We start from the raw sequence: 53,690 nt of genomic DNA, 5'->3' as shown, positions 1-53,690 counted from the left end.
TGGACAAATCCGGAGCCAGCTCTTCCTGGTGCGTTTCATCGCCGACGAGGTGGGGGTGCCGCTCTCCTATGTGAAGCTGCACGGGGCGCTGGCCAACCAGACCGCCGAGGAACTGGCCTTTGCCGTCGGCATCTTCGCCACCATCCAGGCCATGGACCCCAAGATGGCGGTGCTGGCGCTCGACAACAGCCAGCAGGTGCGGGCCGCCAAGGCCGTGGGCATGCCGCTGATCCGCGAGGCCTATGCCGACCGGGCCTATACGGCCGACGGCCTGCTACTGCCGCGCACGCAGGAGGGGGCCGTCATCAAGGATGCCGAGGCGGTGATCGAGCGGTGCCTGCGGCTGGCCAAGGCCGGCGAGATCGTCGCCATCGATGGTACGGTGATCAAGTCCTCGGCGCGCTCGATCTGCCTGCATGGCGACACGCCGGGGGCGGTCGACCTGGCGCGCGACGTGCGCGATGCGCTGGAGGGCGAGGGGATCACCATTGCAGCGGATGTGCCGGAGCTGGCGGACGCGGAGTAGGGCTTCTTTGGCGGGCTAGTCAGCCAGAGGAGGAAGGCGCCTAATGGCGCTTTCAATAACAATGCTAGTGCATATGGCTTCGGAGCGTGGGCCATGCATGCGTTGCGACACGAGGGAGCCTAAGGCAATTGCCGCCGATAGTTGCACTTCAGGATTTGGCGAACCAACGACCGCTTCGCGTAAGTAGTCATCGACGTCTTCGTAGTGACTTTTGGGCGCCGGAAAGCCGTCATTCTGAAGTGAAGCCATCGTGTCGAGTATTCGACCCTCTTTTTCGAACAAGTTGAAAACTGCCATTCGCTTCAAAAAGCGATAAAGGGCGATTAGGAGCTCGGCGGCGTAAAGGGCTATCGGCGCTAGTAGTGCGAACCAGAGAGCGTTCGAGCCGGCTCCGAGGAGCGAGGAAACAATCAGGACGACCGTAGCGTCGATTGCCCATCCAATCATTGCCCAAGTCCAGTAAGCCCGTTTCGCACTAGACCTAAAGCTAACAGCCATCATTGCCTCGCATCGCGCTAACCGCGCTCGACGCGCTAGTTTTGCGGACATAGTCCAGCGGGAGAGGGTACATCGCAACCCCTCACCTGATATTCTGCCGGCAAGTCGTCCTCCGCCACATGGGGCGAGGGTGGCTCTATTCTTGGTCGGGCCAGAGTCTTATCCTGGGCCCCTCGATTGGGAGAGGTGAGATCGGCGGAATGCCTTTTTCGGGAGGCCCAGGATAGGCTAGATCGCCAGGTATTCGTGGCGAAGTTCGGTATTGTCGAGGACCTCCTTGGCGGTCCCGGAAAAGGCGACTTCGCCTGTGTCCAGGATCACTGCGCGGTCGGCCAGCTTGAGGGCCGCGACCGCATTCTGCTCGACGATGATGGTGGTGATGCCCAGCGGCTTGATCGAATGGAGGATCCGCTCGATCTCGTGCACGATGACGGGGGCGAGGCCTTCATAGGGCTCGTCCAGCAACAACAGCTTGAGGTCGCGGGCGAGGGCGCGGGCGATGGCCAGCATCTGCTGCTCGCCACCCGAGAGGGTGACGCCCTCCTGCTTGCGGCGTTCGGCCAGGCGCGGAAAGCTCTGGTAGATCTGTTCGAGGCTCCATCCGTTGCCGGGGGCAACCTTGGCCAGGGTGAGGTTTTCCTCGACGGTGAGGCCGGCGATGATCCGGCGATCCTCCGGCACGAGTTGGATGCCCGCGCGCGCCGCCTCGAAGCTCTTCATCTGGTGGATCGGCTTGCCGTCCAGCCAGATTTCGCCCTGTCGCATCTGCGGATTGTCGGTGCGGGCGATGGTACGCAGCGTAGACGTCTTGCCGGCGCCGTTGCGGCCCAGCAGAGCGAGGATTTCGCCGCGACGGATATCGAGCGACACGCCCTGCACGATATAGCTCTCGCCATAATAGGCGTGCATGTCGCGGATGGAGAAGAAGGGCCGCGTGGTTTCGACGCCGACGGCCTGACTGCTGGAGATAACCTGGCTTTCCATGGCGATCGCACTCATCAATGGGTCCCTCCGAGATAGGCTTCCTGCACCTTGGGATTGCCGCGCACCTGATCGGGCGTGCCGTCGGCAATGATGCGGCCCTGTGCCAGGACCGAAATCTTGTCGGCCAGCGAGAACACGACATGCATGTCATGCTCGATGATGACCTTGGTCATGCCGCGGCTCTTGATCTTCTTGAGCAGCTCGATGGTGGTGTTGGTGTCGTGGCGGCTCATGCCGGCCGTGGGCTCGTCCAGCAGCAGCAGGCGGGGATGCTGGATCAGGCACATGGCCAGCTCCATGCGGCGCTTGTCGCCGCGGCTGAGGCTGCCCGCATGCATGTCCCGGCTGGAATGCATGCCGACATCCTCCAGCATGTGCTCGGCCTCCTGCCGGATGCCGACCTCGCTGTCGAGCGACCGCAGCATGTTGAGCTTGAAGGCGCCGTCGCGCTTGGCGAGGGCCGGGATCATCACATTATGCAGCACGCTGAGATCGGCGAAGATCTCCGGCGTCTGGAACACCCGGGCAATGCCCAGTTGATTGATCTGGTAGGGCTTGCGGCCGGTGAGGATGGCGCCATCGAAGATCACCTGGCCGCTCGAGGGCGCCAGCTTGCCGATGATGACATTGAGCAGGGTCGACTTGCCGGCGCCGTTGGGGCCGATGATGGCGTGGGTCTGGCCTTCCTCGACCTGCAGGTCGATATCGGCCAGGGCATGCAGGCCCCCGAAGCGCTTGTGGACGTCGGCAACATGCAGGACGACATTGGGTGTGGGCATGGCGAGCGTCCTATTCTGCGGGTTGCGGATGGGGCGCGGTCTTGCCCGGATTGGTGGGCGAACTCCGCTTGCGGTCGAAGAGATGGGCGATGCGGCGCACGCCCTCCATGATCCCGCCCGGCAGGAAGACCACGATCAGCACGAAGACCAGGCCCAGGGTGAGGAACCAGCCCTCGCCGACGAATTTCGAGCTGACGACGACGGCGAAGTGATCCGCGCCGTCGGGCAGGAAGTCCCAGAAGCGGGCGAGGATGGTCTCGTTGATGGCCGAGAAGATGTTCTCGAAATACTTGATCAGCCAGGCGCCGATCACCGGCCCGACCAGCGTGCCGGCACCACCCAGGATGGTCATCAGCACCACTTCGCCCGAGGCGGTCCACTGCATGCGCTCGGCGCCGGCCAGAGGGTCGGTGACCGCCAGCAATGCGCCGGCCAGGCCAGCATACATGCCCGATATGACGAAGGCCGCCAGGGTATAGGGCTTGGTGTTGAAGCCGGTATAGTTCATGCGCGTCTGGTTGGACTTGATGCCCTTGAGCATCATGCCGAATGGCGAACCGGTGATGCGCTGGGCGATGAAGAAGGCCAGGATCAGGAAGCCGGCGCAGAAGTAGAAGCCGGTAAAGCCGCCCAGCGACTGACCCAGCAAGGTCGGCACCGGCTGGCCGGGCATGGCTTCCCCAAACAGGCGATCGAAATGGCGTGGATCGCCGAGCGTCAGTTGCAGGCCGGTTTCACCATTGGTGATCGGCGTCAGCACCGAATAGGCGAGATTGTAGCTCATCTGGGCGAAGGCCAGGGTCAGGATGGAAAAGTAGATTCCCGAGCGGCGCAGGCTGACAAAGCCGATGGCTAGGGCAAACAGGCCCGAGACGACCACGGCGAAGATCATTGCCGGAATGGCATCAAGACTGAGCAGCTTGAAGGACCAGACCGCGGCATAGGATCCGACACCAAAGAAGGCGGCATGCCCGAAGCTCAGATAGCCGGTGAGCCCGAACAGGATGTTGAAGCCGACCGCGAAGATGCCGAAGATCATGAAGCGCTGCAGCAGATCGGGATAGGCAGCGCCGAATGGCTGCAGCCAGATCGGCATGGCCAAGACGGCAATGGTGAAGCCGAGGAACAGCAGCAGGTCGTTGCGGGACATGGCAAGCATATCAGGCCTCCATCACGCCACGCCGGCCGAATAGGCCACGCGGCAGAACCAACAGGATAACGACGGCGACCAGATAGATGATGATCTGGTCGATGCCGGGGATCAGGGCCTTGACCTGGGTCATCGAGGCGAAGCTCTGCAGGATGCCCAGCAGGAAGCCGGCGGCCACCGCGCCCGGCAGCGAGCCCATGCCGCCAACCACCACCACCACGAAGCTGAGGACCAGGAAGTCCATGCCGATATGGTAGTTGGGCGGCAGCAGCGGCGTGTACATGACGCCGGCAAGGCCCGCGACCACGGCGGCCAGCCCGAACATGATGGTGAAGCGGCGGTCGATATTGATGCCGAGCAGCCCAACGGTCTCGCGATCGGCCATGCCGGCGCGGACGACCATGCCGAAGGTGGTAAACTGCAGGAAGGCGAAGACGCCGCCGATGATGGCCGCCGAGAACAGGAAGTAGATCAGCCGCCAGATCGGGTAGGTGATGACATTGGCCTGCATGCCCAGGAACGCGCCGATATCGGCAGCGCCGCGCAGGTCGGTGGGCATGGGCTGGGGGATGGGATTGGGCCCGAAGAACGACTTGATGACCTCCTGCGCCACGATGGCGAGGCCAAAAGTCACAAGAATCTGTTCGGCATGCGGGCGTTTGTAGAAGTGCTTGATGATGCCGCGCTCAAGCAGGATGCCCAGCAGCAGCATGATCGGAATGGTAATGATGATCGACGCTGGCACCGAGTAATTGACCAGCACTGCTCCGAAATCGCCGAACCACGCCTGCACCAGCGGCGCGCGCACTTCGAGCGGCTGGCCCCAGGGCGACAGTTTGGTGGGGTCGATGGTGACCGTTTCCAGCGTCAGCAGCTGACGGAACAGCACGGCACAGAAGGCGCCCAGCATAAACAGCGCGCCATGGGCGAAATTGACCACTCCCAGAGTGCCGAACACCAGCGTCAGCCCCAGTGCGATCAGCGCATAGGCGGCACCTTTGTCGAGGCCGTTGAGGAATTGCAGAAAGATGACTTCGAACATGTTCGTGCTCCGATCAAAGCGGGACCGGCGACAGTTCGCCGATCCCCCGTTCGACCGTCACCACCGGGCTTGTCCCGGTGGTCCAGCGGCGCGCGGGCATCGCATGGATTGCCCGGACGAGCCGGGCAATGACGCTGGTGGATGGGCGTGGCCGGGCCACGCCCGCTTGGACTAAGCGCAGAGCGGGGCTGGCTCGGCCGGTCCGAGATCGCCGCCGAAGATCGCCGGATCGTAGGTCACGACGTCGCGCTGGACTTCCTGCACCACGTTGAGCACGTCATATTCGCTCGTCGGGTTGTCGTTGCCCTGCACCACCAGGATATTCTTCATGCACTGGTGATCCTCGGCCCGATACAGCGTCGGACCATTGCCCATGCCGTCGAACTCGTGGCCTTCAAGCGCCTTGATGACTTCTGGCGGATAGAAGGTGCCGGCGCGTTCAACGGCGTCGGCATAGAGCAGCGCCTGAACATAGGCGGTGTGCGCCGCCTGCGACGGAGGAGCGCCATAGGCTGCACCGAAGGACTTGGTGAAAGCGACCGTGCCCGGATCCTGCAGGTTCCAGTGCCAGTTCGAGGTGCCGAAAATGCCCTTGATATTGGCGCCGGCGCCCTTCGCCATCAGTTCCGAGAACAGCGGCACGACGATCTGGAAGTCCTTGCCGTTGGCCTGGCGGTCGCGCATGCCGAACTGCACGGCCTGGGTCAGCGAATTGACCATGTCGTTGCCGTAGTGGTTGAGGATCAGCACGTCGGCGCCGGAATTCAGCACCGGGGTGAGGAACTGCGAGAAGTCGCCGGCTCCGAGCGGGGTGCGCACGGCCTCCACAGTCTGCCAGCCAAGGGCTTCGGTGGCGGCCTTCATCGATTCTTCCTGGGTCCAGCCCCAGGTGTAGTCGGCGGTCAGGTGGTAGGCGCGGCGATCTTTGCCATATTCCTGGCCGAGCACCGGGCCCAGGCCGATGCCGGACTGATAGGCGTTGAAGAAGTGGCGGAAGCCGTAGCGCCGCTTATCCTTGCCGGTCGTGTCGTTGGAGTGCGTCAGGCCCGCCATGAAGATCACGCCCAGTTCCTGGCAGAGGCCCTGAACGGCGATGGCTTCGCCCGAGGACGAGCCGCCCGTCACCATGATGGCGCCATCGCGCTCGATCATGCGCGTGGCGCCAGCGCGCGCCACGTCAGACTTGGTCTGGCTGTCGGAGGTCACGAACGCGACCTTCTTGCCCAGGATGCCGTTACCCTTGAGCGCGGTCGGCGTAAGCACGCCGATGAGGCCACCGTCGCCTTCGCCGTTCAGGTGCTTGACGGCCAGTTCATAGGCCTTCTGCTCGTCCGCGCCTTCCTCGGCATAGGCGCCGGTCAGTGGCAGGTTGAGGCCGAAGGTCACGGTGTCGCCAGTTGGGTTGTTGCAAAACTCCTGCGCCCAGGCACCCTTGGTAAACATCAGGGGCGCAACGCCGGAACCAATAATGCCGGCCATGCCGGTCTGCAGGACCCTGCGACGAGACAAGCCACGCTTCAAAAGTGTCATTGATTTCCTCCTTTTGCGCGGGGCGACTGATACATGGCCAGCAGCTCACCGCAGGGGGATTATGGCCACCTCAAGAAAATGACAGCAATAGGTCATTGTAAATACTGAGATATTCTGTAAATTATTGATCTAGATACAGCGTGAACTAGTCAATACGTTGACTGGACGCTGTCATGTGGAGGGTCTTGCATGCGTGCTCCAATTGGCTTCCGCATCAGCAACCGCCGGAAATCGCTGAAGATTTCGCAGGCCGCGCTGGCGCGGCTGGTGGGCATTTCGCCGAGCTATCTCAACCTGATCGAGAACAACAAACGCGACATCGGCGGCGCATTGCTCAACCGGGTGGCGACGCAACTGGACATCGACATCGACGAATTGGCCGGTCGAGCCGAGCAGAAGCTGCTGCAGGACCTCGAAGAGGCCTTCGCCGACCCCATGGTCGAGTCGCTGGCGTTCCGTCCGGACGAGCGGCGCGAACTGGTGGCGCAATACCCCGCCAGCGCAGCTGCACTGGCGCGCCTGCATCGGGCCTATTCGGGGGCCGTCGCCAATGCCGATGCCTATGCCGATCGCCTGCGGTCCGACCCGCTGCTGAGCCAGCTTCTGCACCAGATCCTGTCGGGTATCACGGCGGTCCGTTCGAGTGCGGAAATCCTCGAGGATGTCGGCGACCTCGACGAGTCCGAACGTCGCCAGTTCCTCACCGCGATCGGACGCGAAGCGCGCACCCTCTCGGACGTGGCGCGCAACCTCATCGGGCAGTTCGAGACGACGAGCCAGATTCGGCGCAGCGTGTCCCCCGCTCGCGAGATCGACGACCTGCTGATCGAGCGCGAGAACCACTTTCCCGATCTCGAAGACGTGGCCGTTGCCCTGCGGCAAGAGATCGAGACCGTTGGCGCGTTTGGCAGCGTGGCACTGTCCGAGCTGCTCGCCAGCAGGTTCGGCGTCGAGGTCCATATCGGCGGACCGCCCGACGAAGCCGACTATCCCGGCCAGTACCGCTTCGACACCGCCGCGCGCCGGATGTGGTTTCATGGCGCGACGACGCTGGCCACGCAGCAGTTCCAGCTCGCCCGGCTCTATGGGGAACTCGCGGCCCCGCAGGCGATAGCCGACACGCTGGAGACGGCGGCATTGTCGACGCCGACGGCACGGCGCCTGGCGTCCCGCGCGGTTGGCTCCTACCTGGCCGGCGCCATAGTGTTCCCCTATGAGCGGATACTGGCCGATGCAGAGGCAGCCGCCTATGACATCGACCATCTGCGGCAGGTCTATCACGCCAGTTTTGAACAGGTAGCGCATCGGCTGGTGACCCTGCGCCGGCCCGGACAGCAAGGCATTGCCTTCGGGTTCCTCCGTTCGGACCCTGCCGGGCGCCTGACCAAGCACTTTCCCCTGCCGGGCCTGCTCCTGCCCAACAGTGGCCATGCCTGTCCGCTGTGGGCCATCTATGGCGCCTTTCGCTCGCCAGACGTGCCGTTGCGGCAGGTGGTTCGCTTCTCCGACGGCTCGCGTTACCTGTTCCTGGCGCGCACGGTACAAAGACGCACGGCGTCTTTCCGCGAGCAGGTGGTGGCCTCTTCGGTGATGCTGGCATGCGATGTGCTGCATGCGGACCGGACCGTCTATGGGGCGGGTCTGGATCTGTCGGACCTGGATGCCGATGTCCCGGTTGGTCCCAGTTGTCGCCTCTGTCCGCGGCGGGACTGCGCCAGCCGGCAGGAGGAGGCGCTTTCGACCACGGCCGGGCATTCGCGAACCCGCGGACCTTTGCTGCCGCCCGCTTTAGCGCTTGGCGATCCGGCATGATTGCGCTTTAGTGGCAATCACTCGTGGAGGGGAGACCGCGAGTGCGTCGAGGGGGGATTTTGGCAGTCGACATACTCATTGCCGAGGATGAGCCGAGCATTCTGGAATCGCTCGACTTCATCCTGCGGCGCGCAGGCTGGACCATCAGCGCCGTCACCGACGGTGACGCGGCGCTGGAGGCTGTTCGACGCCTCAAGCCCCGCATGCTGGTGCTCGACGTCATGCTGCCCAAGCGCAGCGGTTTCGAAGTGCTCAAGCAGATCCGGGCCGGTGCCGACACCCATTCCTTGCCGGTGCTGATCCTCACCGCCAAGGGACAACAACAGGACCGCCGCATCGCCGAGGAATTCGGTGCCGATGTCTTCGTCACCAAACCCTATGCCAATGCGGATGTCGTTGGCGCGGTACGCCGGCTGTTGGGCGAAGATGGCGGACCGGCGTAAGCTCACTGGCGGCATGCTGCTGCTCACCGTGCTTGGTGGCATGCTGATGCTGCCGCCGCTGGTCTATGTGTTCAACCAGCCCATCACCCATTTCGGCATTCCCCAGATCGTCTTCTATCTGTTCGCGGTCTGGCTGTTGCTGATCGCCGGCACGGCGCTGCTGGCCCGCGCGCTGCCGACCGACGAGACCGATGCCGGACCCGGCGACGGTGAGCGCTGATGCTGTCGGCGGACTTCGTCATCGCCACCGCCGTCGGCTATGTCGGCCTGTTGTTCGTGCTCGCCTATTTCGGCGATCGCCGGGCACGGACGCACAAGAAATCATTTCTGCATTCGCCAGCCGTCTATACGCTGTCGATCTCGGTTTATTGCACCAGCTGGACCTTCTATGGTGCCGTGGGCAATGCGGCGCGCAGCGGGCTGGAATTCCTCACCATCTATCTCGGGCCGACGCTGGTTTTCGTCGGGTGGTGGTTCTTGTTGCGGCGGCTGGTCCGCATCAGCCACGACCAGCGCATCACCTCGGTCGCCGACCTGCTGTCCTCGCGCTTCGGCAAGTCCAACCGGCTGGCAGTCCTGATCACCTGCATCGCGGTGATTGGCATAGCGCCCTATATCGCGCTGCAGCTCAAGGCCGTCACCTCATCCATCCAGGCAGTGGCCGGCGCTTCCGAATTTGGCCGGGGCAGCCTGACGGGCATCGACGATGTGGGACTGGCCTTTGGCGTGGCGGCGGGCATGGCCCTGTTCACGATCCTGTTCGGTACGCGACACGTCGATGCCAAGGAACAGCATCACGGTGTGGTGGCCGCCATCGCCTTCGAGGCGGTGGTCAAGCTGACGGCGCTGGTGGCGGTCGGTGTCTTCGTGGTGTTCGTCGGTGGCGGCTTTGAGAACATCTTCGCCGGCGCCGCCGAGATGGGCGTCATGGTCGACGCCCAGGACACGTTTGATGGGCGCTGGCTGACGACGCTGGGCCTGTCGGTGGCGGCGATCGTCTGCCTGCCGCGCCAGTTCCAGGTGACGGTCGTCGAAAATTCCGACGAGAACCACCTGCGCGTGGCCAGCTGGGCGTTCCCCGCCTACATGCTGCTGATGAGCCTGTTCATCCTGCCTATCGCGGTGTTCGGGCTGACGAAGATGCCCGCGGGCTCAAATCCGGACATGTTCGCGCTGACCCTGCCCATGGCCTTCGGCCAGGACGCCCTGGCGCTGTTCGCCTTTATCGGCGGCTTTTCGTCGGCGACGTCGATGATCATCCTTGAATCCATCGCCCTGTCGATCATGGTGTCCAACCATATCGTCATGCCGCTGATCCTGCGGCTCAGCCCGGCGGGGCGCGGCGACGGGCATGGGGTTACCAGGCTGCTGCTGATGGCCCGCCGCTTTTCCATCGTACTCATCCTGTCGCTGGGCTTCTTCTACTTCTTCTTCACCCGCGACTCCAACGCCCTGGCGCCGATCGGTCTGATCTCCTTCACCGCCATCGCCCAGTTCTTCCCATCGGTCATTGCCGCCCTGTTCTGGCGGGAAGCGTCGCTCAAGGCGGCGACGGCGGCCATTGCTGCGGGGTTCGTGTTCTGGGTCTGGTGCAGCTTCCTGCCCTCGTTCGAGTCGGTGTCTCCGCAGGTGGCGATGCTGCTGCATCAGGGGCCGTGGGGTATTTCCTGGCTGCGGCCGGAAGCCATGTTCGGGCTCGACAATCTCGACCCCCTGGCCCATGCGGCGTTCTGGAGCATCCTGGTCAACGTCATGACGCTGACACTGGGTTCGCTGCTGACCAGCCAATCGGCGCTGGAACGCATCCAGGCCAGCGTCTTTGTCGATGTGGTCAAGCGGGGCCAGGTCTCGCGCGGCAATTTTGTGCGCGGCTCGGCCACCGCCAATGACCTGTTCTTCGTGGCCGAGCGCGTGCTCGGCGACCGTCGCGCCGCCGCCCTGTTCGAGACCGAGGCACGCGATAGCGGCGTCGAACCGGATATGCTGGAGCCGTCGCCCGAATTCATCGGGCGGCTCGAACGCGAACTGGCCGGATCGATCGGTGCGGCCTCCGCGCATGTCATGCTGTCCAAGGTGCTGTCGGGCAGCGATGTGTCGCTCGAAGAGATGATGCAGATGGCCGACGAGACCCAGCAGGTCATCGAATATTCCCAGCAGCTCGAGAAAACGTCGGCCGAGCTGCGTTCGACCGCGCAGCAGCTGGAGGACGCCAATGCGCAGTTGCGCGAACTGGATAGCCAGAAGGACGAGTTCCTCAGCCAGGTGAGCCACGAAGTGCGCACACCCATGACCTCGATCCGCTCATTCTCAGAAATCCTGCTCGATGCCAACGACATCGACGAGAGCCAGCGGCAGCACTTTGTCGGCACCATCCACCAGGAGAGCCTGCGCCTGACCAAGCTGCTCGACGAAATCCTCGATCTCAGCGCGCTCGAGCGCGGTGAACGCACCTGGGAAAACGTGCCTGTCGACGCCGAGGCGGCGCTGGACCGGGCGCTGACGGTATGCGAGGCCCTGCTGCGGCAGCGGGGGGTCGAGGTCGAGCGGGGCGAGCGGGCACCGCCGACCATGGTGGAAGGGGATGCCGACCGGCTGTGTCAGGTGTTCATCAACCTGATTTCAAACGCGGTGAAATACAACGAATCCGACGCTCCAGTAATCCGGGTGACGTCGTCGGTGAAAGCGGGCAGCTATGTCGCCGACATTGCCGATAACGGTCCCGGCATAGCCAAGAGCGAGCGCAAGCTGATCTTCGAGAAGTTTGCCCGCGGCCAGCGCGGCGCCGCCGACCAGAGCGGAGCAGGGCTGGGCCTGGCCATTTCACGGCAGATCGTCACTCGGATGAATGGGGCGCTCGATCTCGTGCAGGGCTCGCTGCCGGGCGCCTGCTTCCGGGTGCGACTGGCCGTGCTGAAGTAGCTAGTGACCGCCGCTGTCAGGGATGTTGAGGATATGCCCGCAGGCCTTGCAGTGGACGGCGTCCGGATCATGCTTCTGCAGGCCGCATTGCGGGCAGGGGAAGTGCACCTTGGCCGGCCGGAAAATCGCCTGCGCCAGCCGCACGAACAGCGAAATACCGATGATCATGATGACGATCGAGGCCAGCTTGCCCGATGTGCCGGGCAGGGTGATATCGCCGAAACCGGTCGTGGTGACTGTGGCGACGGTAAAGTAGAGAGCGTCGACGTAGCCGGCTATGCTGGGTTCGTCGCCCCGGTTGGCAAAGGACGTGTAGACAAAGCCCGTGACCACGAAGAGAAAGACCAGCAGGTTGATGACGGCCTGGATGGGCTCCTGGTAGAGGCCCAGGCGACGCTTCTTCAGCGGCCGCCAGAATGTGGAGGTTCGCGTCAGCGTCCACAGCCGGAGAATACGCAGGAAGCCGAGATTGACCAGCCAGGTCGGCGCCAGCAGCGTCGCCAGGATGAAGATATCGATGATGATGGGCATCTGCCGCAGCCAGCGCAGGATATCGGTCGAGGCCAGCGCCCGGGCCACCAGGTCCGCCAGCAGCAGCGCCGCGATGGAATAATCGATCCACAGGAAGGCTTCATTCTCGCGCAACAGCGGCGTAGCGATGAAGAAGGCAATGATCGCCAGGTCGACGATCAGCACCGCGGCCTGGAAGCGCTGCGCCACGGGAGACTGGCTGTGATAGAGCAGCCGCAGTCTCGAGCGCAGCCCGGCAAATCCCGCCTTCCTGTCGGCCCGGTCGCCGTTTACCGACTTGTCTTCTTGCTTGTTCATACAACCGCCTTGCCAGCCACAAACGGCGAGCGCAAAACACTGTTCCCGTTCGGGACCGCACAATCAAGGTAGCTTTGCGAATGACCATTTCCGTCTATGGCATGACCGTGCCGATTTTCACCCGTATGCTGACCAACCTGCTGGCCATCATGGACAAGGCCGAGGCCTACGCCGCCGAGCGCAAATTCGACACTCTGGTGCTGTCCAACATGCGGCTGGCACCCGATATGATCCCGTTCCGCGGGCAGGTGATGATCGCCACCGACCATGTGAAGGGCTGTGTATCGCGTCTTGCCGGCCGCGAAATTCCGTCCTGGCCCGATACCGAGGAAACCTTTCCAGAATTGCGGGCCCGCATCCAGAAGGCCCTGGACCTGCTGGCGACGATCAAGCCCGAGGATCTCGAAGGCGGCGACGAGCGTGAAGTCACGCTGAAGCTGGGCGGGAAGGATATTGCCATGTCCGGCCAAGCCTATCTGACCGAGCGGGCACTGCCCAACTTCTTCTTCCACGTGACCACGGCCTACGCCATCCTGCGGCATGCCGCTGTGCCGGTGGGCAAGCGCGACTATATCGGCTGACGACCGACTAGTTCTTCGGCGGGGGACGCGTCGGTGTTGGCGGCGGTGGGGGCGGTGGCGTTGGCGGCGTTGGTGGCGTTGGCGTCTGCGTTGGCGCTGCCTGGCCACCCTCACCGCCAGAATGGCTGGCTGGCGCGCTGTCCGAAGCGTCCTCCGCGCAGAGCGCCGCGCCGCCAACCCGGAATGGCGGCAGCAGGGGACCCTGGAACCGCGCATAGCGGAATTCCAGGCTCAGCGGCGTGCGCTGCGGGTCGTTTCGGACAAACAGTTCGGCCTGATCGCTGCTCGACGAGGCGACTTCGCACCGGCGGGTCACCTCCTTGCAGGAGGCGCCGGGATTGCAGATTTGCAATGCGCCTTCGTAGAGCATGACCTTGGAGGCATTGGGCTCGACCACGATGTCGAACACAGTGCCACGCACCGCTATGGCGGCCGTTGGCGTGAGGATGGAATAGGCCGGCTTGGGGCTGTTGCCAGTGATGAAACGGAACGAGCCGCCCAGCGCGTTGATGGTCAGTTGCTGCGCCGTATTGGTGCTGGCCATGAGATAGGTTTCGATCAGCAGGGAACTGCGCGGGCCAACGACGAGCCTGGTGTCGTCGTCGAACACGATCTGAACGAGGCCGGATGGCCCGGTGACAATCAGCTCGCCAACCGAGACGTCGGCGCCGGCCGCCAGAATACGATCCGTCGAATTGATCTGAGCCCTGGCATCGGGGTCGACGCCAACGGCCGTGCCTTCATTGGCGGCAAAGGCGGCGGGCGCAGTTGCCGACAGCAGGATAACGAGCAAATGTTTCAACAGTAGCTGCTTCATCATGCCCCGCTTGTCTCAAGACCCAACTGAACACCCGATGAACAGTGTAGCAGATGCCTCTGCTCTTGCGGAAGCAGTCTCCCGACTGCCGTTTTTGCTGGTGGGACAGGCGACCGCATGCTGGAAAAGCCACGGCCATCTGTTGCCGTAGCCTCAAGCACGGGCTATTTGCAGGCGATCGCGGCGATCGGACCGCCAAGCCCAGCAAGAGGCAGCATGAGAAAACTGGCATTCGTCATACCGGCCTATAATGAAGAGGCGCTGATCGGCAAATGCCTGGAGTCGGTGGTGGCCGAGATTGCCCGTTCCGGCGCCGACGCCGAAATCATCGTGGTCAACAATGCCTCGAGCGACCGCACCGGCGAGATCGCCCGCAGCTTCCCCACGGTGAGCGTGGTCGACGAGCCGGCCAAGGGCCTGGTCAATGCCCGCGACGCCGGCTTTGCCGCCAGCCAGGGTTTCGAGCTGATCGCCAATATCGACAGCGACACGATCGTTCCGCCGGGCTGGCTCGACACGGTGCTCAGCGAATTCGGGCGTGATCCGAAACTGGTCTGCCTCAGCGGTCCCTATGTCTATTATGACATGAGCGCCTGGAGCCGGTTCCTCGTCGGCATGTTTTATGGCCTGACGTGGCTGATCTATGTCATCAACCGCTACGTGCTCCGCGTCGGCTCCGTCGTGCAGGGCGGCAATTTCGTGTTCAAGCGCGCCGCCTGGGAACAGGTCGGCGGCTATGACCGCTCCATCCAGTTCTTCGGCGAGGATACCGACGTCGCGGTGCGGCTGTCCAAGGTGGGCGGGGTCAAATGGACCTTTGCCCTCAAGATGATGACCTCCGGCCGGCGCCTCGAGAAGGAGGGCGTCTTCCGCACCGCCGGAACCTATACACTCAATTTCTTCTGGGTAACCTTCCGCGGCAAGCCGGCAACCAAGGACTATACCGACATCCGCCCCGATTGAGTGCCCGGCAAAGGATTGATGCATGGCCGAAGACGATCCGACCATCAACGTCGACCAGGTTCCGCCCGATGAGGGCGCCGATCGGCTTTCGGCTATACTGACGGCCATTGCCAAGGGCCAGCATCGCGAGCGCATCTCGATCGCCGACCTGCTGCATGCGCTTGAGCATCGGGCTATCGGTGCCCTGATGTTCATCTTCGCGGTACCCAATGCCATTCCGGTGCCGCCGGGCGTGTCGGCAGTGCTGGGCGCCCCCCTGATCTTTCTGTCCTTCCAACTGATGATCGGCCGGCGACCCTGGCTGCCACGGATCATCACGGATCGTTCCCTGTCGCGCGTCGACTTCGAAAAGGTGGTGGATCTGGCGGCGCCATGGCTCGCCAAGGCCGAACGGCTGATGCGCCCGCGCTTTGCCTTTCTGGCTGCGCCACCGGCCGAGTATCTGGTCGGGGCCGTCTGCCTGCTGCTCTCGATCATCCTTTTCCTGCCCATCCCCCTCGGCAACATGCTGCCGGCTTTCACCATCTGCGTGCTGGCACTGGGCGTGTTGGAGCGCGACGGCGTTTGGATCAGCATCGGCATCGCCTGTGCTATCGCTGCGGTGGTGATCGTGTGGGGCGTGGTGCTTGCGCTGCTGTGGAGCGCTCTGTTCCTGCTCAGCAAAATATTCGGGATCACGCTGGCGGCCGGTTAGACGATGTTAAGTTTCCCAAGAAGCGGGAATCACTGGATGCTGATAGCGCGCTAGTATGGGTCGCCGCGTGGTGCGGCAGAGGGCCGGAACGCCATGTTGATTCCGTCGCAGCTGCCCCAGTTCGTCACGCCGGCCCGCGCTGGTGCGCTACAGGCATTGGCCCTGCAATCGGGCCAGGTGCTCGACGCCAAGATCATCGGTGCCGCACCCAATGGCGGCACGCAGGTGGAAATCCGCGGCCAGCTGCTGAACCTGATCCTGCCGACCATGGTCAAGGCCGGCGAGACCATCAAGCTCGAGGTGCAAGGCACCGGGCAGCAGATGCGGCTAGCGCTGCAACCAGCCACGGTTCCCACCACGTCGACCCCGGCCAGCCCGGTGCCCGCAGCGCCGACGCCACAAGTCAGCATGCCGCTGCCGAACCCGACGCGCCTGCCACCAACGGTGCCGCCCGGCGCCGCCGCTCCACTACCTGCCCAGGCAGCAAGCAACCTGCCGGCACAGGTCCCGCAGCCGGCAGTGCCGACGACAACCCAGCCGCAGCCCATTCCCGCTGCCGGCGGCAGCGCCACCGTGATCCCGGCCCAGCCACAGGCGACGGGGGGCGGGACAGCAACCGTGACGGCTCCGCCGCTGCCCCAAGCGGCAGTGCAGGCGGGAAGCCCGCCGGCCGCTGCTGCACCCGCGGCGGCGCCAGTTGGCGCACCGGCCACGCCAGTTCCCCTGACGCCCTATCCGGTTGCGTCCGCCACGACGACCAGCCCTGCGGCGGCCGCGGTTGCCGCGGCCGCAGGTGCCCCGGCAAACCCCGCGCCGCAGACGGCAGCCAGTGCGGCGCGTCCGGTAGTGCCAGCGGTCGCCGTGGGTACGGCTACAGCGCATTCATCGCCTGGCAATCCTTCCCCGCAGCCGCCCCCGCCGCAAGCCGCCACGCCGCAGGCCGCATTGGCGCAGATGGTTCACGCCTCCGTGCCGCGCCAGGGCACGGTCACGGCGCTGACGACGGCGCTGACTAGCATTGCCGGCAAGGTCGTGCTGCCCGAGCCGGTGGCACGCGCTGCCCAGCAGGTACTTGCCGGACGTGTGGCGATCGACGCACCGCGCTTTGATGGTGCAGCGCTGCAGGCCGCCATTCGCGGCTCGGGTGTGTTCCAGGAAGCCAGCCTGGCGCATGGCCAGCCGCTGCTGCCGCAGACGGATATGAAATCGGCACTGCTGACCCTGCGGCAGACGCTGACCTCGTGGCTGGGCCAGCAGGCGCCGGTCAATGCCGTATCCCAGATCCCACCGCCGCTGCGCGGCAGCACGCCGCGCGCCCGGGCCGGCGAGGCGCTGCCGATCGATCCGGGCGCCGCGCCCGAAGAGGTGGGCAAGCAATTGCTCGAGCGCACCGAGTCAGCGCTGGCGCGCGTGCGGCTGCACCAGCATGCGTCCTTGCCCGATCCGGTGTCGAGGAGCGCGGACTGGAGCATGGACCTGCCGGTCATGGTGGGGACACAGCAGGCGCTGATGCATATTCACATCCATGGCGACCAGCAGGGCGACGCCGAAGCGGCGGGCGAGCGCGGTTGGCAGATGCGCTTCGCCCTCAGCCTGCCCGAAATGGGCGAAGTGGGGGCACAGGTCACGCTGCGTGCCGGGGCGACCGGAGTGATGCTGTGGGCCACCGAGCCGACCGCCTCGTCCGCCCTGGAGGCCGAGATCGCGACCTTGCGGGAGACGCTTGGCAGCGCAGGCCTGCGGCCCGGCGCGGTCATCGTCCGACATGGTGAGCCACCGGCGCCGGCCGCGGCGGCCCCCTCGGGTCACTTCGTGGATGCCCGCTCATGAGCGACGAGATCAAGCCGCGCGCCCTGGCCGTGGCGCTGCAATATGAAAAGGGCACGCGGGAAGCGCCTCGCGTCGTTGCCAAGGGCAGGGGGCTGGTCGCCGATCGCATTGTCGAACTGGCGCGTGAACAGGGGATTGTCATCGAGGCCAACCCGGTACTGGCCGAAGCGCTGAGCGGCGTCGAACTCGACGATACCATTCCGCTCGAGCTCTACGAGGCCGTCGCCATCGTCATCGGCTACGTGCTGCGGGTGAGTACGCAGAAGCGATAGAGGGCCCCGCAACCCGGTCGCGGAGCCGGAATTCGTAACGCCCGTGTTACTGGACGCCGAGCATCTGCTTGGTTGCCTGCTCGGCCATGTCGCCGGCTTGCTTGACCTGCTCGTCGGTAAGGCCCTGGGCCTTGGCGGCGTCTTCGGCGGTCTTGCGCGCAGCGGCGATGGTCTCGGCCTTCTGCGCATCGGTCATCGTGGCGGCCTGGGCCTGCACGGCCTGCATAGCCTGCTCTGGGGTGATGGCTGTTGTGTTGGCTGCTGGAGCCATCGCCGGCTCGGCAGGCACGGCTGCCGGCGCCACGACTTCGGCCGCCGGAGCGGTCTCGGGCGCTGCTTCGGCCGGGGTCTCGGGATTGCTGCATGCAGCCAGGGCGAGCATGGCGGCGGCGGCGAAGGGGAGCAGGATCTTGGCGGTCATTGGTTTTCCCTCTGGATTCGGCCACCAGCGGGCCGATCACAGGTTCGTTACACCGCCAGTCCCGGCGAAGTTTTGGCCGCCTCATGGCTTTTGTGGGGCAGAAGCCGCCAATCGATGTTCGTGGCATTGCAACGCCCCAACCCGGTTCCCACTTGTTCTGCATTATTGGTTGCTCATGGAGTGAGCCGCATGCCGAACCAGCAAGACCAGCAGGCCATTGATGGTCTGTTTGACCGCATCGAGGACGTGGCGCGCAACAGCCAGCCGCGTGATCGCGACGCCGAGGCGCTGATCCAGGAGCGGCTTCGCGAGTTCCCCCCTGCGCCCTATTACATGGCCCAGACCATCCTGATCCAGGAGCAGGCGCTGCAGCAGGCGCAGGCCCGCATTGAGCAGCTCGAAGCCAGCCAACGACCGGCCGGAGGGTTCCTGGGCGGCCTGTTCGGTGGCGATGAACCGCAGCCGCAGCGCCGCCCGGCGCGCCGGGGTCCGTGGGATCGCGGGCAGCAGGATTACGATGACCGGCGCGGACAGGGCGGCGGCTTTTTGGCCGGTGCCGCACAGACCGCCATGGGCGTTGCCGGTGGCGTACTGCTCGGCAGCGCCATCGCCAGCATGCTGACCGGCGGCGCACACGCGCAGGAGCACAGTGCCGACAGCTCGGCAGATCAGGAAGCCGACCAGGACTTTGACGCCGGCGGCGATGATTTCGGCGGCGGCGACTTCGACATCGGCGGCGATTTCTAAACGGCGCATGAACGGGCGCTCCAGCGCTCGTTCAGTCCACCTCAGGCATATCACCCTCATCGCAACGCCAATGAGGGTCATGGCCATGCTCACCACCACCAGACAACGCCGTGCCTTGGTCCGCAATTCGCTGGTCTTTGCCGGCTTCGCTGCGCTGGTCGTTCTGCTCGGCCTTCCGGCCAAGGCTTATGAACTGCAGCACTTCTACGCCAATGACGAAGGGCAGGTGGAGTTCGTGATGCCCTCGGGCAATATCGGCTGCATCTACACCCCCGAAGGCGGCACCTCGGTTTACCAGACCTGGGACGGCTTGGCCGAAATCCAGTGCGACCGCGTCGAGCCCGACTATGTTCGCGCCATTCTGGGCGGTCAGGACGAGGGCCTGTTGCTCGACGACGTCGGCGACGCGGGCTGCTGCTCGCACACGCAGAAATTCGAGTATGACCACGTGGTGACATTCGGGCCGTTCCAGTGCCTGTCGGAGCGCCGCGGGCTGACCTGTGCGCGTGAGGATGGCCACGGCTTCTTCCTGAGCCGCGCCCTGGTGCAGGCGAAGTAGGCCGCCTCAGAACGTGCCCGGCGTCCGCTTCTCGTAGAACTCGTTGCCGCCCGCTTCGAGCACGTAATACATGTTGTTATAGGGGAAGCGCAGGCCGGCAGTGTGGAAATGCTGGGCATTCTGCACGCCGGGATGGCGCGCGCCGCGCAGCACCTGGTCGGCCACCTGCGAGGCCAGCACGGCGCCGCTATCGGTCATCTTGCGGGTGAGCACACCCTGGGCGAACTGGTTCTTCTGGCCGACCACGCCACAGACAGACTTGGGGTAGCGGGAGTCGTTGAGGCGGTTCATCACCACCGTCCCGACGGCCAGCATGCCTTCGGAACTCGAGCGGTTCGACTCGAAATACATGGCGCGCATCAGGCATTCCTTCTCGGACAGCTGCGCCATGCCGAAATTGATGCCGAGGAAACTGCAGCCCCCCAGGCTCGTGGCGGTGAGGGCGAGGGCGGCGAAGCGCAGGATGGCTCTGGAAAGCGCCATGGGGCATCTCCGGTCTGTTGCAATTGTGCAAGTCAGACCGAAAATGCCCCAACAGACTTAAGGAAAGTCTGAGCGGAACGGTTAACGAAACCGCAATCCTAGTCGCGCGTGAAGATCAGCGCGGAAAGCAGCGCAATCGTGCCCAGCACGACGATGACAGGTATCGGATTTTCCTGGATCGCCTTGCCGGCGGCGCCGGCCTGCCGGTTCACCTGCCGCGCCACGACCGCGCCCTGGTGGCGGACTTCCTTGGCGAGAGCCACGGCATTGTGCTGGACGTCGCTCAGCGAATGACCGCCATAATCACTGACGGCCTCGGAAATCGCGGCAATTTCGTTGCGCAGGGCCGCGATCTGATCGAGCAGCGCGTCCGAGACGCTCTCGCCTGCATTCTCGACGGACTTGAGGGCACGTTTTGCTGCGGTGGCCATGAGGACGCTCCATGTTGGGAAGATGCAGGCTCAACTCGCCCTGAGGCGGGAAGTTCCGGGCCAATGGCAGGGGCAAGCCGGTTTTCAAGATCGCGTCGTCGCAAATGTGACCGGTCGGCCTATTGGAGGATGGCCGTCCCGACCCCAGATGCACAACAGCATAGCCAGAAGAGGGGACTTGTCATGGCCACCAAGGGCCGCGCCCGCCTTGACCGACAGTTCAACCGCCTGCAGCGCCGCATCCCCGATTTCGCGGCGCGGCTGCTCGAACGCATCCGCCGCCCCGAGGCACGCTGGATCCGCATTCCGCTCGGCCTGCTGCTCGTCCTGGGCGGCATTTTCAGCTTCCTGCCGGTGCTGGGCATCTGGATGCTGCCGCTCGGTCTGCTGCTGCTGGCGCTGGACCTGGTCTTCCTGCAGGGGCCGGTCAATTCGACCGTGGTGCGGGGTTCCCGCAAGTGGAGCACCTGGAGCCGCGCCCGCCGTGACAAGAAGGCCCGCGACAACTAGCGGGCGAACGCGGCCTCGATCACGCCGATCGCCGCGGCCAGTTTCTCGTCGATGATACCAAGATACTGGGTCCAGTCACTGACATGGGCCAGCTCGACCGCGCCGTCCGAAATGCCGCGGAGCGCCAGCAAAGGAATGCCAAAAGCCTGGCAGGTCCGGAGGATGGCATAGGTTTCCATATCCACCATTTCGGCATCGATCCCGTCATAGGCCGGGCCCGATACGATATTGGCGCCGGTCGACAGCGTCGCGGTCGGTAGGCCCGGCACAGTGGTCAGCGGCAAGACCGGCGGCAGGTCGAGAAAGGGCGTCTGCCCCCTGGCAAAACCCAAAGGCGAGGCGTCCATGTCGCGATAGCCGACGCTGCTGGCCTGGTAGAGGCCGCACTGCTCCAGCCGACGCGATCCAGCCGAGCCCAGTGACACCACAAGCCGGGGCAGGGCGTCGTTCTGCTCGGCCCTGGCCAGCGCCCGGGTGACCGAAACTGCGGCCTCAACCGGGCCGACGCCCGTGATCAGGGGATTGATCCGGGCCCGCAAGTGCGGCCCGTATTCGGCCTCTGCGGCCATGACATAGAGGATGGTCATGCCTGCAAGGCTAGCATGGCCAGACGGCTTGCCAAGCCGCTTCGTTACCGCTTCGGTAAGAGGCCTGTGACAATCTGATGACGTGAGGCAGCGCCAGAAGGCATGCTGCAGGGCTTCAGGGGACCAAAGTGCGTTTCGCGGTGATTGAGGGTAGCAGGGAATGGACCGAGCCGGCGCGGCACCGGTCTGGACCTGCATCGGGTGCCGTTCTTGTCGAGGATGTCGAAGCCGAAGCCCGCCGCCGCCTGCGATCCTGCCGCATCGATGAATGGCGGACCCGCGAATTCATCACCGGCCGGCCGATGCCTGACGATGTCAGGCACTTCGCCATGCAGGTCGAATTCGCCGCCACGGCGATATCGCGCCTGTCGCCGATCCCAGATGATTTCGACAACGATGTCTACTGGCCCCGGCTGATGGGCTGCTAGACCCGGCACCGGCGGCGCCGGATCGGGTTCACGCGGCCTTGCTGGCGCGTGGCGCGCGCTTGCGCGGCGACTTGATGGTCTTGGCGGCCGCCGAGGCCAGCTCGGCCAGGGCCTTGAACCAGTACTGTTGATCTTGCCCATGCGGACGGCCATCGGCCTCCCACAGCTCATAAGCACGGCGTCTGACCTGGTCGTCCATCGGTAACCTCACGCTGACTGATCCTGCCAGCTTGCACAAACATGGTTTCCGGACGGTGAATGGCGCGACCGTGTCGGATCGAGCGTGGCCTGATCGTCCTTGCGCGAGCGCAGGAGAATGCCATGCACGACGACGAAGCCGCCATCCGCACTGTCCTCGAAGCCTGGGCACAGGCCGTGCGCAACATCGACATGCCCGGGATACTGGCCAATCACACCGATGACATAGTCATGTTCGACGTTCCCCTGCCGCTGCAAAGCCGGGGAATGAAGGCCTACCGTCAGACCTGGGATCTGTTCTTCCGGTATAGCCGGGGCGGCCCCGACGCCTTCAACATCGTCGAGCTGGAGGTGACGTCTGCCGAGAGCGTAGCCTTTGCCCACGGCATTCTGGGTATCGGCGACTCGCGCCTGCGCCTGACGGTGGGTCTGAGGAAGGAAAACGGGCAGTGGAAGATTGCCCACGAACACCATTCATACGCCCAGGCCATCGACTGACCTGCCGGCGGGTTGACGCATTTCGGTTGAAATATCTCCGGTCTTCAATAGTTTAGCGCATTCTACGGGCGCCCAGGGTGACGCGATGATCAAGCCGTTCCACCAAATTCTGGCCAATAATCTGGTGGCCAACATCACCAATTTCACCGTCTGGTTCGCCCTGACATTCTGGGTCTATCTCGAAACCCGGTCGGTCTTCGCCACGGGGATGATCGCGGGTATCTATCTGGTGTTTACCGCCGCATTTGGGATCTGGCTGGGCAGCCTTGTCGACCACAATGCCAAGAAGCTCGTCATGATGGGCTCCAGCGTGGTGTCTGCCGCCTTCTACACGCTCTCGCTTGCGATGGTTTTCCTCGAACCGGAGGGGGCCTTCGCCAATCCCTATGGCTGGTATCTGTGGGCCTTCGTCTTCCTGATCATGCTCGGTGTCATCGCCGGCAATATCCGGGCCATTGCGCTGCCAACGCTGGTTACCATCCTCATTCCCGAGAATGAGCGCGACAAGGCCAACGGTCTTGTCGGCATGGTCAGCGGTATCGGTTTTCTCACCACGTCCGTAATCAGCGGATTCCTGGTCGCCTGGGGCGGCATGCTGGCGACGCTTGCGCTGGCGCTGGTGCTGACGCTGGTGGCGTTCGCGCACCTGCACTTCGTCCATATCGACGAGGGTCGCCCTGTGCCGGTCGAGGGTGAGAAGTCCGAGCCTAAGCGGGTCGATCTCAAGGGCACAATTGCCGTGATCGCGGCGGTGCCCGGCCTGTTCGCGCTGATTTTCTTTGCCACCTTCAACAACTTCCTGGGCGGCATCTTCATGGCGTTGCTCGATGCCTATGGCCTGTCGCTGGTTTCGGTTCAGATGTGGGGACTGCTGTTTGGTGCCTTGTCCGGCGCCTTCATCGTCAGCGGCATCCTGATCAGCAAGGTTGGCCTGGGCAAGAACCCGCTGCGCACCTTGCTTCTGGTCAACCTCGCCACCTGGACGGCCTGTTGCTTTTTCACCGTCCAACCATCGATCTGGCTGCTGGCCGGCGGTTGCCTGATCTGGATGTTCCTTGGTCCCTTTGCCGAGGCTGCCGAGCACACCACCCTGCAGAAGGTGGTGCCCCTGGAGCGTCAGGGTCGGGTTTTCGGCTTCGCACAGTCTGTCGAGCAATCGGCTTCGCCGCTGACGGCGTTTCTCATCGGGCCGCTGACGCAGTTTGTTGTCATCCCCTTCATGACCGACGGGGCCGGGGCCGATGCCATCGGCTCCTGGTTCGGTACGGGCCCGGATCGCGGCATCGCGCTGGTTTTCACGATTGCGGGGGTCATTGGTGTCATCGTGACGCTCATCGCGATGAACTCGCCGCAATATCGCCAGCTCTCCAACGCCTATGCCGATACGCCTGACGACGACGACACCGATGGTGGTGTCGCCGCCCCCAGTCCCGCTTAGGCGGGCTGCATCTGAGCTTCCCGTGGCACCGATGGACGCGGGAAGGTCAGGGCGACCAATGCCGCGGCCATGCCAATGGCCGCCGAGCTGACATAGAGCCAGTGATAGTCGCCGAAGGTATCGAACAGCCAGCCGCCACCGACCGGGCCGAAGGCCATGCCCAGGCTCGCCGTCATGGTGATGCCGCCGAGCACGGTGCCCATGACCTGGGGCGGGAAATAGTCGCGGGCGAGCACCGCATAGAGCGGCATGACACCGCCATAGGCCAGACCCAGGACCACGGCCAGCATGTAAAACTGGGTGAGCTCGGCGACATAAATGTAGGTGTAGATGCCCACCGCCTGCAGCACGAGCCCGCCGATGATGACGCGCTTGACGCCCAGCCGGTCCGCCAGCACGCCAAAGATCAGCCGGCCGAACAGGCCTGCCACGCCCTCGACACTGTAGATGCTGGCAGCCGCCAGCGCCGAAGCGCCGCACAGCATGGCATAGCTCACTGTGTGGAAGATCGGACCGGAATGGGCGGCGCAGCACAGGAAGAACACGCCGGCCAGGACGATGAACTGCGGCTTGCGCATAATCGCCAGGATGGACGAACCCTGCGATGACTCCTGCGCAGCACCGCTTTCCGCCGGTGTTTCAGCGGGCGCGGCCGGCGGCCGGCGAATGAGCATGCCGGTCGGGATGATCAGCGCGGTGGCGACCAGTGCCGTCGTCATCATGGCATTGCGCCAGCCCATCTGTTCGATGAGTACGGTCGCCAGGGGCGTGATCACCATCGGGGCCACGCCGCCGCCGAGGGAGACGAGCGACACGGCAAGGCTGCGATGCTTGTCGAACCAGCCGATCACCGTGGCCATCAGCGGCGCAAAGAAAGCGCCGCCGGATGCGCCGACGAGACCACCATAGGCAAACTGGAAGATCAGCAGGTTATTGGCGCGGCTGGCGATGAACAGGCCCAGGCCCAGCATCACCGCCGCAATCAACACCACCGGTCGCGCCCCGATACGGTCGGTCAGCGTGCCCCAGACGAAGCCGGCCACGCCCATGACGATGAAGCCGATGGTCATGGCAGCGGAGATGCCTGCACGCGTCCAGCCGGTCTCGTCGGCCATGGGTTGGAGATAAACGGGCAGGGCGAACATCGCGCCCATTGCCAAACAGGTTATCAGTGCGCCTGCGCCGACGATGACCCAGCCGTAATTCCGTTCCATTTGCGTCTCCCTCCTGCGTCACTCTACCTGATAGACGGTTGGACCAAAGCCAGCTCGACATCGCCGGGCAGATTTTTTGTCGGGCGGCACCGGCAGGGCTGGCGGTTGAACCCGTTCACCCGGCGTGATTTGCTGCCGCCATGTGCAACGACTACGAACAGCATGTGACCCATGCTGAGTATCGCAAGGCGATCGAAGCGCTGGAGCTGACTAGCGCGTCCGCCGATGAAGCGGCATTGCTGCCGGCGGACGATATCCGCATTGGCGACAGTGGGCCGGTGCTGCGCGCCAAGGGCAATGGGGTCGAACTGGTCGCCATGCGGTTCGGCTTTCCGCCGCCGCGACCCAAGGCCGGGCCGATCTTCAACTTCAAGTCGGATGGCCGCAACTTCGCCGAGAGCCGTCGCTGCGTCATCGTATTGTCGGGCTTCTTCGAGTTCACTGGCAGCAAGTATCCCAAGACCAAGCATCGCTTCGCGCTCAAGGACTCGCCGGTCATGGGCATTGCCGGGTTGTGGAGCGAGGATCAGGACGGTTCGCTGAGTTTCACCATGCTCACGACGGCACCCGGCCCCGACATCGCGCCGATCCATGACCGGCAGGTCTGCGTGCTGCAGCCAGATGACTGGACGGCGTGGCTGTTCCTGACCCGGCCGCAGGAGGACCTGCTGCAGCCCTTGCCGGAGGGTACGCTGGTGGTCGAGGTCGTCCGCGAAGGCAAGGACTGATCGTCGGATCACGCTTCCCACGGCGGCAACAAGGGGCGCATTCGCGGATATGTGACAGACCGGCGACCGATCTGCGGGCATATTGATCTAAGACAAGTCATTAGGCGTCGGCATGGGCCAAGGTGGGCTACCTTCTCCACTGCGAAGCACCATGGCCCACGTCCTCATTGTCGCCCCTAGCGGTGAACTTCGTCGCTCCCTTCAGTTCGTATTGGAGGCCGAAGGTCACCTTGCAACGACCCGCGATGGGTTCGAGGACCCCTTGGGCCTTCCCGATGCCGATTGTACGGTGCTCGATCATCACGCCGCCAACGGTCACCTGCAGGCCGCGACGGATTTCGTCCAGCACCATGGGCCGGTGATCCTGCTGTCCAATGCGCCGGCTCATCCGCTGGCGGCCCACTGCTTCCGCACCGTGACCAAGCCATTCCTCGGGCCATTCCTGTCGCAGGCGCTCTCGCAGGCGATCCGTGCCCGGAAACTGGAAGCCAAGTAAGCATCACGGATGCAAGTGTGACGCCTCCAGCACCGCGGCCATCTGCCGGGCGATCACGATCTCCTCGTTCGTTGGAATAACGAGGACCTCCACCCGGCTGGAGGGCGCCGAGATGCGGCGCCTGTTGCCGGCATTGGCCGCCATGTCGAGCGACACACCGAGCCAGGCGAGGCGCTCGGCCACGCGCGCCCGGATGGGGCCGGAATGCTCGCCTATGCCTCCGCTGAAGACCAGGGTGTCGAGCCCCTCAAGCGTATTGGCCATCGCGGCAGTCTCGCGGGCGATGCGGAAGACGAAGAGATCGATTGCCTCTGCCGCTGCCGGAGCTTCGCTGGCGAGCAATTCGCGCACATCGCCCGAAATGCCCGAAACACCCCTGAGCCCGCTCTCATGGTAGAGCAGGTGCTCCAGTTCATCGGGCGACAGTTTTTCCTGGCGGAGCAGATAGAGCAGGACGCCGGCATCGATCTGACCCGGCCTTGTGCTCATCACCAGCCCGTCCAGGGCGCTGAAACCCATGGTCGTATCCTGGCTCCTGCCGTTGCGCATGGCGCACAGACTGGCCCCGCTGCCCAGATGCGCGACGACGACGCGCTTCTCGCCGGACTCGGAGAGCTCGCCGGCAATGTACTCGTATGACAGTCCATGGAAACCGTAGCGGCGTATTCCCTTGTCCTCATAGGCCCGGGGGAGCGCGTAGCGACTGACGGGGGGAGCCAGGCCATGATGGAAAGCAGTATCGAAGCACCCCACCTGCGGCAGCTGCGGCCGAATCCGGGCAATCGCACGGATCAGCGACAGGGCGGCCGGCTGATGCAGGGGAGCCAACGGGGTCAGCGCATCGGCCGCCTCGATCGCGTCCGGCGTCAGCAGCACCGGCCCGGCAAACTGCGTCCCGCCATGCACGATGCGATGCCCGATGGCGGTCGGCTCGCCCCGGCCGAAGGTTTCGGCCAGCCAGACCAGCAGGCGCTCAAGCAGCGCGTCGTCCTCGAGCGCACGGGGGGCAAGCAGATGGTCAAACGTCTCACCGTCAGCGCCGCTAGCCTCGAGTGCGGCACCGCCCGCGGTGCGCTTGATCCCGCCGCGGGCGACGGCGGAAACCTCCCTGCCGATCTCATAGAGGCCGAATTTGAGGCTGGACGATCCCGCATTGAGCGCCAGGACAAGCCGCGCTCGCTCAGCGCCCATGGGTCCATTTCCATTCGAGTATCTCGGGCATGTCCTCGCCATGTTCGCGGACATAGGCGTCGTGGCGGGCGAGCCCGGCTTCCAGCTCGGCCTTGAGCGCCGCACCCGCCTCACCCAGGTCAGGCAGCCATTTGAGCGCGGCGAGAGCGAGGTGGAATCGATCGATGCCGTTGAGCACCGTCATGTCGAATGGCGTGGTGGTGGTGCCTTCCTCCTGGAAACCGTGCACATGGAAATTGTCGTGGTTTTCCCGCTTGTAGACCAGCCGGTGAATGAGGTGCGGATAGCCGTGATAGGCAAAGACGACGGGCTTGTCGGTGGTGAACAGCGCGTCGAATTGCTCATCGGCCAGCCCATGCGGATGCTGGTATTCCGATTGCAGCGTCATCAGGTCGACCACGTTGACGACGCGAATCTTGAGCCCCGGCAGCGCCCGCCGCAGCAGGTCGGTGGCGGCCAGCGTCTCGAGCGTGGGCACGTCGCCGGCGCAGGCCATCACCAGGTCCGGCTCCTCGTCGCCGCTGACGGTTCCGGCCCAGTCCCAGGCGCCGATACCGACATCGCAATGATGGGCGGCGGCCGTGATGTCCAGCCATTGCGGCCACGGCTGCTTGCCCGCGACGATCACGTTGATGCGGTCATAGGTCCGCAGGCAATGGTCCGTGACCCAGAGCAGGCAATTGGCATCGGGCGGCAGGTAGATGCGCACGATATCGGCCTTCTTGTTGGCAACCAGGTCGATGAAGCCGGGATCCTGGTGCGAAAAGCCGTTGTGATCCTGCCGCCAGACATGGGAGGTCAGCAGGTAGTTCAGGGACGCGATGGGCTTCCGCCACGCCAGCTCGCGCGACACCTTGAGCCACTTGGCGTGCTGGTTGAACATCGAGTCCACGATGTGGATGAAGGCTTCATAGCAGGAGAAGAGACCATGCCGGCCGGTCAGCAGATAGCCCTCGAGCCACCCCTGGCAGAGGTGCTCGCTGAGGATTTCCATCACGCGCCCATCGGGGGCCAGGTTGGTATCGTAGGGCTCGATTCTCTCCATCCAGACGCGATCGGTCACGCCGAACACCGCGTCGAGCCGGTTTGAGGCCGTCTCATCCGGGCCCACGAGGCGGAAATTGCGCGCCGCGGCGTTGAGATGCATGACATCGGCCAGATATTCGCCCATGACGCGCGTTGCCTCGGCAATGGGCTGTCCCGGCCGCGGCACGGCCAGTGCGAATGCCCGGTAGTCCGGCAGAATCAGGTCCTGCTTGAGCAGGCCACCATTGGCGTGCGGGTTCATGCCCATGCGCCGCTCGCCGGTCGGAGCCAGCGTCCGCAGGTCCGCCTGCGGGCGCCCCTGTGCATCGAACAGCTCGTCCGGACGGTAGCTGCGCATCCATTGTTCGAGCAGGTCGCGGTGGCCGGCATCGCCACGGGCATTGCTGACCGGCACCTGATGGGAGCGCCAGAAGCCCTCGACCTTCTTGCCGTCGACCTCCTTGGGGCCGGTCCATCCCTTGGGCGAACGCAGCACGATCATCGGCCAGCGCGGCATGGTGGACGGCTCGCGGCTGTCGCGTGCCGCATTCTGGATCTGCTGGATCTGAGCGACCGCCCGATCGAGCGCCGCGGCCATGTCCTGGTGCATCGTGGCAGGGTCGTCACCCGAAACGAACAGAGGCTCCCAGCCCAGGCCCAGGAAGATGTGCTCGAGGTCGGCGTCGCTCATCCGGCCCATGATCGTCGGATTGGCGATCTTGTAGCCGTTCAGGTGCAGGATCGGCAGCACCGCCCCGTCGCTGACCGGATTGAGGAACTTGTTGGAATGCCATGAAGCCGCAAGCGCGCCGGTCTCGGCCTCGCCGTCGCCGACCACACAGGCAACAATCAGCTCCGGATTGTCGAATGCCGCGCCGAAGGCGTGGACGAGGGCATAGCCCAGTTCGCCCCCTTCATGGATCGATCCGGGCGTTTCGGGCGAAGCATGGCTCGGCACGCCGCCCGGGAAGGAGAACTGGCGGAACAGTCGTCCGAGGCCGGCCTCGTCGAGCGAAACCTCCGGATATATTTCGCTGTAGCTGCCTTCGAGCCAGGTATTGGCGACCATGCCGGGGCCGCCATGTCCGGGGCCGCAGACATAGATCATGTCGAGATCACGCCGACGGATGACCCGGTTGAGATGGGCATACACGAAATTGAGGCCAGGCGTGGTGCCCCAATGTCCCAGAAGCCGCGGTTTGACATGTTCGGCCTTCAGCGGCTCGCGCAGCAGCGGATTGTCGAGGAGATAGATCTGCCCGACCGAGATGTAATTGGCGGCGCGCCAGTAGCGGTCGATGAGCGCCAGTTCATCGGGCCGAAGGGGGTGTTCACCAGCTGGTTTCATGGTTCTCTTCGTCCCTTTGCTGTCCAATAGGGAAGGGATCGCGCCCGGGGTTCCGGGCAGGTCCCATTCCGATGGTGCTCCTCATGTAGCGCAGTCCCCGGCCAACAATTTGATCCTGCGCAAATGCTTAGCCTGCCGGCTCGAATATGTTGCCAGGCACAAACGACCTGCCGGCGATTGAAGGAGTCCGCACGCCATGACCGATTGGAGCACCCATTTGACCACCCATAGTGGCTTCAAGTTCCGCGTGCGGCCGGTTCGCCCCGATGACGAGGTTACCCTGCACGAGTTCTTCGAGCACGTCACGCCCGAGGATCTGCGCTTCCGGTTTCTGGGAACCGTCAAGGAAGTCGGGCACGAGCGGCTCGCGGCCATGATCAGGGTCGATCATGTGCACACGGAGAGTTTCGTCGCCTTCGAGCGTGAGGGCGGGCCGATCATCGCCGCTGCCATGCTGGCTTGCGATGACAAGCTCGAAACCGGCGAAGTCGCCGTGTCCCTCCGCCGGGACTACAAGAATCGCGGCATAGGCTGGGAGCTGCTGGGACACCTCACGCGCATTGCCGAGACCAAGGGCGTCAAGCGCCTGCGCGCGCTTGAGGATCGATCCAATGTGGCGGCGATCCGCCTCGAAAAGGAAATGGGCTTCAGCGCCAATGCCTATCTGGGCGACACCACAATGGTCGTTCTGGAAAAGGCGCTGGCCCCAGCGGTGGCATGACCGCCGCGGCGGCCCATTCCGATGGTGCAGGCACCTCGGGAACTGACTAAGCTCACTGGACAGGCCGGGCCGCGATGCGGTGGCCGCTGGCATCGTGAAGGCCATGCATGACCCCTAGAGTACTGGACATAGCCGACATTCCCCATGCCAGGGGCGAACCGTTTACCAGCATCATGGCCGCGATCGACGCGCTGGCGCCGCGCCAGTCGCTGTTGCTGATAGCGCCCTTCAAGCCTGAGCCCTTGCTCCGGCTCCTCGACGGCCGTGGCTTCGACAACGCGGCCACCTCTCTGCCCGACGGGACCTGGCAGGTCCTGTTCACGCCGCGGCAACAGTCCGAACCGGAGGTGTACCCGGCCGATCCGTTGACCTGGCCCAGGCCTGCAGCGCTGCTCGACCTGAGCGGCACCGCGCCTGACGAGGCCGCGGGCGCGATTGTGACGGCGCTGGAGGGATTGGCGCCGGGCCAGGTGCTGTTCGCGCTGCTGTCGAGCGAACCGGCAGACCTGACTGCCCGGCTCATCGACCTGGGGCATGCCTGCTTCGGGCGTTGGCAGGAAGAGAGCTATCGCATCATGGTGCTGAGCGGCGGCGCGCACGCGCCCTGACGCCAATGCCAAGCGCCGCGAAACCGGCAAGCGCCACGACTGTCAGCAATCCGGAAGGCCAGCGCCAGTCGGGGACGAACCAGTCGGCGATAATGCGCCAGCCCATCGCCAGTTGCAGCAAAGCGAGCGGCGCGAACATCCAAGGCGTATAGCCGATCCTGACATTGGCCACAGCTGGCAGGATGATCAGGGCATGTCCCAGGATCATCGACATGGCAAAGCCTATGGTGATTGCATGGATCAATGCATCCACCCCGGCGGCCGTTGGGATCACGCCGAAGGCGAGCAAACCGGCCACTGCTAGCCAACCATGCCCGCAGAGAATCGCCGCAGCCATGAACCTGGTCTGGCCCCGCATCCTGATGGTGTGACGCGCGATGTCGTGGCGCCAGAGCCAGGCGGCCATGGCCAGCAGTCCGGCCGCGAAGCTCATCATGGCCCAGCTATTGTCCAATCCGCCGACGCAGCCCAGCAGCAGCGTTGCCGATGCGGCGAAAAAGACAGCCACCGCCAAGGGGCTCTGTCCCATCAATCGGCTGAGCTCCAGCCGCTCACCGGATATCGTCAGCACCAGATAGGCGAGCCACCAGGGCAGGGCGCTGGCGATCGCGCCGTCCTCTACCAGGACCTGGACCGCGGCCAGCAATAGCGCACCGGCGCCAAGCAGCAGCGCGATGTTGAACGCAGTAGGCTGCAACCGCAGGACGTAGCTGGACATGCCGACGAATATCAGCGCCGCGATGACATAGGCGAAAAAGCCCATGCCTGGCGGCAGGCCGGCCAGCAGCCCCGCCGTGGCCAGCATCGAGATTATGGGTCCGCTGAACCAGAGGGGACTGCGCAGGGCCACGGCTCGCTCGAGTGGCACCAGGGTGCCGAAGACGCCCTGCATCATGACCAGGCCGTGGAGTTCGGTGGGTCCCGTCCAATAGGGCAGCGGCACGCCGATCCGCACCAGTCCGCCATAGAGTCCTGCCACTGCCAGCGTGGCAGTGGCAGCTAGTAGCGACCTGGGAACCAGGCTGCCCATGGACCGGTCAAGCCGCCGTACGCGTGACGCGAACCTGCCAGACTTCCGGGCCCTGCTGTTCGTACACCCAGTCGAACGTGCCCGGATATTCGGCGGCGAACTGATAGTGCAGGGGCTTGGGGTCGTGGTCGTTGACGATGATGAAGGCTTCGCCGGCATTGAGATTATGGAAGGCGGTGAAGATCATCGGGTGGCGCATGCGTGGTGCGATCACGCGCACATCGATGATGGTTTCGCCGGCCTGGCAGTCGCTGCACATCAGGAGTTTCCTTTGGGCTGTCGGCCGAGCGCGCGGCGCCCGGCATCGTTGATGAAGTCCGGGTTCCAGGGCGGATCCCAGACCAGTTCGATGTTCACCGTGACGGCCGCCGGAAAATCCGAAGCCACCTGATCGCGGACCTCCTCGATGACCAGCCTGCCCATCGGGCAGGCGCGACTCGTCAACGTCATCTGGACGTCGATGTGCCGGTCCCGCTCCTGGGCGAGATAAACCAGTCCCAGATCCACGATATTGATGCCGATCTCAGGGTCGAGCACCCGCGCAAGGCTGGGCTGCAACGACGGGGCGATGCTCGGTTCAAAGGTCATGCGACCCCTCCGGGTGAACGGTGTCTGGATAGCCCATGCGCGGGCCTGCGTTCTTTGCGGCAGCGCAACGATGCGCCCGCTGACGAGCCGGTCAGATGGCCGGCACGCCGATGATCAGCCCGTGCAGCAGGGCCATGGTATTGGCGACAAGCAGCCCCAACAGCGCGAGCAGGGCTTCGCGCCGTGTTGGCCAGTGCACGGCGCCGGGCCGCGAAAACGGGACGAGCGGTCTGGCTGAGTCAGTTCCATCCATCGGGCCTCGCCCAGCTGTCGTGCCGACCGCCGATCCATCAGCACCATGCCGCCCAGGCAGAGCACCAGCAGGATGCCAAACAGCAGCACATGCGCCAGGTCACCATTGGGCGCCAGGTGGGCGGCCGCCCACAGCGCCAAAGCCCACAGGACTGGATGGCGCGTTATGCCCAGAATGCTCGATGAAGCCGAACGGGAGTCCTGCCGGTCGAGCGAAAGCGATAGTGGATTGGCGGTGAACAGGCCAATCGTTCCCATCGCAAAAGCCAGGGGAACGAGTATCTGGGGGACGACACGCTGCCAATCCTGCACCGGCCAGAGTTCGATATAGGGAGCCTCTCCCGCTGACCGGAACAGCCAGCCCAGCAGCAGCAGGGACATGACCGAATAGAGGATGAGATAGGCCCGCTCGCCCACGATCCCGACCAGCCGCCGTCTTATGGGCGGCCGCGCCGGGATCGCATGCGAAGCGAGAAAGGCGGCCAGCGAACCGGTGAACGGGGCCCACGACTGGAGATTTTCAATCATCGCCGTCATCATAAGCCGAGTCGTGCATCAATTCGCTCGTCAGAGGCTAGAGACCTGCTTCGACCAGAGCGGCTTCGAAACGTTCCTTGGCCTTGCCGGGCAACTTGGCTTCCCGGACGGCGTCGATATTGGTAGGCGCGCCGACGACGACGGCGGCAACCATGCCCATGCCGAAATGGGGTGCGCACTTGATGCCATAAACGCCTTCAGTGGTGAAGGTGACGACGACTTCCTTGCCCATGGCGCCCTTGAAGGCCTCGGCGCCTTCCGGCATCGCATCCTTGATCGATTCGGCGTTGTGGCCCTTGTCGGTCGGCAGGAAGGTTACTGTGTCGCCAGGGGCAACCTGGACCAGCGCAGGTTCGAACACCATAGCGCCGGCTTCACCCTTGTTGAGCATGTGAACTTCGAAATTGGCCGCATAAGCGGGGACGGGTGCCGCCATGAGCAGCGCAACGAAGGTTGCTTTGACGAACGTGTTCATTTTCTTCTCCTGGATCGAGATGCGATCCGTTCGCGTCTCTTGCCGGCCTTTTCTATCAGGTCCAGCCATCTTTCTTTGACGCGGGTCAAATTCGGCCGAAATGTCGCAGCTGCCGACGAAATAAAACTCCGCCGAAATTTGAGCCGCGTCAAAGATAGAGGTCGCACAGTCAACTATTCCAGCATCGACCGGTCCAAACAGCGGCCGGATTTCTGGAGAGCACAAATGGAAGACCATGACGACATCAACCTCGGACGCCGCAACCTGATGGCCGGCGTCGCGCTAGCAGGTGTTTTCGGCACCGTGCTTGCGTCGGTGCCTGCCAGCGCGGAGGACGCCGGTGTCGTCACCGGCCCGGCGCCCGATCTGAGCACCCTGCCGCGCGTCAAGGTGGATTTGGTGGCGCCTCCCGGCGTCCACGCGCATGATCAGATTGCCGTCGGCGGCCCCAAGGTCGTCGAGTTCACGCTCACCATCGAAGAAAAGCCCCTGGTGATCGACGATCTGGGCACCACTGTCCATGCGATGACTTTCAATGGCTCGGTTCCGGGCCCGCTGATGGTGGTTCACGAGGGCGATTACGTCGAACTGACGCTGATCAACCCCGACACCAACATGCTGCAGCACAATATCGACTTCCACTCGGCCACCGGTGCCCTTGGCGGTGGCGGCCTGACGCTGGTCAATCCCGGCGAGCAGGTGAAGCTGCGGTTCAAGGCGACGCGCCCCGGCACGTTCGTTTATCACTGCGCGCCCGGGGGTCCGATGATCCCGTGGCACGTCGTGTCGGGCATGAATGGCGCCATCATGGTGCTGCCGCGCGATGGCCTGAACGATGGCCACGGCAAGCCGCTGCACTATGACCGCATCTTCTACATCGGCGAGCAGGATTTCTACATTCCCAAGGATGCCGACGGCAACTTCAAGACCTACGAGTCGGCCGGTGACGCCTATTCGGACATGCTTGAAGTGATGAAGACCCTGACGCCGACGCACGAAGTGTTCAACGGTGCGGCAGGTGCCCTCACCGGCGAAAATGCCATGACGGCCAATGTCGGCGAGACCATACTGGTCGTTCACAGCCAGGCCAACCGCGACACCCGCCCGCACCTGATCGGCGGCCATGGCGACTATGTCTGGAACACCGGCAAGTTCCGCAATGCGCCCGAAGTCGATCTCGAAACCTGGCACATCCCCGGCGGCGCGGCAGGCGCCATGCTCTACACCTTCCTCCAGCCGGGGATCTACGCCTACGTCAACCACAACCTCATCGAGGCCGTCGAACTGGGCGCCACTGCCCACTTCAAGGTCGAGGGCGAGTGGAACGACGACCTGATGACGCAGGTTCAGGCTCCTAGCCCGATCGCTTGAACCACGTCTGCGGCCCGCCCCCAGGTGGGCCGCTTTCCTCATTGGGGTATAGCGACATGACTGCCCGGCCCGTCGAAAATCTGACCCTTGCCGACCTGTTGCTCCCGGCGAGCCTGCTCGTCGGGCTGAGCATCTTCTCGCTGATGCAGATGGACATCCTGTCCCTCAAGCCGGCCGAGGCCTATCGGGGACCCCAGACCATAGTGGTCGCACCCCACGCCTATGAGTATCGGCTGCCGGGCGACTTCCAGATGGATGGAGTTCCGGTCAATGGGACGCTGCAGCAGGCCGAGGCCGGTCCGATCGAGGTCATGCTGCACCAGGTCACGCTGGCGGACTACCACGAATGCGTCTCGCGCGGCGCCTGCGACGCGGCGGAACCCGTTATCCGCTCGGCGCGCGCCGACGTCCCCGTCACTGGCGTCAGCTTCGATGACGCAATGGACTACGCGCAGTGGCTGTCGGAGCGGACAGGCGACACCTGGCGGCTCCCCACCGTGGCGGAGTGGATATTCATTGCCGGCGACCGGGCGGTCGACCATGCCGTGGACGCGGTGACCGATGCCGACAACCCAGCCGAACGCTGGATCGCAACCTACGAGCAGGAGGCGAGCCGCGCCGTGCCGGCCGATGCGAGGCCGCAGCCGAGCGGCTTCTTCGGCGCCAACGACATGGGCGTGATGGACATTGCCGGCAATGTCTGGGAATGGACCGCCACCTGCGCCAATCGCACCACGCTCGCTCCCGACGGGTCGACCGCCAGCGTGGTCGAAAGCTGCGGCATCCGCTATCTCGAGGGCAGGCACCTCACGCCCATGAGCGTCTTCGTTCGGGACTCGCGCAGTGGCGGTTGCTCGATCGGAGCCGCACCCGATAATCTGGGCTTCAGGCTGGTCCGGGAACCGCGTTCGTGGCTACGCCTGCCGTTCTAGGGCTGCCTCACGGGAGATGCGCCCCATGTTGCTGAAAGCCGCAACTGTCGTTGCCGTCATCGCGCTGGTCGCGGTTGGCTACTTCCTCTGGTCCCACCGACGCGCAATCGACGAGGCCGAAAGCGCCTGGGCGACCATCGCCGCCGCCGCCCAGCAGCAGGCCGGCGCCGCCGTGTTCGACCCGGCGATGGTGGCTGACCTGCCCGAAGTGGCCCAGCGATATTTCCTCCATGCCATAGCGCCCGGTACGCCGCTCAGGACCACCGTCACGCTGCGCATGGAAGGCCAGTTTCTCCTCGGCGACCGGGACAGCAATCAGCCCTACGCAATGGTGGCCCGCCAGATCCTGGCGCCGCCCGACGCATTCGTCTGGTTACCGGTGATGCGCTCAGGCGTGCTGACGATCACCGGTTCGGATGGCTCGCTCGACGGCAAGGCGTGGATGCAGTTCTGGATCAATTCGCTGGTTCCCGTCGTCAACGCGCAATCGACCCCCGATCTGGTCCGTTCGGCCCAGTTCCGCTCGGCCATGGAGAGTATCTGGGTGCCCGCCGCCTTGCTGCCGCGCGACGGCATTGCCTGGCAGGCCGGCGGCGCCGACAAGGCCATCGTCACCATCAGCACATTCGAGAACCCCATCGTCCTCGAACTGACCCTGGACGAGACGGGCGCCCTAACCGAAGTGGTGGGGCTGCGCTGGAGCGATGCCAACCCGGAAAAGACCTTCAGGCTCCAGCCCTTCGGCGGCACCATCGAAGCGGAGGGGTCGTTCGAGGGCTATACCATCCCCACAATGGTCAAGGTGGGCAACCTGTTCGGGACCGACGGCTTCCTGCCTTTCTTCCAGGCCGAGATCGTCGAGGCGAAGTATCTGTGAGCCCATGCAGGGCGGGGGCAGGGCTGCGGAATCAATCACCTAGGCCGGCGTGGCGCGGTCGACCCGCCCGCTCCCGCCGGGTGCGGGCGGCTGACGATGAAGACCGCGCAGGCCACAAGCACCGCCGCCAGGGCCAGCCGTCCCGCCATGGGCATCTCGCCCTGCAGCCAGACGACGCCAAAGCCGAGCGCCATCATCGTCACGGCCAGAACCTTCGCAGCCGGGCTGATGGCGCCTTGCTGGCGCCAGGCCCGCAAGGGCGGGCCGAGGCGAGGATGGCCTTCCAGCCAGCGTGCCAGGCGCGGCGACGAATGCGAATAGCAGCCTGCGGCCAGCAGCAGGAACGGTGTCGTGGGCATCACGGGGAGCATAATCCCCACAACGCCCATGCCCAGAAACAGCGATCCGGCGCCCAGGAGCAACCAGTTGCGCAGGCGCCCTCTCATATCATCTGCGTCCTGATGCTGCGCAGCGCCTCGGCGCCCCGTTGCGCCTGTTGCGCAATATCGTCGAACAGGTTGGCCAGTTCGGGGAAGACGGACCGATCGCCTTCGCTCCAGCTGATCTCCTCGAGATCGGCGAGCAGGTCTAGCAGGGCCGCAATGGCGGTCCGCTGCTGTCGGGCCTCCAGCAGATGGTGCCGGTCGAGCCGCTGCTGCTCCTGGTCCATGAACCGCTGCAGCGCATCCCCAACCTTCGAGCGGCAGTGGCAGTCGAGCGCCGCCGTGTCTATCAGGGTCCGGATGCGCCTCACCATCCGGGCGGAATCTGCGCCGCTCACCGCCGGCCTCATGCTGCCACCCAGTCCATTCCCGGCGCGCCGTGGATGAACCCGTTGGACAGGGCCGCAGCCGGGTAGATCGCCCGGAGCATGTCGGTGCCCTCAGCGCCGCCGAGGCGGCCGTCGCGCACCCCGGCGAACACACCGGCTACTGCAAGCATGTCGCAATCCTGCGGCGACAGCCGGATATGGGTGATGCCGATGCGGGCAAGCGTATCGAGATCGCCGATCAGCGCCTGGCAATGGCGCGACATGGTCTGTACGCCATTGATGGTCAGGAACGCTTGCTCGTCGAGGGTATCGACGTCGAGGCCATCGGGGTCCTCGCCGCAGACAAACTGGCAATTGTCCTTGGTGTGGCCCTTGGCGCGTGCATGGGCGCAGCGTGCCGAGATCGCCAGGGGCAACCGGCCGAATGCGACGAGCTCATAGTCGATTGCGGGTGCCGCTGCGGTGATACGGGCGATCGACTGTGCCGGAAGCTCCGCCCCCAGGCAGATGCGCCGGGCGCCTTGCCGCGCCAGCAACTCGGCGGTCGGACCGTTATAGACATTGACGAAGGGCCCGATGTGATGCGGCCGGCCGGCCAGCATGGCGAGCGCCGCGAGGTCATTGGCCTCGACCAGTCGCTCGGACTGGGTGACCTGCCGTGTCAGCTGCCGCTCGCGCTCGAGGGTGACGAGAGCCAGCGTGGCGAGCGCCACTTCCTTGCCGGCGGCTTCGAGCCGCTCGATTACTTCGTCCAAGAAGGGGCGGATGAAGTGTTCGCGCTTCGAGCACACCACCTCTCCCAGCGTCACGGCATCGACGACCGGCGAATCGGCCACGCCGAAATAGAAGTCCCGCCACTTGGTCCCCTCCCAGAGATAGGGGACGGGACCCATGGTTATGCGCAAGGCTTGCTCGTTCATCGCCACTTCTTCTCATAGGCGCCGGTGGTCGTGCGCTGCCCTTCACTGAGCAGGCGCAGGCCCTCGACATGTTGCGCACGGTCTGCAGGCGCAGAGTTCAGCGCGTCCTTGAGGCGCCGAACGACTTCGGCAACATAGGCCTTGCCGCGCTGCCGTCCCTCGATCTTGAGCGCCGTCACGCCCGCATCCGCCAGCGCTTCGATATGGTTCATTACATCCAGGCTCACCGGGTCCTCGAAGGCGTAGCCGTCATCCTCCGCGATGTGGAAGCGGCCCTTGCACAGGGTCGGGTAACCCGCGGGTTCGCCGGGCCCGAACCGGTTGATGGTGAAGCCGGCCAGTTCGGACACCATGTCCTCGCCATCCTCGCGGTAGCGGACGTGACTGGCCGGGGAGCAGACGCCATGCATGTTGGGCGATTGCCCCGTGACATAGGACGACAGGCTGCACCGGCCCTCGGCCATGACGCAAAGGCCGCCAAAAGCAAACACTTCCAGCTCGCAGTTCACATTGCGGGCGATCGCGGCGATCTCGGGGATCGTCAGCACCCGCGGCAGCACCAGCCGCCTGGCGCCGAAGGACGATACGAGGAAGTTGATGGCGTCCACATTGGAGGCCGACGCCTGCACCGATACATGCAGCCTTTGCTCGGGATAGCGCTCCGCCACATGCGCCATCAGCGCCATGTCGGCAACGATCAATGCCTCGGCGCCAGCCGCCACGGCGTCCCCCGCGGCGCGGTACCACAGGTCTTCGTCGCCGGCGCGCATGAAAGTGTTGAGGGCGACATAGGTCCCGACGCCTCTTGCTCGGCCATAGGCGACCGCTTCAACGAGTTCCGGCGTCGAGAAGTTGAGGCCGGGAAAGTTCCTGGCATTGGTGTCGTTGCGGAAGCCGCAATAGATGGCGTCCGCGCCCGCGTCTGCGGCTTCGCGATAGGCGGCCGGCGTCCCAGCCGGGCAGATCAGCTCCATCACGCAATCCCCGCCAGAGCATGCTCGCGCACACGCTGCGCCAGCTGCCGGAATACCGGCGCGAACGGCCCGGCGGCCGGGGCCAGGTCCGTGGGAAGGTCGAAGCCGCAATCGTCGAGGGCGTTGCGTAGCGCCAGCATGGCTTCCATGTCACCCGTCAGGGTCAGGCTGCGCGAAAAGAAGACGGCGTCACCATCCAGCCGGCCCTCGAGCAGCGCGAGCAGGGTAACCATGGGTCCGGCGGCCGCGGCATCGACCGTGGGTGTCGCCTTCTTGCGATAGACCTTGATGCGCTTTCGCTGGGGCTCGATGACGAAGCTCAGGTCGAGATCGGCCGGGGTGAAGCGATATCGCTTGCCGGCATGCGTCCCCAGCCGGTCGAACAATTGGGGATGCTGCTTGATGGCCTGCTGAAAGACCAGGTCCGCGACGCGCTGCACCACCGTCAGCGGCACGCGATCGAGAACCATTGTGAGCCGGCGGGGGAGTATCATGGATGTTTCCTCGTCTGAGCCAGCCACCAACTATCGCAGTGGACCGCCCCGCGCTTTGCTCCAGGTCAAAGAGGAAACCAGGTTCGGCGGTTATTACGAGCGCATGTCTATCCCCGGCTTGCCTCCGCTCGCGCACCCGACATCACCCGACCTGCATGCCTTTCTCGACCTGCTCGAGAAGCGCGGGCAATTGCGGCGCGTCGCCGAACCCATATCGGTCCAGCATGAGGTAACCGAACTGCATCGGCGGGTCCTTGCAGCTGAAGGCCCGGCCCTGTTGCTGGAGCATCCTGTGCTGCCCGATGGCCGTCGCGCCGCCATGCCGATGCTGGTCAACCTGTTCGGCACGGTGGAACGCGTGGCGACCGGCCTGGGACTTGCGCCAGCTGCGTTGCCTGATCTCGGCGAGGCGCTGGCGGCCATGCGCTCGCCCAAGCCGCCACGCGACCTCAAGTCGGCTTGGGCGCAGCGCAACATGCTCCGCGCCGCGCTCGACATGCGCCCTCGAAATGCGCGCCGCGCCGCGTGTCAGCAGCATATCGACCGCGGCGAGGCGGTGGATCTGGGCGCGCTGCCCATCCAATGGTGCTGGCCCGACGAGCCGGGACCGCTGATCACCTGGCCGCTGGTCATCACGCGCGCGCCTGATGACCCCGATGACATCAATGTCGGCATCTATCGTATGCAGGTGCTCGGACCTCGGCGAACCATCGTGCGCTGGCTCCCCAGTCGCGGCGGCGCCCGCCACCATCGGCTCTGGCAGGCGCGCGGGCAGGACATGCCGATCGCCATCGCCCTGGGGGCCGACCCCGCCACCATCCTGGCAGCCGTTATGCCCTTGCCCGACGGCATGAACGAGCTGGCCTTTGCCGGCGTGCTGCGGCGCCGGCCGACCGAGCTGGCGCAGGGCATCACCGTGCCGCTGCCCATCCCGGCTTCGGCCGAAATCGTGCTGGAAGGCCGGGTCTCGGCGACCGAGACCGCGCCGGAGGGACCCTTTGGCGACCACACCGGCTATTACAACGGCGTCGAGCCGTTTCCCGTGGTGACTCTGGACGCGATGACCCGCCGCCACGACGCGATTCTGCTGTCCACCTATACCGGGCGCCCACCCGATGAGCCCTCCCGCCTGGGGGAGGCACTGAACGAGCTGTTTATCCCCCTGGCGCGCCAGCAGTTCCCCGAGATCGTCGACCTCTGGCTCCCGCCTGAGGCCTGCTCCTATCGGGCGATGGTCGTCTCCATCGACAAGCGCTATCCCGGTCAGGCGCGGCGGGTGATGATGGGGCTGTGGTCCATGTTGCCGCAATTCAGCATGACCAAGCTGATCATCGCCGTCGATCCCGATATCGGCGTACGCAGCTGGAGCGACGTGCTTTGGGCGCTCAGCACCCGCTTCGATGCACCGCGCGACCTCGTCGTGGTGGCCGACACGCCCATCGACTACCTCGATTTCGCCTCGGCGCGCCCGGGCCTTGGCGGCAAGCTCGGGCTCGACGCCACCACCAAGATCGGCGCCGAGACCGACCGGGAATGGGGACTGCCCCTGTCCATGAGTCCCGACGTGGTCGCGCGGGTCGACGCGCTGTGGCCCAGTCTGGGGCTGGAAGGATGAGCAAGGTCGTCGTCGCCATCACCGGCGCCTCCGGGGCCGCCATCGGTATCCGCGTGTTCGAACGCCTGCTGGCCAGGCCGGACACGGCGCCACAGCTGATCGTTTCGCCCTCGGCGCGGCGCACCATCGCTCACGAGGTGGGCCCGGCGGCCCTCGAACGTCTGTTGCTGACGGGCGCTACCCTCCATGAACATGATGATATCGGCGCCACCCTGGCCAGCGGCTCCTATCCGACCGCCGGCATGATCGTGGCGCCGTGTTCCATGCGGACCCTGGCCGCCATAGCCGCGGGCCTCGCCGATAACCTCATCGTCCGGGCCGCGGATGTGCATCTCAAGGAACGTCGGCGGCTCGTGCTGGTGGCCAGGGAAGCGCCGCTGCATCTAGGGCACCTGCGCAACATGGTGGCGGTGACCGAAATGGGGGCCATCGTGATGCCACCGGTACCCGCCTTCTACCATCGGCCGCAGACCGTCGCCGACATCGTCGATCATCTCGCCAGTCGCGCCATCGATCTGCTCGCGCTGCCGGGTCCGCGCGAGGCCCTCGCCTGGGACGGCGGCGAAGCCTGAACCTGTCAGAACGAACCGCGGGGCGAGGGGAGCTCCTTGCGCCTGGTCAGCAGGACCGGGCCATATTCGGCCACGAAGAGCAGCATGGCCGCAATCCACGCTGCGCCGGCCAGGGAGACGATCTCGGAGTGAAAATCCGGGAGGAGGGCGGTGATCGGACGGAGCGCTCCCGCCGCGATCATCGCCGCATAGCTCGCAAGGGTCAGGCCCGAGGCCCGCAGCTCCAGCCCGGTATGGCCACGCGTGGCCCTCGTCATGACAGCCAGCGTCATGGCGCCAAGGCAGCCGACGGTGGCGACATGCAATGCGGCAATCGGTTCGAGCCAGCCGAACGCCGCCGCCCCAAACGACAGGAAGCTCAGGACGACGAACCCGTAGGCAAGGTGAAGCACCAGCACCAGGCCCTCCGCCACCGTCATCCAGCCGCGCCAGCGCGCCAGCCTGATGGCATGCAACACGGCCGCCGCGACGCAGGCCACGCCCGTCGCCCACCCCTGGGGGTCGGCAATCCACAGCGCCAGTGCGCCGAGCGCGGTTACCAGCGCCACGATATCGAAACGACCATATGGGCTCGGCAACGTGGTGATCCCGCGCTTTCTCAGCCAGTTGCGGGTAAAGCTGGGGAGGATGCGGCCGCCGATGATCATGATGAGCATCATATAGGCGGCAATGGCCACCCGCGACGGCAGCGCAATGTCGCCCCAGACTGCATTGCCATAGTGGAAGAACGCATTGCCCGAGGCCAGCGCGAACAGGGCCGCCAGCACCTTGAGGTCCTTCCATTTCTTCCCCGCGACGATTTCGCGTGCGCAGATCAGGAACAGGACCGGCAGGAATGAACTGTCGACGACCAGCGATGCCGTTTCGCCCAGGGCCGAGGGCCAGAGCAGCGCCAGTCGCCCGGCCGCCCAGAGCGCGAACAGCGCCAGCAGCGGTTGTCCGGATACCGGCAGACGCCCCGTCCAGTTTGGGATTGCCGTGAGCAGGAACCCCGCCAGGGCGGCGCTGGTATAGCCGAAGAGCATCTCATGGGCATGCCAGGCGCTGCCCGATGCCCCGCCCAGCCCGAGGCCGAGGGAGACCTCCAGGATCCATAGCACCATCGACATGGCGCCCCAGACCGTCGCCGCGAGGAAGAACGGTCGGAACCCATATGAGAGGATGACCGGCCCGGTCCGTGCCAGGCCCCTGGGCACCGGTTCGCGCTTCTGTAGTTCCACCTGGGTCATGATCACGGCTCCTGCATATGCGCTCGGTGATCATCGCAACGGGCGCCGTGGTCGTTGCGCCAGGTCAAGCAGGCGGCCATGTGCAAGAAATCTTGCGGCAGGCTTGGGCGGTTGCCCGGGCGAGATTGCAGACCTCAGCCCCGCAGATATTCGAGCTCTTCGAAGTCCACCAGCTCGATCTGCTTGACATGCGGGATACGGATCGTCCCCGAGCAGCGCAGTTTGGTGAGGATCCGGCTGACCGTTTCGAAGGACAGACCGAGGTAATCGGCAATGTCGCAGCGCTGCATCGACAGGTCGACGAACCGGTCCGACGCCTGCCGCGCCGCCAGGTCCAGCAGGAAGGCGGCGACCTTTTCGGTGCCGTTCTGGCGCCCCAGCACCATCAGGTGCTCCTGGGCCCGCGTCAGGCCCTGCAGGGCTATCCGAAGCATGGATTCGTTGAACCGGTCCCCATCGCTGGGCCGGAGCACGCGAATGCCGGTGCTGTCGACGCTTTCGGCATAGAAGTGGCGCTGTTCGTCGGCTTCGAGGCCGAAGATCTCGCCGGCGAAGTAGAAGGCGCTGATCTGGCGACGACCGTCGGAAGAGACGCGGCACAGCCGGACGGTACCAAACTCAACCAGATAGAGCTGGCCACTCGGATCGCCCTGGCCGTAGATCGTGGTCCCGGCATTGTACAGCGACACGGGGCTCGGCTGCGAGAAGGCCAGGATGCCGTTGGCGTCCACTCCGTGGTCCGTCGAATAAGCGCGAAACTTGGTCTGGATCAGCATGTTGTGGCCCCGTTGAATGTGAGCATCAACTTGCCACCCGACCTTGGATCGCGAAATTCCGGCGTGCCTCTTAGGGACTCTACTTAGCGGTCGTCCGACGCTGGGTCCTGTCGATCCGGCGAAGGCGCAGAACTATGACGCCGGTTTCCAGTCCACGCTGAGCACCATGCGCACCAGTTCGGACAGGCTCCCCGCATTCATCTTGCCCATCAGGCCCGCGCGATAGACCTCGACGGTTCTCGAGCTCAGGCCGAGTTCATAGGCGATGACCTTGTTGGGTAGCCCCTCGACGACACCCTTGAGCACCTGAGTCTCGCGCTCGCTCAGCGATGCCAGACGGGTCAGGACCGCCTGCGTGGCGGCACTGTCGCGGGTTCGCAATGCCGCCTCCTGCACGGCATGCTCGATTGCGGCGATAAGAACATCGTCGCTGAATGGCTTCTCGATGAAGTCGAAGGCGCCGTTCTTCATGGCCTCGACGGCCATCTGCACGTCGCCATGCCCGGAAATGACGATGGCGGGCAGCATCGCATCCATCTGGCGCAGCCGGCGCAGCAACTCGACGCCGTCCATGTCAGGCATTCTCAAGTCGGTGATCAGGCAGCCGTTGCGAATGCTGGGAGCGATCTCGGCAAAGGCCGATGCCGATTCGTGGACCCGCACGGCGAAGCCGCTGGTTCCCAGGAGAAAGGCGAGCGAGTTCCTGACGACTTCTTCGTCGTCGACAATGTGCACCACGATATCAGGGCTGCTCATCGAGACTCTCCATCACCAGGGGTAGTGTGAAAACGAATTCGGTGCCGCCCGAGCCGCTGCGCCGTACCGAGATTTCGCCGCCATGCGCCTCGATGATGCGCTTGGATATCGAAAGCCCGACGCCCATGCCACCATGCTTGCTGGTAGTAAAGGGCTGGAACAGCCTCGGCGCAATCTCTTCCGCGATGCCCGGGCCGGTGTCGGAAACCGAGATGGCGACCATGTCGTCATCGGCCCTGGCGACACGAACCTCCAGCGCCTTGACCGGGCTGTCGCGCATGGCTTCTACGGCGTTCCGCAGCAGATTGATCAGCACCTGCTGGATCTGCACGCGATCAGCGAGCACGGGCCCGACATCGTCCTGATAGATGAAGGTGGACTTCACGCCGCGTTCGCGCGAGCCCACCAATGCCAGCGCGCCAGCCTCCTCGACCAGTTGCTTGACGTCATGCGGCCGCTTCTCAGTGTCCCCACGGGTGACGAATTCCCGCAGGTGCCGGATGATGTCGCCGGCGCGCAGGGCCTGCTGGGCCGTGCGGTCGAGGGCATCGCGCAGCATGGCGGCGTTGTGATCCTCCAGTTTGGCGATAAGCCGCTTGCAGCCCTGCACATAGTTGGCGATCGCCGACAGCGGCTGGTTCAACTCATGCGCCAATGTGCTCGCCATCTCGCCCAGCTCGTTCAGCCGCGCGAGGCGGGCCAGCTCGGTCTGCGCGATCTGCAACTGGGCGGCGTGCTCCTCCCGTTCGGTGAGATCGCGGATGAAGCCGGTAAAATAGCGGCGGTCCCCCGATCTGGTTTCGCCGACCGCAAGCTTCATCGGGAAGGTGGAGCCATCCTTCCTCAAGCCGACAACGACACGATCAATGCCGATGATTCGCTTTTCGCCCGTGCTGAGATAGCGGTGCAGATAGCCGTCATGCTGCTCCTTGTAGGGCGAAGGCATGAGCATGCTGATATTCTTGCCGGCAACTTCGTTGGGCTGGTAGCCGAACTGGCGCACCGCCGCCACGTTGAAGGATTCGATGCGCCCCTTCACGTCGATAACGATCGTCGCGTCCGGCACCGTGTCGAGAATCGATTGCAGATGCGCCTGCTGCTGGATGACGGTGCGTCCGCTGGTGATGGACCGCTCTCGTTCGCGCCGCCATGCGTCCCCCAACCATGAGAACATCACGCCGACCAGCAACAGCAGGACCAGATTGACGACCGCCGCCACCAGGCTCGTGCTCTGATGAGCGAAGAGGTAGGCCAGGGGCAGGGACGCCACGGTGACGATCAGCCCCGGAATGGCGCCGCCCAGAACCACCGCAGCGAGGATGGCGGGCATGAACAGGAGCCCGGCAGCGGAGGGCCCGAGCAGGTCGTTCAGTAGGAGCCTGAGCACGAAGCCCGCGGCCAGTGCGCAGGCCGCGACAGCAAGGGCCACCCAGTGCGGGGGATATCGTGTGGGTGACGAGGGTGGCATCGGTGATGGTGAATTGAGCACGACTTCGATACTATCTGGGCGCAATGGACTTGGCGACAGCGGCGGGAGCGCAATGAACACCGGATTCGATCGGACCTCCACACGGTCCTTCGAGATATTCTCCGCACTGTCGGACTCCCAATTCGATAACGTTATCGCGACAGCGGCGCATCGCCACGTCAAGGCGGGCGAGGCGGTGTTCGAGCAGGGCGGGGAGGCGAAGTCTTTTTTCGTCCTGGTCTCTGGCCGGCTGAGAGTGACCCAGGTTACGGCCGAAGGCCAGCAGGTCATTGTGCGCATCGTGGTGCCAGGTGATCTTTTCGGCATCGCCAAGGCCCTGCAGCGAAACGATTATCCCGGTACGGCTACCGCCCTGGTCGATAGTGCGCTCCTGGCGTGGCCAACGGCGCGATGGTCCGGTTTCATGGCTGCCTATCCTTCAATGGCCGTCGGCGCCATGCAGACGATGGGTGACCGGCTGCAGGAGGCACATTCCCGGCTGCGAGAGATGGCGACAGAGGAAGTGGAGCGGCGTGTCGCGCACACGGTGTTGCGGCTGGGCAATCAGTCCGGGCGCAAGGAAGCGGCGGGCGTACGGATTGATTTCCCGGTCAGCAAACAGGACATTGCCGAACTCTCCGGAACCACGCTGCACACTGTGTCACGCATATTGACGGCGTGGGAGGCAGCGGGTCTCGTCCAGGGGGGACGGCAGAAGTTGCTGCTCAAGAATCCCCATCGGCTGCTGCTTATCGGCGACGGCCTGGTGCCTGGCCTGCTCTAGCCTCCCGCTGGACGACCTCCAGCAGTTCCGCGGCGTCCAGCTGATGCTCCATCGCGGCGTCGGCAAGGGTGTGGAACGGTCCGATGGGACAGCCCACGCAATGCATGCGGCGCGCGATGAAGGCCGAGGCAGTCCGGGGCCAGCGGTCCATGATTTCCTTGACGCTCAGGTCTTCCAGTCCGGATCGATCGTCCATCTGCAACTCCCTGCATGCAGCATGGCGCAGGTGGGCAGCGTCGTCTTTGTCGGCGGGCAAATAGGGGGGGACGCGGCGGTGCAGACGCCGAATCAACCTGAAATGCAGAGCGGACTGCCCGGAACGGTCAGCAGCAGGGCCAGAATGCCTCCCGCGATCATCAACCCGCCAGCGGTTCTGCGCCCCGGGCGGCGCTTCATCGAGCGAGCCCCGACCAGCGCCAGCGTCGACAGGACCACCGCCGGCACGGTGCCCAGGCCAAAGGCCAGCATGAGGAGCATGCCGTCGGCGGCGTTCCCGGTCAGCAGCGAGTTGAAGAGCGCCGCGTAGACCATCGCGCAGGGCGTGATGCCCCAGACCAGGCCGGCCACGAGGGCAACTTCGATCCCGCCGCCGGACAATGTGCTCCGGACGCGTGCCAGTCGCTGCGCCATCGGCGCCAGGATTGGATCAGCCAGGGCCAGCGAGGGAACAAGGCCGGCCGTTGCCAACCCCAGCCAGATAACGGCGGCCCCGGCCGCCCATTGCAGCGCCAGATGGATGTTGACGGTATCGAGTCGCGTCTGCAGCCCGGCGCCAAAGACGCCAAAGGCGAGCCCCAGCAGGGCGTAGGAGGTGATCCGGCCGAACTGCATCGCGGCCAGGCGCGATGCCAGGTCCAGGCGCGATTGCCCGGTGCCCCCGAACAGCAGCAGGGAACAGCCCAGCGGCCCGCACATGCCCGCACAATGCAGGCTCGAGCCCAGCCCCAGCAGGAGGCCCCAGACGATCGGAGATGGGATCATTGGACTGGATCGGCCATCGCAGTGAGGATTTCGCGCTCCAGCGCGATCCGGCGGCGGCGTGATTCGAAAAATCCGCGCAGCATGTAGCCAAGCGCATCGGCCGACAGCGTATGGTGGCCGTTGCTGAGCTCCCGCAGCGTTTCCTGCAGCTCTTCGGCGTAGCTGAGATCCTCGGCGTTTTCGCGCAACAGGCGCTCGATCGTTGCCGTCAGGTCCAGCACGCGTCTGGGGCCCCGCTCAGCAAGGTCGAGGGCGAGGGCCTCATGCTCCACCTGCACCACGCGGGTCATCACGCGATGGATGGTGCCGGCAGCAGCCCTGCAAAGGGCCGGATCGACGCTGTTGGGCAGGGCATCGGCTATGCGCTCAAGCGTCTTGCACAGGCCGATCTGCTCATCATGGCCAAGGACGATCTCGCGGAGCGCCGACCCGTTCATGGTTTCCGGCATTTTCGATCTCCAGCGTCGGGTTTGGCCTCCGAATTTATTCACCCGCGATTTCATCACATTGACAAAAGTCAAAGTGCGCACCCCCGGCAGACGCTAATGCGAGATGCCGACCCGCCCATGGTTCGGCAGAACGGTATAAGGGGGCGACGTGAGATACAGGGGTTGGATGATTGGGTTGGGGGCAGGCACGCTCGCAGCCGCCATGCTGTCGGGGTTGGCTGTTGATGACCCCTTCCGGATCCACATGGGAATACTGAGCCTCGTCCTGGGGCTGGCGACGATCGTCGCCATGCGGCTGCCACAGCCGGCACATGTGGAGCTGGACACCGAATATATGGACGGCCCGGTGCGGATCGGCACGATCCTGACGGTGTTCTGGGGCATAATCGGCTTTACGGTCGGCGTTCTGGTTGCCACCCAGCTTGCCTATCCCCAGGTCAATTTCGAGCCTTGGCTCAATTTCGGCCGCCTGCGGCCGCTTCACACCAGCGCCGTCGTCTTTGCCTTTGGCGGCACTGCCCTGATGACCACCAGTTTCTACGTAGTGCAGCGCACCTCGCGGGCCCGGTTGTTCGGCGGCGATCTGGCCTGGTTCGTCTTCTGGGGCTATCAGCTCTTCATTCTTCTGGCCGCCACCGGCTACCTGCTGGGCATCACCCAGAGCCGCGAATATGCGGAGCCCGAATGGTATGTCGATATCTGGCTCACCGTCGTGTGGGTGGCCTATCTGGTGGTGTTCCTGGGCACGCTGCTCAAGCGCAAGGAGCCCCACATCTATGTGGCCAACTGGTTCTACCTTGCCTTCATCGTCACCGTGGCGATGCTCCACGTCGTCAACAATCTGGCAATGCCGGTCTCGCCCTTCGGGTCGCGCAGCTATTCGCTGTTCTCCGGTGTGCAGGATGCGCTGACGCAATGGTGGTACGGCCACAACGCCGTCGGTTTCTTCCTGACGGCCGGCTTCCTGGGCATGATGTATTATTACCTGCCCAAGCAGGCCGAGCGGCCGGTCTATTCCTACCGGCTGTCGATCATCCACTTCTGGGCGCTGATCTTCCTCTACATCTGGGCCGGCCCGCACCATCTGCACTACACGGCTCTGCCCGACTGGGCGCAGACCCTGGGCATGGTCTTCTCGGTCGTGCTGTGGATGCCCAGCTGGGGCGGCATGATCAACGGCTTGCTCACCCTCCGCGGCGCCTGGGACAAGATGCGCACCGACCCCATCATTCGCATGATGGTGATCGCGGTGGCCTTCTACGGCATGTCCACCTTCGAGGGCCCCGTCATGTCCATCAAGTCGGTGAACGGCCTCAGCCACTACACCGACTGGACCATCGGGCACGTGCATTCGGGCGCGCTCGGCTGGGTCGGCATGATCAGCTTCGGTGCGGTCTATTTCATGGTCCCGCGCCTGTGGGGACGTGAGCGCCTCTATTCGCTGCGCATGGTCAACTGGCACTTCTGGCTGGCGACACTTGGCATCGTCATCTACGCCGCCGTCATGTGGGTGGCCGGGATCATGCAGGGGCTGATGTGGCGCGAATACGATAGCCAGGGCTTCCTGGTCTATTCCTTCGCCGAAACCGTGGCCGCCATGCATCCCTACTACATCATGCGTGTGGCTGGTGGCCTGCTCTACCTGGCTGGCGCGCTCATCATGGCCTTCAACATCGCCATGACCATCGCCGGCAAGGTTCGCCTCGAAAAGGCGATGCCCGTCTCCCTCAAGCTTCAACCCGCGCAGTAAGGAGTCACCACCTTGTCCATTCTTGACAAGCACGGCGTCATAGAACGAAACGCCTCGCTGCTCCTGGTGGGTTCGCTCATCGTCGTCAGCATCGGCGGCATCGTCGAAATCGCACCGCTCTTCTACTTCCAGAACACCATCGAGAAGGTGGAGGGCATGCGGCCATACTCCCCGCTGGAGCTGGCAGGCCGCGACATCTATGTGCGTGAAGGCTGCTATGTGTGCCACAGCCAGATGATCCGTCCGTTCCGCGACGAAGTCGAACGCTACGGCCATTACTCGCTGGCGGCGGAGTCAATGTACGACCATCCGTTCCAGTGGGGCTCCAAGCGCACCGGCCCGGACCTGGCCCGCGTGGGCGGCCGCTACTCGAACGAGTGGCAGGTGCAGCACCTGACCGACCCGCGCTCCGTCGTGCCCGAGTCGATCATGCCCAGCTATTCCTTCCTGGCCAGGGCTACGCTCGATTTCGACACGATCGGGGGGATGCTGCAGGCCAACGCCAATGTGGGCGTGCCCTATACGCCTGAGATGATCCAATCCGCTGCCGCGGACCTGATCGCCCAGGCCACTCCGGACGCCGATTCCGGTGGCGTGCTCGAACGCTATCCCAAGGCCGTGGTCGGGGGCTTCGACGGCGACGCCATGCGCATCACCGAGATGGATGCGCTCGTCGCCTACCTCCAGGTGCTCGGCACCCTGGTGGATTTCAACACTTACGACGCTGCCGCGAACGCCAGGTAGGGGGAAGCAATGCATTACGACAGCTTGAGGCATTTCGCCGACTCCTGGGGGTTGGTCTACCTGTTCGCGATCTTCGCGATCGTGGGCATCTACATGTTGCGGCCAGGTGCCCGTGAGCGGGCCCGCGAAGCGGCCCTCATTCCTCTCAAGCATGAAGGGAAGGGCCCACTATGAGCGGAAACGACAAGACCGGACCGAGCGGCAAGGACGTCGACCAGGCCAGCGGCGTGGAGACGACGGGCCACGAATGGGATGGCATCAAGGAACTGAACAACCCGCTTCCACGCTGGTGGCTGTGGACGTTCTACGGCTGCATCGTGTGGGCCATCGGCTACACGGTGCTGTTCCCGGCCTGGCCATTGGTCTCCTCGGCGACGTCGGGCGTGCTGGGATATTCCAGCCGCACAGACCTCGCGAACACCATGGCTGCCGTCCAGGAAGCCAATAGCGGTGTAGTCTCGCGCATCGTCCAGGCTCCGGTGGCGGAGATTCTGGCCGATCCCGAACTGGCCCGCTTTGCCACGGCGGCTGGCGCCTCGGCCTACAAGGTCAACTGCTCCCAGTGCCACGGCACGGGCGCAGCTGGCGGGCCGGGCTACCCCAACCTCAATGACGACGCCTGGATATGGGGCGGTAGCATCGATGAGATCTACACCACCATCGCCCACGGCGTTCGCTCGCCGACCGACCCGGACACACGCTACAACATCATGCCGAATTTCGGTGCCGACCAACTGCTCGATGCACCATCGATCAAGCAGGTTGCGGCCTATGTCGCCGGGCTCTCCGGGCTCGACGCAACCGGCGGCGGCCCCGAAGGCGCGCAGCTTTTCGCCGACAATTGTGCAGCATGCCACGGCGAGGCTGGTGTCGGGATGCCCGAGATCGGCGGGCCCGATCTGACCGACAAGATATGGCTCTATGAAGGCTCGCTTGAATCGATCACCGCGCAGATCGAACGGCCGCGTCACGGCATGATGCCGGCCTGGTCGGAAAAGCTCGACGATGCCACCATCAAGGAACTCGCCGTGTACGTACACGGCCTGGGCGGCGGGCTGTAGTCACCTGCGGCCGGCATGCAAAAGCGGACGTGGTTGAAGGGGGCGTCGTGGCGCCCCCTTTCTTCTTATTGAGCTAGATCAAAGGCGGCGACGCCGTGAGGTCCCATAGTGCGACCATGAGGCCAGCAGCATGATTATCATCGACAATACCCAGGTGCCCGATTCCCACGATGTGGAGCCTGTCAATTCCGCCAATCGGCGGCAGCAGCAGCTCTACGCCCCGCGCCGCAAGATATTCCCCAAGCGCGTTCAAGGCAGCTTCCGCAAATTCAAGTGGATCGTCATGGCGATCACACTGGCAATCTATTACGCAGTACCGTGGATCCGCTGGGATCGTGGCCCATACGCGCCGGATCAGGGCGTGCTGCTCGACCTCGCCAACCGCCGCTTCTACTTCTTCTTCATCGAGATCTGGCCCCACGAATTCTACTACGTGGCTGGCCTCTTGGTCATGGCCGGGGTTGGGCTGTTTCTCATCACCTCGACGGTGGGGCGCGCCTGGTGTGGATATACGTGCCCGCAAACGGTGTGGGTCGACCTCTTCATGGGTATCGAGCGGGTGATCGAGGGCGATCGCAACGCCCGCATCAAGCTCGATCAAGCGCCCTGGTCACTGGAAAAAGTGGCCAAGCGCGTGCTCAAGCACGCGAGCTGGCTGCTGATCGGTGCCGCAACCGGCGGCGCCTGGATTTTCTATTTCGCCGACGCGCCGACGCTTCTGGCGGACCTGGTGTCGCTGCAGGCGCCTCTTGTGGCCTATCTCACCATCGCGCTCTTGACCGCGACCACCTACACCTTCGGCGGCCTGATGCGCGAGCAGGTCTGCACCTATATGTGCCCGTGGCCGCGCATCCAGGCCGCCATGCTGGACGAATACTCGCTGCCCGTCACCTACAATGACTGGCGTGGCGAGCCACGCGGCAAGCCGGTGAAAAAGGCTGCCCCCGACGCCAAGCCGGTAGGCGACTGCGTCGACTGCAAGG

At 64.5% G+C, this 53,690-nt stretch carries 63 protein-coding genes and 1 pseudogene (1 of these 64 running past the window's edge); 31 read left to right on the top strand and 33 right to left on the bottom strand.

Annotated features, from left to right (window positions below; translation table 11 throughout):
* Nucleotides 1-526, top strand: partial view of a 5-oxoprolinase subunit PxpA gene (locus tag IH615_RS15120; RefSeq protein ID WP_291362972.1) — the 3' portion only. 239 nt of this gene lie to the left of the window's left edge; the window shows 526 of its 765 coding nt (coding positions 240-765); its start codon lies off the left edge, out of view; it ends in the stop codon at nt 524-526.
* Between the two features lie 15 nt (nt 527-541).
* Here IH615_RS15120 and IH615_RS15115 read toward each other — a convergent pair whose 3' ends face one another.
* From IH615_RS15115 to IH615_RS15090, 6 genes are all read right to left on the bottom strand, one after another.
* Nucleotides 542-973 (bottom strand): hypothetical protein, encoded by a 432-nt coding sequence (locus IH615_RS15115; protein WP_291362970.1) that lies wholly within the window; start codon nt 971-973, stop codon nt 542-544.
* 279 nt (nt 974-1,252) lie between these two features.
* Nucleotides 1,253-2,008, bottom strand: coding sequence for an ABC transporter ATP-binding protein (locus tag IH615_RS15110; protein ID WP_291363091.1), 756 nt, complete (start codon nt 2,006-2,008; stop codon nt 1,253-1,255).
* A 14-nt stretch (nt 2,009-2,022) separates the two neighbouring features.
* Nucleotides 2,023-2,787: an ABC transporter ATP-binding protein gene (locus IH615_RS15105; RefSeq protein WP_291362968.1), complete on the bottom strand. Its 765-nt coding sequence runs from the start codon at nt 2,785-2,787 to the stop codon at nt 2,023-2,025.
* A gap of 10 nt (nt 2,788-2,797) precedes the next feature.
* The gene (locus IH615_RS15100) at nt 2,798-3,946 is read right to left on the bottom strand and encodes a branched-chain amino acid ABC transporter permease (RefSeq protein ID WP_291362966.1); all 1,149 of its coding nucleotides are present in this window, start codon (nt 3,944-3,946) and stop codon (nt 2,798-2,800) included.
* A gap of 1 nt (nt 3,947) precedes the next feature.
* The gene (locus tag IH615_RS15095; protein ID WP_291362964.1) at nt 3,948-4,979 is read right to left on the bottom strand and encodes a branched-chain amino acid ABC transporter permease; all 1,032 of its coding nucleotides are present in this window, start codon (nt 4,977-4,979) and stop codon (nt 3,948-3,950) included.
* Nucleotides 4,980-5,150: 171 nt separating this feature from the next.
* Entirely contained in the window at nt 5,151-6,509 is a 1,359-nt protein-coding gene (locus IH615_RS15090) for a substrate-binding protein (RefSeq protein ID WP_291362963.1), read from the bottom strand.
* A gap of 189 nt (nt 6,510-6,698) precedes the next feature.
* Between IH615_RS15090 and IH615_RS15085 the strand changes: the two genes are divergently transcribed.
* The 4 genes from IH615_RS15085 to IH615_RS15070 are packed head-to-tail and all read left to right on the top strand — an operon-like array spanning nt 6,699 to nt 11,683.
* Nucleotides 6,699-8,321, top strand: a complete 1,623-nt coding sequence (locus IH615_RS15085) for a short-chain fatty acyl-CoA regulator family protein (RefSeq protein ID WP_291362962.1) — start codon at nt 6,699-6,701, stop codon at nt 8,319-8,321.
* Nucleotides 8,322-8,380: 59 nt separating this feature from the next.
* The gene (locus IH615_RS15080) at nt 8,381-8,764 is read left to right on the top strand and encodes a response regulator (RefSeq protein WP_291362960.1); all 384 of its coding nucleotides are present in this window, start codon (nt 8,381-8,383) and stop codon (nt 8,762-8,764) included.
* Nucleotides 8,748-8,984 carry a hypothetical protein gene (locus tag IH615_RS15075; RefSeq protein WP_291362958.1) on the top strand — a complete coding sequence of 79 codons (237 nt, stop codon included), beginning with the start codon at nt 8,748-8,750 and terminating at the stop codon, nt 8,982-8,984. Before IH615_RS15080 ends, IH615_RS15075 begins: the two co-directional genes overlap by 17 nt.
* On the top strand, nt 8,984-11,683 hold the full coding sequence (locus IH615_RS15070; protein WP_291362956.1) for a sensor histidine kinase: 2,700 nt from the start codon (nt 8,984-8,986) through the stop codon (nt 11,681-11,683). The genes IH615_RS15075 and IH615_RS15070 overlap by 1 nt, the downstream gene beginning before the upstream one ends.
* On the opposite strand, the gene IH615_RS15065 is transcribed toward IH615_RS15070, so the two are convergent.
* Nucleotides 11,684-12,511 carry an ion channel gene (locus tag IH615_RS15065; protein ID WP_291362954.1) on the bottom strand — a complete coding sequence of 276 codons (828 nt, stop codon included), beginning with the start codon at nt 12,509-12,511 and terminating at the stop codon, nt 11,684-11,686. It lies immediately after the preceding gene.
* A gap of 80 nt (nt 12,512-12,591) precedes the next feature.
* Here IH615_RS15065 and IH615_RS15060 point away from each other — a divergent pair, with 80 nt between their 5' ends.
* Entirely contained in the window at nt 12,592-13,092 is a 501-nt protein-coding gene (locus IH615_RS15060) for a DUF1993 family protein (protein WP_291362952.1), read from the top strand.
* 7 nt (nt 13,093-13,099) lie between these two features.
* Here the strand turns inward: IH615_RS15060 and IH615_RS15055 are convergent, their stop codons facing one another.
* On the bottom strand, nt 13,100-13,894 hold the full coding sequence (locus IH615_RS15055) for a FecR domain-containing protein (RefSeq protein WP_291362950.1): 795 nt from the start codon (nt 13,892-13,894) through the stop codon (nt 13,100-13,102).
* A gap of 231 nt (nt 13,895-14,125) precedes the next feature.
* Here IH615_RS15055 and IH615_RS15050 point away from each other — a divergent pair, with 231 nt between their 5' ends.
* The 4 genes from IH615_RS15050 to IH615_RS15035 all read left to right on the top strand — a co-directional run bounded on the left by IH615_RS15050 (nt 14,126) and on the right by IH615_RS15035 (nt 17,668).
* Nucleotides 14,126-14,872 carry a glycosyltransferase family A protein gene (locus IH615_RS15050; protein ID WP_291362948.1) on the top strand — a complete coding sequence of 249 codons (747 nt, stop codon included), beginning with the start codon at nt 14,126-14,128 and terminating at the stop codon, nt 14,870-14,872.
* Nucleotides 14,873-14,894: 22 nt separating this feature from the next.
* A complete protein-coding gene (locus tag IH615_RS15045; protein WP_291362946.1) occupies nt 14,895-15,566 on the top strand; it encodes an exopolysaccharide biosynthesis protein in 672 nt (223 codons plus the stop codon).
* A gap of 93 nt (nt 15,567-15,659) precedes the next feature.
* The gene (locus tag IH615_RS15040; protein WP_291362944.1) at nt 15,660-17,396 is read left to right on the top strand and encodes a flagellar hook-length control protein FliK; all 1,737 of its coding nucleotides are present in this window, start codon (nt 15,660-15,662) and stop codon (nt 17,394-17,396) included.
* Nucleotides 17,393-17,668, top strand: coding sequence for an EscU/YscU/HrcU family type III secretion system export apparatus switch protein (locus tag IH615_RS15035; protein WP_291362942.1), 276 nt, complete (start codon nt 17,393-17,395; stop codon nt 17,666-17,668). The genes IH615_RS15040 and IH615_RS15035 overlap by 4 nt, the downstream gene beginning before the upstream one ends.
* Before the next feature lie 46 nt (nt 17,669-17,714).
* Here the strand turns inward: IH615_RS15035 and IH615_RS15030 are convergent, their stop codons facing one another.
* The gene (locus IH615_RS15030; RefSeq protein WP_291362940.1) at nt 17,715-18,089 is read right to left on the bottom strand and encodes a hypothetical protein; all 375 of its coding nucleotides are present in this window, start codon (nt 18,087-18,089) and stop codon (nt 17,715-17,717) included.
* Between the two features lie 189 nt (nt 18,090-18,278).
* Here IH615_RS15030 and IH615_RS15025 point away from each other — a divergent pair, with 189 nt between their 5' ends.
* On the top strand, nt 18,279-18,836 hold the full coding sequence (locus IH615_RS15025; RefSeq protein WP_291362938.1) for a DUF2076 family protein: 558 nt from the start codon (nt 18,279-18,281) through the stop codon (nt 18,834-18,836).
* Nucleotides 18,837-18,921: 85 nt separating this feature from the next.
* Nucleotides 18,922-19,395, top strand: coding sequence for a hypothetical protein (locus IH615_RS15020; RefSeq protein WP_291362936.1), 474 nt, complete (start codon nt 18,922-18,924; stop codon nt 19,393-19,395).
* 24 nt (nt 19,396-19,419) lie between these two features.
* On the opposite strand, the pseudogene IH615_RS15015 reads toward IH615_RS15020, so the two are convergent.
* Together IH615_RS15015 and IH615_RS15010 are read right to left on the bottom strand one after the other, a co-directional pair.
* A pseudogene (locus IH615_RS15015) lies at nt 19,420-19,776 on the bottom strand (cell wall hydrolase); the annotation flags it as partial.
* A gap of 200 nt (nt 19,777-19,976) precedes the next feature.
* On the bottom strand, nt 19,977-20,309 hold the full coding sequence (locus tag IH615_RS15010) for a hypothetical protein (protein ID WP_291362934.1): 333 nt from the start codon (nt 20,307-20,309) through the stop codon (nt 19,977-19,979).
* 183 nt (nt 20,310-20,492) lie between these two features.
* Between IH615_RS15010 and IH615_RS15005 the strand changes: the two genes are divergently transcribed.
* Nucleotides 20,493-20,819, top strand: coding sequence for a hypothetical protein (locus IH615_RS15005; RefSeq protein ID WP_291362932.1), 327 nt, complete (start codon nt 20,493-20,495; stop codon nt 20,817-20,819).
* Here the strand turns inward: IH615_RS15005 and IH615_RS15000 are convergent.
* A complete protein-coding gene (locus IH615_RS15000; protein ID WP_291362930.1) occupies nt 20,816-21,406 on the bottom strand; it encodes a 5'-methylthioadenosine/S-adenosylhomocysteine nucleosidase in 591 nt (196 codons plus the stop codon). The two genes, IH615_RS15005 and IH615_RS15000, sit on opposite strands and share 4 nt — an antisense overlap.
* 128 nt (nt 21,407-21,534) lie before the next feature.
* On the opposite strand from IH615_RS15000, the gene IH615_RS14995 reads away from it, so the two are divergent.
* Nucleotides 21,535-21,834, top strand: a complete 300-nt coding sequence (locus IH615_RS14995) for a hypothetical protein (RefSeq protein ID WP_291362928.1) — start codon at nt 21,535-21,537, stop codon at nt 21,832-21,834.
* Nucleotides 21,835-21,862: 28 nt separating this feature from the next.
* Here IH615_RS14995 and IH615_RS14990 read toward each other — a convergent pair whose 3' ends face one another.
* On the bottom strand, nt 21,863-22,033 hold the full coding sequence (locus IH615_RS14990; protein WP_291362926.1) for a DUF2934 domain-containing protein: 171 nt from the start codon (nt 22,031-22,033) through the stop codon (nt 21,863-21,865).
* Nucleotides 22,034-22,155: 122 nt separating this feature from the next.
* Here IH615_RS14990 and IH615_RS14985 point away from each other — a divergent pair, with 122 nt between their 5' ends.
* Both IH615_RS14985 and IH615_RS14980 read left to right on the top strand, forming a co-directional pair.
* Nucleotides 22,156-22,530 carry a nuclear transport factor 2 family protein gene (locus tag IH615_RS14985; protein ID WP_291362924.1) on the top strand — a complete coding sequence of 125 codons (375 nt, stop codon included), beginning with the start codon at nt 22,156-22,158 and terminating at the stop codon, nt 22,528-22,530.
* Nucleotides 22,531-22,615: 85 nt separating this feature from the next.
* Entirely contained in the window at nt 22,616-23,968 is a 1,353-nt protein-coding gene (locus IH615_RS14980) for an MFS transporter (protein WP_291362923.1), read from the top strand.
* On the opposite strand, the gene IH615_RS14975 is transcribed toward IH615_RS14980, so the two are convergent.
* Entirely contained in the window at nt 23,965-25,182 is a 1,218-nt protein-coding gene (locus IH615_RS14975) for an MFS transporter (protein ID WP_291362920.1), read from the bottom strand. The genes IH615_RS14980 and IH615_RS14975 overlap by 4 nt on opposite strands.
* A 140-nt stretch (nt 25,183-25,322) precedes the next feature.
* Here IH615_RS14975 and IH615_RS14970 point away from each other — a divergent pair, with 140 nt between their 5' ends.
* Complete coding sequence (locus IH615_RS14970; protein ID WP_291362918.1) at nt 25,323-25,910, top strand: SOS response-associated peptidase; 588 nt, start codon at nt 25,323-25,325, stop codon at nt 25,908-25,910.
* Between the two features lie 151 nt (nt 25,911-26,061).
* The gene (locus IH615_RS14965) at nt 26,062-26,406 is read left to right on the top strand and encodes a hypothetical protein (protein WP_291362916.1); all 345 of its coding nucleotides are present in this window, start codon (nt 26,062-26,064) and stop codon (nt 26,404-26,406) included.
* A gap of 3 nt (nt 26,407-26,409) precedes the next feature.
* Here the strand turns inward: IH615_RS14965 and IH615_RS14960 are convergent, their stop codons facing one another.
* Entirely contained in the window at nt 26,410-27,597 is a 1,188-nt protein-coding gene (locus tag IH615_RS14960; protein ID WP_291362914.1) for an acetate/propionate family kinase, read from the bottom strand.
* Nucleotides 27,587-29,971, bottom strand: a complete 2,385-nt coding sequence (locus IH615_RS14955; RefSeq protein ID WP_291362912.1) for a phosphoketolase — start codon at nt 29,969-29,971, stop codon at nt 27,587-27,589. Before IH615_RS14955 ends, IH615_RS14960 begins: the two co-directional genes overlap by 11 nt.
* Before the next feature lie 196 nt (nt 29,972-30,167).
* On the opposite strand from IH615_RS14955, the gene IH615_RS14950 reads away from it, so the two are divergent.
* A complete protein-coding gene (locus IH615_RS14950) occupies nt 30,168-30,692 on the top strand; it encodes a GNAT family N-acetyltransferase (protein ID WP_291362910.1) in 525 nt (174 codons plus the stop codon).
* Nucleotides 30,693-30,799: 107 nt separating this feature from the next.
* Nucleotides 30,800-31,300: a DUF2249 domain-containing protein gene (locus IH615_RS14945; protein WP_291362908.1), complete on the top strand. Its 501-nt coding sequence runs from the start codon at nt 30,800-30,802 to the stop codon at nt 31,298-31,300.
* On the opposite strand, the gene IH615_RS14940 is transcribed toward IH615_RS14945, so the two are convergent.
* The 5 genes from IH615_RS14940 to IH615_RS14920 form a co-directional block, all read right to left on the bottom strand.
* Complete coding sequence (locus IH615_RS14940) at nt 31,266-32,330, bottom strand: hypothetical protein (protein WP_291362906.1); 1,065 nt, start codon at nt 32,328-32,330, stop codon at nt 31,266-31,268. The two genes, IH615_RS14945 and IH615_RS14940, sit on opposite strands and share 35 nt — an antisense overlap.
* Nucleotides 32,331-32,337: 7 nt before the next feature.
* Entirely contained in the window at nt 32,338-32,589 is a 252-nt protein-coding gene (locus tag IH615_RS14935; protein WP_291362904.1) for a DUF2249 domain-containing protein, read from the bottom strand.
* The gene (locus tag IH615_RS14930) at nt 32,589-32,918 is read right to left on the bottom strand and encodes a metal-sulfur cluster assembly factor (protein WP_291362882.1); all 330 of its coding nucleotides are present in this window, start codon (nt 32,916-32,918) and stop codon (nt 32,589-32,591) included. The genes IH615_RS14935 and IH615_RS14930 overlap by 1 nt, the downstream gene beginning before the upstream one ends.
* 114 nt (nt 32,919-33,032) lie before the next feature.
* Nucleotides 33,033-33,698 (bottom strand): NnrU family protein, encoded by a 666-nt coding sequence (locus IH615_RS14925; RefSeq protein ID WP_291362880.1) that lies wholly within the window; start codon nt 33,696-33,698, stop codon nt 33,033-33,035.
* 46 nt (nt 33,699-33,744) lie between these two features.
* Nucleotides 33,745-34,182, bottom strand: coding sequence for a pseudoazurin (locus IH615_RS14920; RefSeq protein ID WP_291363089.1), 438 nt, complete (start codon nt 34,180-34,182; stop codon nt 33,745-33,747).
* 225 nt (nt 34,183-34,407) lie between these two features.
* On the opposite strand from IH615_RS14920, the gene nirK reads away from it, so the two are divergent.
* The 3 genes from nirK to IH615_RS14905 are packed head-to-tail and all read left to right on the top strand — an operon-like array spanning nt 34,408 to nt 37,362.
* Nucleotides 34,408-35,553, top strand: coding sequence for a copper-containing nitrite reductase (nirK, locus tag IH615_RS14915; RefSeq protein WP_291362878.1), 1,146 nt, complete (start codon nt 34,408-34,410; stop codon nt 35,551-35,553).
* 56 nt (nt 35,554-35,609) lie between these two features.
* Complete coding sequence (locus tag IH615_RS14910) at nt 35,610-36,485, top strand: SUMF1/EgtB/PvdO family nonheme iron enzyme (RefSeq protein ID WP_291362876.1); 876 nt, start codon at nt 35,610-35,612, stop codon at nt 36,483-36,485.
* Nucleotides 36,486-36,510: 25 nt separating this feature from the next.
* On the top strand, nt 36,511-37,362 hold the full coding sequence (locus tag IH615_RS14905) for a DUF6544 family protein (RefSeq protein WP_291362874.1): 852 nt from the start codon (nt 36,511-36,513) through the stop codon (nt 37,360-37,362).
* A gap of 35 nt (nt 37,363-37,397) precedes the next feature.
* Here IH615_RS14905 and IH615_RS14900 read toward each other — a convergent pair whose 3' ends face one another.
* The 5 genes from IH615_RS14900 to IH615_RS14880 are packed head-to-tail and all read right to left on the bottom strand — an operon-like array spanning nt 37,398 to nt 40,498.
* A complete protein-coding gene (locus IH615_RS14900) occupies nt 37,398-37,808 on the bottom strand; it encodes a YbaN family protein (RefSeq protein ID WP_291362872.1) in 411 nt (136 codons plus the stop codon).
* A complete protein-coding gene (locus IH615_RS14895; protein ID WP_291362871.1) occupies nt 37,805-38,143 on the bottom strand; it encodes a hypothetical protein in 339 nt (112 codons plus the stop codon). The genes IH615_RS14900 and IH615_RS14895 overlap by 4 nt, the downstream gene beginning before the upstream one ends.
* Before the next feature lie 8 nt (nt 38,144-38,151).
* Nucleotides 38,152-39,054, bottom strand: coding sequence for a U32 family peptidase (locus IH615_RS14890; protein WP_291362869.1), 903 nt, complete (start codon nt 39,052-39,054; stop codon nt 38,152-38,154).
* The gene (locus IH615_RS14885; protein WP_291362867.1) at nt 39,051-40,028 is read right to left on the bottom strand and encodes a peptidase U32 family protein; all 978 of its coding nucleotides are present in this window, start codon (nt 40,026-40,028) and stop codon (nt 39,051-39,053) included. Before IH615_RS14885 ends, IH615_RS14890 begins: the two co-directional genes overlap by 4 nt.
* A complete protein-coding gene (locus IH615_RS14880; RefSeq protein ID WP_291363087.1) occupies nt 40,028-40,498 on the bottom strand; it encodes an SCP2 sterol-binding domain-containing protein in 471 nt (156 codons plus the stop codon). The genes IH615_RS14885 and IH615_RS14880 overlap by 1 nt, the downstream gene beginning before the upstream one ends.
* Nucleotides 40,499-40,625: 127 nt before the next feature.
* Here IH615_RS14880 and IH615_RS14875 point away from each other — a divergent pair, with 127 nt between their 5' ends.
* Nucleotides 40,626-42,137 (top strand): UbiD family decarboxylase, encoded by a 1,512-nt coding sequence (locus tag IH615_RS14875; RefSeq protein ID WP_291363085.1) that lies wholly within the window; start codon nt 40,626-40,628, stop codon nt 42,135-42,137.
* On the top strand, nt 42,134-42,709 hold the full coding sequence (locus IH615_RS14870) for a UbiX family flavin prenyltransferase (protein WP_291362865.1): 576 nt from the start codon (nt 42,134-42,136) through the stop codon (nt 42,707-42,709). Before IH615_RS14875 ends, IH615_RS14870 begins: the two co-directional genes overlap by 4 nt.
* A 5-nt stretch (nt 42,710-42,714) precedes the next feature.
* Here the strand turns inward: IH615_RS14870 and IH615_RS14865 are convergent, their stop codons facing one another.
* The 4 genes from IH615_RS14865 to IH615_RS14850 all read right to left on the bottom strand — a co-directional run bounded on the left by IH615_RS14865 (nt 42,715) and on the right by IH615_RS14850 (nt 46,899).
* On the bottom strand, nt 42,715-43,938 hold the full coding sequence (locus IH615_RS14865) for an NnrS family protein (RefSeq protein WP_291362863.1): 1,224 nt from the start codon (nt 43,936-43,938) through the stop codon (nt 42,715-42,717).
* A 134-nt stretch (nt 43,939-44,072) separates the two neighbouring features.
* Nucleotides 44,073-44,714: a helix-turn-helix domain-containing protein gene (locus IH615_RS14860; RefSeq protein WP_291362861.1), complete on the bottom strand. Its 642-nt coding sequence runs from the start codon at nt 44,712-44,714 to the stop codon at nt 44,073-44,075.
* Nucleotides 44,715-44,846: 132 nt separating this feature from the next.
* Entirely contained in the window at nt 44,847-45,470 is a 624-nt protein-coding gene (gene fixJ, locus IH615_RS14855; RefSeq protein WP_291362859.1) for a response regulator FixJ, read from the bottom strand.
* Complete coding sequence (locus IH615_RS14850) at nt 45,457-46,899, bottom strand: PAS domain-containing sensor histidine kinase (protein WP_291362857.1); 1,443 nt, start codon at nt 46,897-46,899, stop codon at nt 45,457-45,459. Before IH615_RS14850 ends, fixJ begins: the two co-directional genes overlap by 14 nt.
* A gap of 112 nt (nt 46,900-47,011) precedes the next feature.
* Between IH615_RS14850 and IH615_RS14845 the strand changes: the two genes are divergently transcribed.
* Nucleotides 47,012-47,722 carry a Crp/Fnr family transcriptional regulator gene (locus IH615_RS14845; RefSeq protein WP_291363083.1) on the top strand — a complete coding sequence of 237 codons (711 nt, stop codon included), beginning with the start codon at nt 47,012-47,014 and terminating at the stop codon, nt 47,720-47,722.
* Here IH615_RS14845 and IH615_RS14840 read toward each other — a convergent pair.
* From IH615_RS14840 to IH615_RS14830, 3 genes are all read right to left on the bottom strand, one after another.
* Nucleotides 47,688-47,918: a DUF1858 domain-containing protein gene (locus IH615_RS14840; RefSeq protein WP_291362855.1), complete on the bottom strand. Its 231-nt coding sequence runs from the start codon at nt 47,916-47,918 to the stop codon at nt 47,688-47,690. The two genes, IH615_RS14845 and IH615_RS14840, sit on opposite strands and share 35 nt — an antisense overlap.
* Before the next feature lie 92 nt (nt 47,919-48,010).
* Entirely contained in the window at nt 48,011-48,703 is a 693-nt protein-coding gene (locus IH615_RS14835) for a sulfite exporter TauE/SafE family protein (RefSeq protein WP_291362853.1), read from the bottom strand.
* Nucleotides 48,700-49,152, bottom strand: coding sequence for a hemerythrin domain-containing protein (locus tag IH615_RS14830; protein WP_291362851.1), 453 nt, complete (start codon nt 49,150-49,152; stop codon nt 48,700-48,702). Before IH615_RS14830 ends, IH615_RS14835 begins: the two co-directional genes overlap by 4 nt.
* Before the next feature lie 166 nt (nt 49,153-49,318).
* On the opposite strand from IH615_RS14830, the gene ccoN reads away from it, so the two are divergent.
* The 5 genes from ccoN to ccoG all read left to right on the top strand — a co-directional run.
* Nucleotides 49,319-50,902: a cytochrome-c oxidase, cbb3-type subunit I gene (gene ccoN, locus IH615_RS14825; protein WP_291363081.1), complete on the top strand. Its 1,584-nt coding sequence runs from the start codon at nt 49,319-49,321 to the stop codon at nt 50,900-50,902.
* 12 nt (nt 50,903-50,914) lie between these two features.
* Entirely contained in the window at nt 50,915-51,646 is a 732-nt protein-coding gene (gene ccoO / locus IH615_RS14820; protein ID WP_291362849.1) for a cytochrome-c oxidase, cbb3-type subunit II, read from the top strand.
* A 9-nt stretch (nt 51,647-51,655) separates the two neighbouring features.
* Nucleotides 51,656-51,820: a cbb3-type cytochrome c oxidase subunit 3 gene (locus IH615_RS14815; RefSeq protein WP_291362847.1), complete on the top strand. Its 165-nt coding sequence runs from the start codon at nt 51,656-51,658 to the stop codon at nt 51,818-51,820.
* On the top strand, nt 51,817-52,707 hold the full coding sequence (ccoP, locus tag IH615_RS14810; protein ID WP_291362845.1) for a cytochrome-c oxidase, cbb3-type subunit III: 891 nt from the start codon (nt 51,817-51,819) through the stop codon (nt 52,705-52,707). Before IH615_RS14815 ends, ccoP begins: the two co-directional genes overlap by 4 nt.
* A gap of 130 nt (nt 52,708-52,837) precedes the next feature.
* Nucleotides 52,838-53,690, top strand: an 853-nt coding sequence (gene ccoG / locus IH615_RS14805) for a cytochrome c oxidase accessory protein CcoG (RefSeq protein WP_291362843.1), incomplete at its 3' end; no start/stop codon positions are given.

Source organism: Devosia sp. (genome assembly GCF_014860165.1).
GTDB lineage: Bacteria > Pseudomonadota > Alphaproteobacteria > Rhizobiales > Devosiaceae > Devosia.
Note: the sequence above shows the minus strand (reverse complement) of the source record. Positions and strands in the feature narration are given on the sequence as shown.

Coding starts and splice junctions, on each gene's coding strand:
- IH615_RS14960 (WP_291362914.1), bottom strand. CDS start 27,597: ATGGGCGCTGAGCGAGCGCGGCTTGTCCTGGCGCTCAATGCGGGATCG.
- IH615_RS15085 (WP_291362962.1), top strand. CDS start 6,699: ATGCGTGCTCCAATTGGCTTCCGCATCAGCAACCGCCGGAAATCGCTG.
- IH615_RS15000 (WP_291362930.1), bottom strand. CDS start 21,406: ATGACCATCCTCTATGTCATGGCCGCAGAGGCCGAATACGGGCCGCAC.
- IH615_RS14990 (WP_291362926.1), bottom strand. CDS start 22,033: ATGGACGACCAGGTCAGACGCCGTGCTTATGAGCTGTGGGAGGCCGAT.
- IH615_RS15110 (WP_291363091.1), bottom strand. CDS start 2,008: ATGGAAAGCCAGGTTATCTCCAGCAGTCAGGCCGTCGGCGTCGAAACC.
- IH615_RS14975 (WP_291362920.1), bottom strand. CDS start 25,182: ATGGAACGGAATTACGGCTGGGTCATCGTCGGCGCAGGCGCACTGATA.
- IH615_RS14900 (WP_291362872.1), bottom strand. CDS start 37,808: ATGAGAGGGCGCCTGCGCAACTGGTTGCTCCTGGGCGCCGGATCGCTG.
- IH615_RS14985 (WP_291362924.1), top strand. CDS start 22,156: ATGCACGACGACGAAGCCGCCATCCGCACTGTCCTCGAAGCCTGGGCA.
- IH615_RS14870 (WP_291362865.1), top strand. CDS start 42,134: ATGAGCAAGGTCGTCGTCGCCATCACCGGCGCCTCCGGGGCCGCCATC.
- IH615_RS15090 (WP_291362963.1), bottom strand. CDS start 6,509: ATGACACTTTTGAAGCGTGGCTTGTCTCGTCGCAGGGTCCTGCAGACC.
- IH615_RS14845 (WP_291363083.1), top strand. CDS start 47,012: ATGAACACCGGATTCGATCGGACCTCCACACGGTCCTTCGAGATATTC.
- IH615_RS14905 (WP_291362874.1), top strand. CDS start 36,511: ATGTTGCTGAAAGCCGCAACTGTCGTTGCCGTCATCGCGCTGGTCGCG.
- IH615_RS15045 (WP_291362946.1), top strand. CDS start 14,895: ATGGCCGAAGACGATCCGACCATCAACGTCGACCAGGTTCCGCCCGAT.
- IH615_RS15100 (WP_291362966.1), bottom strand. CDS start 3,946: ATGCTTGCCATGTCCCGCAACGACCTGCTGCTGTTCCTCGGCTTCACC.
- ccoN (WP_291363081.1), top strand. CDS start 49,319: ATGATTGGGTTGGGGGCAGGCACGCTCGCAGCCGCCATGCTGTCGGGG.
- IH615_RS14930 (WP_291362882.1), bottom strand. CDS start 32,918: ATGACCTTTGAACCGAGCATCGCCCCGTCGTTGCAGCCCAGCCTTGCG.
- IH615_RS15070 (WP_291362956.1), top strand. CDS start 8,984: ATGCTGTCGGCGGACTTCGTCATCGCCACCGCCGTCGGCTATGTCGGC.
- IH615_RS14815 (WP_291362847.1), top strand. CDS start 51,656: ATGCATTACGACAGCTTGAGGCATTTCGCCGACTCCTGGGGGTTGGTC.
- IH615_RS15060 (WP_291362952.1), top strand. CDS start 12,592: ATGACCATTTCCGTCTATGGCATGACCGTGCCGATTTTCACCCGTATG.
- IH615_RS14965 (WP_291362916.1), top strand. CDS start 26,062: ATGGCCCACGTCCTCATTGTCGCCCCTAGCGGTGAACTTCGTCGCTCC.
- IH615_RS14980 (WP_291362923.1), top strand. CDS start 22,616: ATGATCAAGCCGTTCCACCAAATTCTGGCCAATAATCTGGTGGCCAAC.
- IH615_RS14835 (WP_291362853.1), bottom strand. CDS start 48,703: ATGATCCCATCTCCGATCGTCTGGGGCCTCCTGCTGGGGCTGGGCTCG.
- IH615_RS15095 (WP_291362964.1), bottom strand. CDS start 4,979: ATGTTCGAAGTCATCTTTCTGCAATTCCTCAACGGCCTCGACAAAGGT.
- IH615_RS14890 (WP_291362869.1), bottom strand. CDS start 39,054: ATGAACGAGCAAGCCTTGCGCATAACCATGGGTCCCGTCCCCTATCTC.
- IH615_RS14920 (WP_291363089.1), bottom strand. CDS start 34,182: ATGAACACGTTCGTCAAAGCAACCTTCGTTGCGCTGCTCATGGCGGCA.
- IH615_RS15035 (WP_291362942.1), top strand. CDS start 17,393: ATGAGCGACGAGATCAAGCCGCGCGCCCTGGCCGTGGCGCTGCAATAT.
- IH615_RS14910 (WP_291362876.1), top strand. CDS start 35,610: ATGACTGCCCGGCCCGTCGAAAATCTGACCCTTGCCGACCTGTTGCTC.
- IH615_RS14840 (WP_291362855.1), bottom strand. CDS start 47,918: ATGGACGATCGATCCGGACTGGAAGACCTGAGCGTCAAGGAAATCATG.
- IH615_RS14940 (WP_291362906.1), bottom strand. CDS start 32,330: ATGGGCAGCCTGGTTCCCAGGTCGCTACTAGCTGCCACTGCCACGCTG.
- IH615_RS14935 (WP_291362904.1), bottom strand. CDS start 32,589: ATGTGCAGCGACTGCCAGGCCGGCGAAACCATCATCGATGTGCGCGTG.
- IH615_RS14970 (WP_291362918.1), top strand. CDS start 25,323: ATGTGCAACGACTACGAACAGCATGTGACCCATGCTGAGTATCGCAAG.
- IH615_RS15050 (WP_291362948.1), top strand. CDS start 14,126: ATGAGAAAACTGGCATTCGTCATACCGGCCTATAATGAAGAGGCGCTG.
- IH615_RS15005 (WP_291362932.1), top strand. CDS start 20,493: ATGGCCACCAAGGGCCGCGCCCGCCTTGACCGACAGTTCAACCGCCTG.
- IH615_RS14885 (WP_291362867.1), bottom strand. CDS start 40,028: ATGGAGCTGATCTGCCCGGCTGGGACGCCGGCCGCCTATCGCGAAGCC.
- IH615_RS15025 (WP_291362938.1), top strand. CDS start 18,279: ATGCCGAACCAGCAAGACCAGCAGGCCATTGATGGTCTGTTTGACCGC.
- fixJ (WP_291362859.1), bottom strand. CDS start 45,470: ATGAGCAGCCCTGATATCGTGGTGCACATTGTCGACGACGAAGAAGTC.
- IH615_RS15040 (WP_291362944.1), top strand. CDS start 15,660: ATGTTGATTCCGTCGCAGCTGCCCCAGTTCGTCACGCCGGCCCGCGCT.
- IH615_RS15115 (WP_291362970.1), bottom strand. CDS start 973: ATGATTGGATGGGCAATCGACGCTACGGTCGTCCTGATTGTTTCCTCG.
- IH615_RS15010 (WP_291362934.1), bottom strand. CDS start 20,309: ATGGCCACCGCAGCAAAACGTGCCCTCAAGTCCGTCGAGAATGCAGGC.
- ccoP (WP_291362845.1), top strand. CDS start 51,817: ATGAGCGGAAACGACAAGACCGGACCGAGCGGCAAGGACGTCGACCAG.
- IH615_RS14945 (WP_291362908.1), top strand. CDS start 30,800: ATGACCCCTAGAGTACTGGACATAGCCGACATTCCCCATGCCAGGGGC.
- IH615_RS14875 (WP_291363085.1), top strand. CDS start 40,626: ATGTCTATCCCCGGCTTGCCTCCGCTCGCGCACCCGACATCACCCGAC.
- IH615_RS15020 (WP_291362936.1), top strand. CDS start 18,922: ATGCTCACCACCACCAGACAACGCCGTGCCTTGGTCCGCAATTCGCTG.
- IH615_RS14955 (WP_291362912.1), bottom strand. CDS start 29,971: ATGAAACCAGCTGGTGAACACCCCCTTCGGCCCGATGAACTGGCGCTC.
- IH615_RS14880 (WP_291363087.1), bottom strand. CDS start 40,498: ATGGTTCTCGATCGCGTGCCGCTGACGGTGGTGCAGCGCGTCGCGGAC.
- IH615_RS14950 (WP_291362910.1), top strand. CDS start 30,168: ATGACCGATTGGAGCACCCATTTGACCACCCATAGTGGCTTCAAGTTC.
- IH615_RS15030 (WP_291362940.1), bottom strand. CDS start 18,089: ATGACCGCCAAGATCCTGCTCCCCTTCGCCGCCGCCGCCATGCTCGCC.
- IH615_RS15065 (WP_291362954.1), bottom strand. CDS start 12,511: ATGAACAAGCAAGAAGACAAGTCGGTAAACGGCGACCGGGCCGACAGG.
- IH615_RS14865 (WP_291362863.1), bottom strand. CDS start 43,938: ATGACCCAGGTGGAACTACAGAAGCGCGAACCGGTGCCCAGGGGCCTG.
- nirK (WP_291362878.1), top strand. CDS start 34,408: ATGGAAGACCATGACGACATCAACCTCGGACGCCGCAACCTGATGGCC.
- IH615_RS14830 (WP_291362851.1), bottom strand. CDS start 49,152: ATGCCGGAAACCATGAACGGGTCGGCGCTCCGCGAGATCGTCCTTGGC.
- IH615_RS14925 (WP_291362880.1), bottom strand. CDS start 33,698: ATGATTGAAAATCTCCAGTCGTGGGCCCCGTTCACCGGTTCGCTGGCC.
- IH615_RS14860 (WP_291362861.1), bottom strand. CDS start 44,714: ATGCTGATCCAGACCAAGTTTCGCGCTTATTCGACGGACCACGGAGTG.
- IH615_RS15075 (WP_291362958.1), top strand. CDS start 8,748: ATGGCGGACCGGCGTAAGCTCACTGGCGGCATGCTGCTGCTCACCGTG.
- IH615_RS15105 (WP_291362968.1), bottom strand. CDS start 2,787: ATGCCCACACCCAATGTCGTCCTGCATGTTGCCGACGTCCACAAGCGC.